General features: G+C 48.4%; 53 protein-coding genes (1 of these 53 running past the window's edge). 22 read left to right on the top strand and 31 right to left on the bottom strand.

The features are described from left to right. Positions 1–288: hypothetical protein (locus ACTHMC_RS00895; protein WP_440410022.1), on the bottom strand; the 288-nt coding region annotated here is incomplete at its 3' end. Between the two features lie 103 nt (positions 289–391). Continuing rightward, the gene (locus ACTHMC_RS00900; protein ID WP_440410024.1) at positions 392–901 is read right to left on the bottom strand and encodes a PEGA domain-containing protein; all 510 of its coding nucleotides are present in this window, start codon (positions 899–901) and stop codon (positions 392–394) included. A 154-nt stretch (positions 902–1055) separates the two neighbouring features. Between ACTHMC_RS00900 and ACTHMC_RS00905 the strand changes: the two genes are divergently transcribed. The 3 genes from ACTHMC_RS00905 to ACTHMC_RS00915 all read left to right on the top strand — a co-directional run bounded on the left by ACTHMC_RS00905 (position 1056) and on the right by ACTHMC_RS00915 (position 2664). Then, positions 1056–1577, top strand: a complete 522-nt coding sequence (locus tag ACTHMC_RS00905; RefSeq protein ID WP_440410026.1) for a thermonuclease family protein — start codon at positions 1056–1058, stop codon at positions 1575–1577. Positions 1578–1979: 402 nt separating this feature from the next. Beyond that, entirely contained in the window at positions 1980–2309 is a 330-nt protein-coding gene (locus ACTHMC_RS00910) for a helix-turn-helix domain-containing protein (RefSeq protein ID WP_440410028.1), read from the top strand. Between the two features lie 91 nt (positions 2310–2400). Further along, positions 2401–2664, top strand: coding sequence for a helix-turn-helix domain-containing protein (locus tag ACTHMC_RS00915; RefSeq protein WP_440410029.1), 264 nt, complete (start codon positions 2401–2403; stop codon positions 2662–2664). A 145-nt stretch (positions 2665–2809) separates the two neighbouring features. On the opposite strand, the gene ACTHMC_RS00920 is transcribed toward ACTHMC_RS00915, so the two are convergent. Both ACTHMC_RS00920 and ACTHMC_RS00925 read right to left on the bottom strand, forming a co-directional pair. Next, positions 2810–3289: a hypothetical protein gene (locus tag ACTHMC_RS00920; RefSeq protein ID WP_440410031.1), complete on the bottom strand. Its 480-nt coding sequence runs from the start codon at positions 3287–3289 to the stop codon at positions 2810–2812. Between the two features lie 30 nt (positions 3290–3319). After that, on the bottom strand, positions 3320–4693 hold the full coding sequence (locus tag ACTHMC_RS00925; protein ID WP_440410033.1) for an exonuclease domain-containing protein: 1374 nt from the start codon (positions 4691–4693) through the stop codon (positions 3320–3322). Between the two features lie 461 nt (positions 4694–5154). Between ACTHMC_RS00925 and ACTHMC_RS00930 the strand changes: the two genes are divergently transcribed. After that, entirely contained in the window at positions 5155–7785 is a 2631-nt protein-coding gene (locus ACTHMC_RS00930) for a valine--tRNA ligase (RefSeq protein ID WP_440410035.1), read from the top strand. Between the two features lie 117 nt (positions 7786–7902). Here the strand turns inward: ACTHMC_RS00930 and ACTHMC_RS00935 are convergent, their stop codons facing one another. The 3 genes from ACTHMC_RS00935 to ACTHMC_RS00945 form a co-directional block, all read right to left on the bottom strand. Further along, positions 7903–9807, bottom strand: a complete 1905-nt coding sequence (locus ACTHMC_RS00935) for an IPT/TIG domain-containing protein (protein WP_440410037.1) — start codon at positions 9805–9807, stop codon at positions 7903–7905. Between the two features lie 186 nt (positions 9808–9993). Further along, positions 9994–11904: an IPT/TIG domain-containing protein gene (locus ACTHMC_RS00940; RefSeq protein ID WP_440410039.1), complete on the bottom strand. Its 1911-nt coding sequence runs from the start codon at positions 11902–11904 to the stop codon at positions 9994–9996. Between the two features lie 119 nt (positions 11905–12023). Continuing rightward, complete coding sequence (locus tag ACTHMC_RS00945) at positions 12024–14852, bottom strand: TolB family protein (RefSeq protein WP_440410041.1); 2829 nt, start codon at positions 14850–14852, stop codon at positions 12024–12026. A gap of 60 nt (positions 14853–14912) precedes the next feature. Between ACTHMC_RS00945 and ACTHMC_RS00950 the strand changes: the two genes are divergently transcribed. Continuing rightward, complete coding sequence (locus ACTHMC_RS00950) at positions 14913–15632, top strand: PrsW family intramembrane metalloprotease (protein ID WP_440410042.1); 720 nt, start codon at positions 14913–14915, stop codon at positions 15630–15632. Positions 15633–15642: 10 nt separating this feature from the next. Beyond that, on the top strand, positions 15643–16167 hold the full coding sequence (locus ACTHMC_RS00955; RefSeq protein WP_440410044.1) for an N-acetyltransferase family protein: 525 nt from the start codon (positions 15643–15645) through the stop codon (positions 16165–16167). On the opposite strand, the gene ACTHMC_RS00960 is transcribed toward ACTHMC_RS00955, so the two are convergent. Further along, positions 16164–16940: a queuosine precursor transporter gene (locus ACTHMC_RS00960; protein ID WP_440410046.1), complete on the bottom strand. Its 777-nt coding sequence runs from the start codon at positions 16938–16940 to the stop codon at positions 16164–16166. The genes ACTHMC_RS00955 and ACTHMC_RS00960 overlap by 4 nt on opposite strands. A gap of 7 nt (positions 16941–16947) precedes the next feature. Continuing rightward, positions 16948–17232 (bottom strand): hypothetical protein, encoded by a 285-nt coding sequence (locus ACTHMC_RS00965; RefSeq protein ID WP_440410048.1) that lies wholly within the window; start codon positions 17230–17232, stop codon positions 16948–16950. A gap of 60 nt (positions 17233–17292) precedes the next feature. Between ACTHMC_RS00965 and ACTHMC_RS00970 the strand changes: the two genes are divergently transcribed. The 4 genes from ACTHMC_RS00970 (at position 17293) to ACTHMC_RS00985 (ending at position 22909) form a co-directional block, all read left to right on the top strand. Continuing rightward, positions 17293–18405 (top strand): glycosyltransferase, encoded by a 1113-nt coding sequence (locus ACTHMC_RS00970; RefSeq protein ID WP_440410050.1) that lies wholly within the window; start codon positions 17293–17295, stop codon positions 18403–18405. Positions 18406–18473: 68 nt separating this feature from the next. Then, on the top strand, positions 18474–21029 hold the full coding sequence (locus ACTHMC_RS00975; RefSeq protein WP_440410051.1) for a YfhO family protein: 2556 nt from the start codon (positions 18474–18476) through the stop codon (positions 21027–21029). Between the two features lie 12 nt (positions 21030–21041). Beyond that, the gene (locus ACTHMC_RS00980; protein ID WP_440410053.1) at positions 21042–21731 is read left to right on the top strand and encodes an NAD-dependent epimerase/dehydratase family protein; all 690 of its coding nucleotides are present in this window, start codon (positions 21042–21044) and stop codon (positions 21729–21731) included. Continuing rightward, positions 21728–22909, top strand: a complete 1182-nt coding sequence (locus ACTHMC_RS00985) for a glycosyltransferase family 4 protein (RefSeq protein WP_440410055.1) — start codon at positions 21728–21730, stop codon at positions 22907–22909. The genes ACTHMC_RS00980 and ACTHMC_RS00985 overlap by 4 nt, the downstream gene beginning before the upstream one ends. Here the strand turns inward: ACTHMC_RS00985 and ACTHMC_RS00990 are convergent. Genes ACTHMC_RS00990 through rfbF form a run of 8 tightly spaced genes read right to left on the bottom strand, consistent with a single transcriptional unit; the run spans position 22903 to position 30174 of the window. Then, positions 22903–23904: a glycosyltransferase family 2 protein gene (locus ACTHMC_RS00990; protein ID WP_440410057.1), complete on the bottom strand. Its 1002-nt coding sequence runs from the start codon at positions 23902–23904 to the stop codon at positions 22903–22905. The genes ACTHMC_RS00985 and ACTHMC_RS00990 overlap by 7 nt on opposite strands. Continuing rightward, positions 23904–24947 (bottom strand): glycosyltransferase family 2 protein, encoded by a 1044-nt coding sequence (locus tag ACTHMC_RS00995; RefSeq protein ID WP_440410058.1) that lies wholly within the window; start codon positions 24945–24947, stop codon positions 23904–23906. Before ACTHMC_RS00995 ends, ACTHMC_RS00990 begins: the two co-directional genes overlap by 1 nt. Positions 24948–24962: 15 nt before the next feature. Next, the gene (locus ACTHMC_RS01000) at positions 24963–25700 is read right to left on the bottom strand and encodes a cephalosporin hydroxylase family protein (RefSeq protein WP_440410060.1); all 738 of its coding nucleotides are present in this window, start codon (positions 25698–25700) and stop codon (positions 24963–24965) included. Then, a complete protein-coding gene (locus ACTHMC_RS01005; RefSeq protein ID WP_440410062.1) occupies positions 25693–26550 on the bottom strand; it encodes an NAD-dependent epimerase/dehydratase family protein in 858 nt (285 codons plus the stop codon). The genes ACTHMC_RS01000 and ACTHMC_RS01005 overlap by 8 nt, the downstream gene beginning before the upstream one ends. A 5-nt stretch (positions 26551–26555) precedes the next feature. After that, on the bottom strand, positions 26556–27782 hold the full coding sequence (locus ACTHMC_RS01010) for a methyltransferase domain-containing protein (protein WP_440410064.1): 1227 nt from the start codon (positions 27780–27782) through the stop codon (positions 26556–26558). Between the two features lie 3 nt (positions 27783–27785). Then, on the bottom strand, positions 27786–28331 hold the full coding sequence (gene rfbC, locus ACTHMC_RS01015) for a dTDP-4-dehydrorhamnose 3,5-epimerase (protein ID WP_440410066.1): 546 nt from the start codon (positions 28329–28331) through the stop codon (positions 27786–27788). Continuing rightward, entirely contained in the window at positions 28328–29434 is a 1107-nt protein-coding gene (gene rfbG, locus ACTHMC_RS01020) for a CDP-glucose 4,6-dehydratase (protein ID WP_440410068.1), read from the bottom strand. Before rfbG ends, rfbC begins: the two co-directional genes overlap by 4 nt. After that, the gene (rfbF, locus tag ACTHMC_RS01025) at positions 29398–30174 is read right to left on the bottom strand and encodes a glucose-1-phosphate cytidylyltransferase (protein WP_440410070.1); all 777 of its coding nucleotides are present in this window, start codon (positions 30172–30174) and stop codon (positions 29398–29400) included. Before rfbF ends, rfbG begins: the two co-directional genes overlap by 37 nt. A 105-nt stretch (positions 30175–30279) precedes the next feature. Between rfbF and ACTHMC_RS01030 the strand changes: the two genes are divergently transcribed. The 4 genes from ACTHMC_RS01030 (at position 30280) to ACTHMC_RS01045 (ending at position 34457) form a co-directional block, all read left to right on the top strand. Then, positions 30280–31767, top strand: a complete 1488-nt coding sequence (locus tag ACTHMC_RS01030) for a lipopolysaccharide biosynthesis protein (RefSeq protein WP_440410072.1) — start codon at positions 30280–30282, stop codon at positions 31765–31767. A gap of 185 nt (positions 31768–31952) precedes the next feature. Then, on the top strand, positions 31953–32996 hold the full coding sequence (locus tag ACTHMC_RS01035; RefSeq protein ID WP_440410073.1) for a hypothetical protein: 1044 nt from the start codon (positions 31953–31955) through the stop codon (positions 32994–32996). Between the two features lie 7 nt (positions 32997–33003). Continuing rightward, on the top strand, positions 33004–33375 hold the full coding sequence (locus ACTHMC_RS01040) for a sugar 3,4-ketoisomerase (RefSeq protein WP_440410075.1): 372 nt from the start codon (positions 33004–33006) through the stop codon (positions 33373–33375). Then, positions 33372–34457, top strand: coding sequence for a DegT/DnrJ/EryC1/StrS family aminotransferase (locus tag ACTHMC_RS01045; RefSeq protein WP_440410077.1), 1086 nt, complete (start codon positions 33372–33374; stop codon positions 34455–34457). The genes ACTHMC_RS01040 and ACTHMC_RS01045 overlap by 4 nt, the downstream gene beginning before the upstream one ends. A gap of 201 nt (positions 34458–34658) precedes the next feature. On the opposite strand, the gene ACTHMC_RS01050 is transcribed toward ACTHMC_RS01045, so the two are convergent. Beyond that, positions 34659–35423 (bottom strand): menaquinone biosynthetic enzyme MqnA/MqnD family protein, encoded by a 765-nt coding sequence (locus ACTHMC_RS01050; RefSeq protein WP_440410079.1) that lies wholly within the window; start codon positions 35421–35423, stop codon positions 34659–34661. Positions 35424–35488: 65 nt separating this feature from the next. Here ACTHMC_RS01050 and purB point away from each other — a divergent pair, with 65 nt between their 5' ends. Beyond that, positions 35489–36835: an adenylosuccinate lyase gene (purB, locus tag ACTHMC_RS01055; protein ID WP_440410081.1), complete on the top strand. Its 1347-nt coding sequence runs from the start codon at positions 35489–35491 to the stop codon at positions 36833–36835. On the opposite strand, the gene ACTHMC_RS01060 is transcribed toward purB, so the two are convergent. Together ACTHMC_RS01060 and ACTHMC_RS01065 are read right to left on the bottom strand one after the other, a co-directional pair. Further along, entirely contained in the window at positions 36808–37341 is a 534-nt protein-coding gene (locus ACTHMC_RS01060; protein WP_440410083.1) for a GNAT family N-acetyltransferase, read from the bottom strand. The two genes, purB and ACTHMC_RS01060, sit on opposite strands and share 28 nt — an antisense overlap. A 29-nt stretch (positions 37342–37370) precedes the next feature. Further along, the gene (locus ACTHMC_RS01065; RefSeq protein WP_440410085.1) at positions 37371–38969 is read right to left on the bottom strand and encodes a peptide chain release factor 3; all 1599 of its coding nucleotides are present in this window, start codon (positions 38967–38969) and stop codon (positions 37371–37373) included. Between the two features lie 72 nt (positions 38970–39041). Here ACTHMC_RS01065 and ACTHMC_RS01070 point away from each other — a divergent pair, with 72 nt between their 5' ends. Further along, positions 39042–40019, top strand: a complete 978-nt coding sequence (locus tag ACTHMC_RS01070; RefSeq protein WP_440410087.1) for a YitT family protein — start codon at positions 39042–39044, stop codon at positions 40017–40019. Here ACTHMC_RS01070 and ACTHMC_RS01075 read toward each other — a convergent pair. The 3 genes from ACTHMC_RS01075 to ACTHMC_RS01085 are packed head-to-tail and all read right to left on the bottom strand — an operon-like array spanning position 40016 to position 41497. Then, positions 40016–40321, bottom strand: coding sequence for a type II toxin-antitoxin system RelE/ParE family toxin (locus ACTHMC_RS01075; protein WP_440410089.1), 306 nt, complete (start codon positions 40319–40321; stop codon positions 40016–40018). The genes ACTHMC_RS01070 and ACTHMC_RS01075 overlap by 4 nt on opposite strands. After that, positions 40318–40587 (bottom strand): hypothetical protein, encoded by a 270-nt coding sequence (locus ACTHMC_RS01080; RefSeq protein WP_440410091.1) that lies wholly within the window; start codon positions 40585–40587, stop codon positions 40318–40320. Before ACTHMC_RS01080 ends, ACTHMC_RS01075 begins: the two co-directional genes overlap by 4 nt. A gap of 40 nt (positions 40588–40627) precedes the next feature. Continuing rightward, complete coding sequence (locus tag ACTHMC_RS01085; RefSeq protein WP_440410093.1) at positions 40628–41497, bottom strand: aldose 1-epimerase family protein; 870 nt, start codon at positions 41495–41497, stop codon at positions 40628–40630. A 100-nt stretch (positions 41498–41597) separates the two neighbouring features. Here ACTHMC_RS01085 and ACTHMC_RS01090 point away from each other — a divergent pair, with 100 nt between their 5' ends. The 3 genes from ACTHMC_RS01090 to ACTHMC_RS01100 are packed head-to-tail and all read left to right on the top strand — an operon-like array spanning position 41598 to position 44648. Next, on the top strand, positions 41598–42854 hold the full coding sequence (locus tag ACTHMC_RS01090; protein WP_440410095.1) for an ABC transporter permease: 1257 nt from the start codon (positions 41598–41600) through the stop codon (positions 42852–42854). A gap of 33 nt (positions 42855–42887) precedes the next feature. Beyond that, complete coding sequence (gene tsaD, locus ACTHMC_RS01095) at positions 42888–43892, top strand: tRNA (adenosine(37)-N6)-threonylcarbamoyltransferase complex transferase subunit TsaD (protein ID WP_440410097.1); 1005 nt, start codon at positions 42888–42890, stop codon at positions 43890–43892. 42 nt (positions 43893–43934) lie between these two features. Next, complete coding sequence (locus ACTHMC_RS01100) at positions 43935–44648, top strand: tRNA1(Val) (adenine(37)-N6)-methyltransferase (RefSeq protein WP_440410099.1); 714 nt, start codon at positions 43935–43937, stop codon at positions 44646–44648. 11 nt (positions 44649–44659) lie between these two features. Here ACTHMC_RS01100 and ACTHMC_RS01105 read toward each other — a convergent pair whose 3' ends face one another. From ACTHMC_RS01105 to ACTHMC_RS01130, 6 genes are all read right to left on the bottom strand, one after another. Further along, positions 44660–45679, bottom strand: a complete 1020-nt coding sequence (locus ACTHMC_RS01105; protein ID WP_440410101.1) for a glycosyltransferase — start codon at positions 45677–45679, stop codon at positions 44660–44662. Between the two features lies 1 nt (position 45680). Then, positions 45681–46691: a glycosyltransferase family 2 protein gene (locus tag ACTHMC_RS01110; protein WP_440410102.1), complete on the bottom strand. Its 1011-nt coding sequence runs from the start codon at positions 46689–46691 to the stop codon at positions 45681–45683. Positions 46692–46705: 14 nt separating this feature from the next. Continuing rightward, a complete protein-coding gene (locus tag ACTHMC_RS01115; RefSeq protein WP_440410104.1) occupies positions 46706–47974 on the bottom strand; it encodes an ABC transporter ATP-binding protein in 1269 nt (422 codons plus the stop codon). 5 nt (positions 47975–47979) lie between these two features. Next, a complete protein-coding gene (locus ACTHMC_RS01120; RefSeq protein WP_440410106.1) occupies positions 47980–48843 on the bottom strand; it encodes an ABC transporter permease in 864 nt (287 codons plus the stop codon). A 107-nt stretch (positions 48844–48950) separates the two neighbouring features. After that, positions 48951–50156: an NAD(P)-dependent oxidoreductase gene (locus tag ACTHMC_RS01125; RefSeq protein WP_440410108.1), complete on the bottom strand. Its 1206-nt coding sequence runs from the start codon at positions 50154–50156 to the stop codon at positions 48951–48953. A 124-nt stretch (positions 50157–50280) separates the two neighbouring features. After that, a complete protein-coding gene (locus ACTHMC_RS01130; RefSeq protein ID WP_440410109.1) occupies positions 50281–52179 on the bottom strand; it encodes an AAA domain-containing protein in 1899 nt (632 codons plus the stop codon). A 135-nt stretch (positions 52180–52314) separates the two neighbouring features. Between ACTHMC_RS01130 and aqpZ the strand changes: the two genes are divergently transcribed. The 3 genes from aqpZ (at position 52315) to ACTHMC_RS01145 (ending at position 55988) form a co-directional block, all read left to right on the top strand. Beyond that, positions 52315–52995 (top strand): aquaporin Z, encoded by a 681-nt coding sequence (gene aqpZ, locus ACTHMC_RS01135; protein WP_440410111.1) that lies wholly within the window; start codon positions 52315–52317, stop codon positions 52993–52995. Between the two features lie 189 nt (positions 52996–53184). Next, on the top strand, positions 53185–55179 hold the full coding sequence (locus ACTHMC_RS01140; RefSeq protein ID WP_440410113.1) for an IPT/TIG domain-containing protein: 1995 nt from the start codon (positions 53185–53187) through the stop codon (positions 55177–55179). Between the two features lie 371 nt (positions 55180–55550). Then, positions 55551–55988, top strand: coding sequence for a LytR/AlgR family response regulator transcription factor (locus ACTHMC_RS01145; RefSeq protein ID WP_440410115.1), 438 nt, complete (start codon positions 55551–55553; stop codon positions 55986–55988). Positions 55989–56073: 85 nt separating this feature from the next. Here the strand turns inward: ACTHMC_RS01145 and ACTHMC_RS01150 are convergent, their stop codons facing one another. Both ACTHMC_RS01150 and ACTHMC_RS01155 read right to left on the bottom strand, forming a co-directional pair. After that, a complete protein-coding gene (locus ACTHMC_RS01150) occupies positions 56074–57498 on the bottom strand; it encodes a SusD/RagB family nutrient-binding outer membrane lipoprotein (protein ID WP_440410117.1) in 1425 nt (474 codons plus the stop codon). Positions 57499–57509: 11 nt separating this feature from the next. Continuing rightward, positions 57510–57671 carry the 3' portion of a SusC/RagA family TonB-linked outer membrane protein gene (locus tag ACTHMC_RS01155; RefSeq protein WP_440410119.1) on the bottom strand. The gene runs 3081 nt beyond the window's last position, so 162 of the gene's 3243 nt are visible here — the last part of the coding sequence; the start codon falls outside the window, past its right edge; the stop codon is at positions 57510–57512.

A 57671-nucleotide genomic window follows, 5' to 3' on the forward strand; every position in this document is an offset into this window, starting at 1 on the left:
TTTTGCTCCCTGCTTTTTTATATTCTCTTCAGTAAGGTTCTCTTTAATTTCCATGATATTGGAACCAGGTACTTCTATCACCTGTAAAAAAGTATGCTCATCGCGCTGAAAACGGACGGTATTCCTCAGGTATTTATAATTGGGGGGAGCTGATACAAATAATTTGGTGCCGGTGATCCTTTTCAGGCCTGCCGTACTTTTCACATCTATCACAGCAGGAAATTCGGATCCGGGGCTTTTGCACGCAAACAAAAACAGGAGAAAGGATACAAGGGATAAAATTCTCATTTATTCAATTTTATGGACGGCGGCCAAATTCCATTATTCAAGGCTCATTTCCAAAAGTATATATTGTCAGAAATGCAGAGGCAATACCTAATCAATATACCCTCTATTTACTGAGCTTTGTCATTTGCCCGATCTTTTCCCAGGAGGGATCCGGCTGCATGGTCACACCAATATAGATTCCATTTTTTGAAGCTGAGGTAGTGGCTGTATTATCCAGAAAATCTCCATCGATCCGTTTCGGGGTCAGTCTGTACATGGCTCCGCTGGCAATATCTATTACAATGCCTACCACACCTCCGAAAAGCAGGTTACCGAAAATCCAGCCATCCAGCTTTCTCTCCAGTGTTGTTTCATACGGCTTGTAACCCTCCAGTTCAAGTTTTATGGCAAATGATTTTTTCCCGTCAGCATCTCTTTCATGATTTCCTCTTCTGCTCAGTGTGAGACTCTGGGGAGTGGTCCCCATATCTTTACCATCAATGTACAAACGCGCGCCAGTGGGCCTGCTGGCAAACTCCACATGTTGTTTGGAGCCATGAATGATAGCTGCGCAGCTGCTGAGGAGGCTAACAGCAACCATGAGGACCATTGAAAAGATAAAATTCTTTTTCATTACAGGTGTTAAGGGGTAAATAAATAAAACGTTCCTCCGGAAATGCAGGTAACGTCTGAGCTGGGCTGGCTTGAAAACTCTATACCGGGCAGTAAGATAAAAATCATTCGGTTAATAAAACCATAAGGTTTGTATTTATTTATATATTGTCCTCATGTCTGTGAAAACTAATATTTCAGCGCTTGTTTGCTTCTGCATGCTGCATCTGACAGCCTGTGACTTCAGCGGCAATCTTGAGCTGGCCTCGAAATCAGATCACACAGGCAGGGTGATCCGCATCGTTGACGGAGATACATTTGAGTTACTGACCTCCTCCAACCAGACCATCCGGGTAAGGATGGCCGGGATCGACGCTCCTGAAAGAGGTCAGCCATATTACCAGAAGTCTAAAGATTTTCTGGCAACTTTATGTTTTCAAAAAGAAGTCAGTCTGAAAAAGGTGAGCAGGGACCGATACAGCAGGATCATTGCCTGGACTTATATCAATGAAAATATTTCACTCAGTCATGAAATGGTGAAGAATGGTTTTGCCTGGCATTTCATCAAATACGACAATTCCCCCAAACTTGATACATTGGAAAGTAAAGCCCGCCATGAAAAGGCAGGGCTTTGGGCCGATGAAAATCCTGTTGCACCCTGGCTGCACAGGCGGAGCAGAAACCGCGTGCAACGGTAAGTAGCTCCAACAATTCAGTGAACACAAAAAACAGGCCCGCCTACGAGGGCGGGCCATCCTTTCATTCTATTGGAAAACCAGGATACCAACAGGAATGCCAGTACCCGTACTAATCGGTTGCGTTAACCATTAACCTTATCCTATTGTAACATTTAACATTAGTTGGGGGAGCGACCTGAAAAAGAAATGGGGCCACTCCTATCATGCCGGGACGGCGTCGCAAAAAGCCGGCGGCAGTGATTGACAGGAGCGAACCATGCTGCCGCTACAATAACCTTGAGAAATAAAAATAAGAAATATTCTTAATAAAGTACATTTTATGAGACTTAATTTTTGAAACTCCATATAAAAAGCTCTATATCAGGGATTTTACAAACGGAATTAATTGATCATATTCGCATAGTGTCCCAGCAGAAGGAAAATATCAAACTCCCAAGATCACTCGCTTCAGACAGAGAGCTGAAGCGTAAGCTTATGGGGGCATTCATCAGGGAAATGCGGGAAAGCCGCGATATCACCTATGAAAATTTCGCTGCTGAAACAGGCATCTCACGGAGCAACCTGATCCGGGTTGAAAACGGTCAGAATCCAAGCTCGGATACCCTCGACATCATCCTCTGCGGGCTCAGTATCACCGACGTAGAATTCTATACCATCATCCACGAACGGATGAAAGCCGAAAAAAAGGCAGCCGAGAAAAAGACACCAACAAAAAAAGCAAAATCACAATAGTGTCATATCTGACATCTTATAAAAGAATCCTCAAAACAAAAGCGTCAAACACCGGATTTTACAGATGGTGCTAATTGGGCAAATTCGTGGTATGGCAAAGCGTGACAAACAACCGACTGTAAAACAATTGTCGGAAGCTGATATCGACCAGATATTTAACCGAATCGGAAAAGCGTTACAGGAACGCAGGGAGCAGGTTGGCATTACACTTGACAATCTCGCTTATGAAAGCGGTGTATCCCGGAGCACCCTCACCCGTATGCTGGATGGGGAAGAAGTGAACGTCCGCAATCTACTGAAAGTAGTGTATAGCCTTAATGTCAGTATAGACCAGGTGATCAGTTTCAAAAAATAACCAGCAAGGTTCTAAGGGCAAATTTAACCGCAAAATTATTCTCCGCCACAGAAATCTCCTGATTTGTTGACTGGAATCAAGAAAAACACTTGCGCATAAAAAAAGCAGCCTCACAGCTGCTCCAAAAAAACAGTATCATAACAGCTTATTGCTGATAAGTGCTCACTCCATAATGCTTCAATGCCGTAACCTTCAGTTTCTCCCCCACCACATACACTTTCTTGTACTCCCGGAACTGCTTTTCCTTATCCATAAAACCAATGATAGCACTGTATTGCTCCGGCCCCTTTCTGATCACCGGCTCAGGCAGCATACCAAAATTCGGCAACCGCAGCGTGTCCTTCCCCGTTATCTCCTCAAATTCCAGCTTCATCACATAGTGAAATGTCTTTGACGTTTCAAACAATTCCACCGAAAAATACCAGTCGTTCAGCGGATTGTCTGTCTTTACACGGTAACTGGCCACGGCTTCTTTCTTTACATCCTTCCTTTCTGAAGGAATATTACCGGCCGGTTCCACCACTGTTCTGGCGGCTGCCGTATCCGGCGATTTGGTTTCTTTGACGGGCCCGGAGGAACAGGAAAAGACAAGGACAGAGATAAGGACAAAAAAAACGATTTTCATATTGAATTCAACTTTTTAAACGCAAATAATTCATCCGGGAAATTGAAATTTCTGCGCAGGATAGCGGTCTACATGCTGATACACCAGGCCACGGATATAATCATTCTCTGAATACCTGGTAAGCCATTGCTTCATGGAATCCAGGTCCGTTACCGCTGCATCTTCCGGCAGGTAGCCCATACCGTAGAATCTTCCTTTTTCCATCAGGATGCAGCTCCGCTCTCCCCTGCTCTTTCCTTCCCCCACGATGGCAAAACTAGGCAATAATTGTTCCAGGTACACTATAGCTTCCTCCACCCGGTTATTGTAAATATCCACCGGCTCTTTCTGTTCGCAGGCACCAAGACAGGGGTGCCCTTCCACACCAATACAGGCGCTGTGATCCGTCTGTACAAAACAGAGCTTCGGGCAAAGATGAAAAGCTTCCATCATCTTCCGCATCAGGCGATGCCCTTCTATCAGCAGGTTGAATGTATACAGCGGCTGAAGATGTTTCTTCTGTTTATCGATGGCCAGCCGCATATACCCGTTCCTGTCTTCATAACGGTACAAGCCAAACGAAGGTGTGAACCTTTTCTGGCTCCGGTTGTACTCCGGCCAGAGTTTTTTAATTTCTATGCTCTCCAGGATAAAGGCCATCAGTTCCGTACCCGTTTCCTCAAAACTGATATCGTGGATATTCCGTAGAAAATCCTGACGCTGCTTACCTGCACCATTATGCGTAAAGTGGCTGCGCACGCGGTATTTGAGATTCTTGGCCTTTCCCACATACACTACTTTTCCTTTCTGATCGTGGAAATAATACACCCCGGGAGTATAAGGCAGCCTGTCGATACACTCTTTCGGCAGGTGGGGCGGCAGGGACTGTTCGGCTGATTTCTTTTTTACGGACTGCCCGATGTGGGCAGCCGCATCGTTCAGGAGCAGGTGTTCAAACAAACGGACCGTGGCATCGGCATCGCCGCCGGCCCTGTGCCGCTGTTCATTGCTGATACCGAATTCCCGGCAGAGATTGCCCAGGCTGTAACTGGGCAGTCCGGGGAAAATTTTCCGGCTCAGACGCACGGTACAGAGTTTCTGGGTTTCCAGTTCAAAACCGGCCGCCGAAAGATGGTGTTTGACGAAGGAATAATCGAAATTCACATTATGTGCAATAAAAACACAATCTTTCAGTAATCCATGCACTGTGCCCGCCAGCTCCTCGAACCGGGGCGCACCGGCCACCATCTCATTGGAGATGCCGGTGAGCGACTGTATATAATAGGGAATATTCCTGTCCGGTTTTACCAGACTTTCAAACCGTTGCACGATTTTCTCGCCATCGTGCAACACAATGGCAATTTCCGTAATATCATTGCCAGCAGCATGTCCTCCGGTAGTCTCTATATCAACAATGGCATACATAGGGTTATAAAGGTAGCAAGAAGATGTAAAAATGGGGCTTGCACTATTAAAAACCTTGTTTTATCTTTGTATCCAACCCTTCCTCGAAAGACCCCGTATATCTTACTGTAGAACCCCCGTTCAAGAAAATAGTTACTGATTCACTCTCCTGACAGCGTCGTATCCCATGAACACCGTTTAAACTAAAAAATTTATCGGTTATGTCTAAAAACGTGTTAGAAATGAAAAAGCAGAATCAACTAGGGGAAAACATGAAAATTGCGCTTATTGCCGCGGGTTTTCTTGCTCTGATCATGTTCCTTACTTACTGGTATTGGTACGGCTTCTAAGCCGCTGCGATACGCTACCTTGATTGTCCACACAACGCATTAACCGGTTTTCATCATCCGATGGGGACCGGTTTTTTCTTTTACCAGCCTATAATGCGTACCTTTGCACTCCTTTAAAGTGCATTCACCTATATGGAATTAAGCAAGAATTATATCCCGGCTTCAGCAGAAGACAAGTGGTCTCAGCATTGGAAAGCGAAAAAATACTTTAACAGCAAACCCGACGGGCGCCCCTCCTACACGGTGGTGATCCCGCCGCCTAACGTCACAGGCGTACTGCACATGGGGCATACCCTCAATGAGACCGTGCAGGATATCCTCGTCCGCAAGGCCCGCATGAGCGGCTTCAACGCCTGCTGGGTACCCGGAAGCGACCATGCCTCCATTGCCACTGAAGCCAAGGTGGTGCAGATGCTCGAAAAAGAAAAAGGCATCAAAAAAGCTGACCTCTCTCGCGAAGAATTCCTGAAACATGCATTCGAGTGGAAAGAGAAATATGGAAATATCATTTATCACCAGATAGAAAAACTGGGCTGCAGTGTTGACTGGGACCGCGTTTCCTTCACTATGGACCCTGACTACTACCGTTCGGTGATCAAAGTTTTTGTTGATCTCTACAAAAAAGGCATGATCTATCGTGGAGCACGCATGATCAACTGGGACCCTGCCGCCAAAACCGCCCTCAGCGATGAAGAAGTGGAATACCGCGATGTACAGGGCAAGCTTTACTATGTTAAATATTTCGTGGCCGATGAGAACGGAAAGCCCACCACCAACTTCATCACCATCGCCACACAACGTCCTGAGACCATCATGGGCGATACTGCCGTATGCGTTAATCCCACGGATGAACGCTATACTCAACTCCATGGCAAAAAAGTACTGGTGCCACTGGTGAACCGCGCTATTCCCATCATCCAGGATGAATATGTAGACAAAGAATTCGGAACAGGCGCCCTCAAAGTAACGCCTGCACACGATATAAACGACTATAACCTGGGCCTTAAACATAATCTCCCCACCATCGATACCCTGAATGCAGACGGCACGCTGAGTGCAGCAGCAGAGATCTGCGTGGGACAGGACCGCTTTGAAGCCCGCATCAGCATCGTGAAGATGCTGGCCGATGCCGGACAACTGATCAAAGAAGAGGAATACCAGACCAGGACCGGTTTCTCCCAACGCAGCAATGCCGTGGTGGAGCCCCGCATTTCAACACAATGGTTTGTGGCCATGCGCAACCTGGCCGACAAAGCCCTTGGCGCCGTTACCAGCGGAGAAGTCCGCATTCACCCCGGCGATAAATTCCTGGCCACTTACAAATACTGGCTGGAGAATGTGAAAGACTGGTGCATCAGCCGCCAGCTCTGGTGGGGCCAGCAGATCCCTGCCTGGTACGACGACAAAGGCAATTTTGTAGTGGCAGAAACCGAGGCAGACGCTAAAGCAGCATTCAAACAACAATTCGGGACTGAACCTGCACTTACGCAAGATGCCGACGTGCTGGATACCTGGTTCAGCAGCTGGCTCTGGCCTATCGAAGTGTTCAAAGGCATCACCAGCCCCGGCAACCCTGATATCAATTACTATTACCCTACTTCTGTACTGGTAACCGGACAGGATATCATCTTCTTCTGGGTGGCGCGTATGATCATGGCCGGTATGGAGTACATGAATGAGAAACCATTCAGTGATGTATATTTCACCGGAATGGTGCGCGATAAACTGGGCAGGAAGATGAGCAAACAGCTCAATAATTCTCCTGACCTGCTGAAACTGATCGAAACATCTGGCGCGGACGCCGTTCGCTTCGGTATCATGATCTCCGCCCCTGCGGGCAACGACCTGTTATTTGATGAAACCTCTCCAGAGCAGGGCAGCAAATTCAACAACAAAGTCTGGAACGCGCTCAAGCTGGTAAAAATGTGGGAAGCCAACCAGGCTCCCGGCACCGGCAGTGCAGATCATTTTGCCATCAACTGGTTCGACAGCCGCCTGCAGGAAGCAAAAACGATTGTTGAAAAGCAATACAAGGATTTCAAACTCAGCGAAGCGCTGAAAACCGTATACACCCTTATCTGGGATGATTTCTGTAACTGGTACCTGGAATGGGTGAAGCCTCCCTATGGAGAAAAAATGCCTTCCGCCATTTACAATAAAACGGTGGACTTCTTCTCCGAACTGATGCAGATGCTGCATCCTTTCATGCCTTTCGTTACAGAGGAAGTATATCACCTGCTGGCAGAAAGAACAGATGATCTCTGCGTGAAGCAATTCACTGCTCCCGGTAATGTAGATGCCGGTATCATCCGCCAGGGCAATATCCTGAAAGAAGCCATCACCGGTATCCGCGATCTGCGTCAGAAGAACCAGATGAAGCCGAAAGATCCCATCACTGTTTACATCCAGACCAATGAGCAGCCTGCTTATGAAGCGGTTCGCAGCATCCTGATGAAACAGGCCAATGCCACGGAGATCATCTTTGTGAAAGAGACCGTTGCCAATACCATCACCATCGTTATTGGCAAAGACAGGTTCTGCATCGCTACGGAAAAGCCGATGGAAACAGGCAATCAGAAAGAAGAGCTGCTGAAAGACCTGGAATACCTGAAAGGCTTCCTCGTTTCAGTGGAAAAGAAACTGGGTAACGAGAAATTCGTTGCCAATGCCAGGCCGGAAGTACTGGCCAATGAGCAGAAGAAAAAAGCAGATGCACTGGAAAAAATGAAGATCATTGAAGAAAGCCTGAGCCATCTTCAATAAAGGATCGATAAAAGATAAAGAGCCCCGGGAGTGCAGACTTACCGGGGCTTTTTCATGTAATAAACGAACGGGGAGCAGTTGCTCCCCGATGTTTAGTTGAAGGGAAAAGGAAATGAATTATTTGTTTGGTATGTATTCGTATACAGTTCCTGCATTTGACATTGCATATACCTTATTATTGATTACCTGAGCAAAATTAAAAGTGATTGGCAATTGAAATTTACCACGCGTCCATTCATTTTTTCCAGGATCATATTGATATGAGAGTTCATTCATCAGTACATATCCTTTACCATTTAAAGCATAAGCTGGCGCAAACTGAGTTCCATCAAGCATATTGGCAATTTTTGTAACAGCCGTTGCATTAGTGGCAGGATCATATTTGTAAAAATCCAGTGTAGTAGCATTATCTGCATTTACGCCACCGCCGAAATATCCTATGCCATTGATTACAAAACCTGAACCGTATTGCTGATGAGTGATAGAAGTGGTTACACGATTCGTCCATTCGCCTGCGCCATCTTTTGCCGCGGGGTTAAACTCATTCACATCACTGCTACCAAGTCCCAGGAAGTTGAATAAGCGGTTATTGATATTGAGGGCAACTCCTCCATAAGCATCGGAATTAGGCGCCGAAGTTACTGGCCTCCATTGATTTGTTCCTGAAAGAGCAGGATCGAATTCATACCATTGGGGGTTAACAGGGAATAGAAAATTCCCCATGTAAGCTTTATTATTCATTACAAAAACAGATCCGCTCCAAACACCGCGAAGATCCGAAGGCAGAGAAACCGGAGCATCCCAGGTTTTAGTTGTTACATCAAAAGAACTGATAACAGTTCCATCATTCCACCCTCCGATAATATAGAATTTATTACCGATGGCAAATGGTGTACCACGCAGTAAATTTCTGCCCCCGCCAGAACCAATCCACTTCCAGACGTTGGTCATTTCAAAAACCGTCTTGTGGGTTGTAAAATCACTGCTGTTCCAAACAGCAAATCGTTCACCTATCAGGGTAGGATCATTTGCTACGGTAATAGTAAGTTGACCGGGGTCTCTTTGGGTAACCGGACAGGTTTTGGTTCCCAGTCTGACCACCGCTGTGGCACTGAAATTCTTACCGGTTACTACTACAGTGGAGCCAGGCTCTCCGTGTTTGGGAGAGAAGTCTACAATAGTTGGCAGTAATGTAAACGCATCAGAAGTTTCAAGCGATACATTGTTCACCGTAACGGAGATCTTTCCGCCAGCAGCACCAGCAGGAACTTTCACCCTGAGCTTAGTACTGGTTGCTTCCACTACTTCAGCTGTGACTGTACCAAATTTCACGATATTATTTTCCTTTGTCAGATCAAAATTGCTTCCATTGATGTACATCAATGAATCCTCTTCTGCCTTTTTAGGTTCAATGGTAGTTACGGCCAGCGGCCCATAAAAAGATCCGGCGCTCACTCCTTCCAGTCCATTACATTCAATACGGATCTTTCCTGTGACCAGGTCGGCAGGAGCTTTCACTTCAATACGGGTTTTACTGACCACAATTACGTCAGTGCCTTCAAGTTCTCCGAAAAAAACTTTTGCAGGCGCTGCAAAACTCTTACCGGTGATAACTACAATTGTACCTGCGGCGCCATGATCAGGCGTAAATCCTGTAATGGCAGGCGCCAGTGGGTTCACTACAAAATCTTTGGAGGAAACCACTTCCTGATCACCTGTTTTTACAGTGATCTTACCGGTAGTGGCGTTTTCAGGAATGGTCACTGTCAGGGAAGTTCCATCAGCGGCAGCTTCAGTAACAGCAGCAATTACACCATTGAACTTAACGGTATTGCTTTCTTTGGAAGAAGAGAAATTTTTTCCGGTTAAAACTACAATACCGCCTTCACTGCCAACTTCTGGCGTAAAGGATGTAAGTACCATTTTAGTGTCTTTGGGAGAATCACGTTTACAGGAGTTAAAAGTCATGAATGATAGCAGCGCAAGCATATAGCCAGCAATGCGCAGACTTATGAATTTCATACGATTTGGGTTTTATTTGACCGGCAAGATGATATAAAACAGACAACCCCAGAATACAATTCGGCTGAGCGGCCTGGTGAATGCCCCCAATCAACAGATCTTTCCGGTAAGCCTGTATTTCATAAAAAGAAAACGGAGAGTATAAAGCTCCCCGTTTCTTTTTTCATAAAGGGAAAAGGTATGGTTCTAGCGATTTGGAATGAATTGGTAAACACGTCCCTCATTGGTGACGGCATATGCTTTATTATTCAGCACCTGTACAGACAATGGTGCATACTGGATACTATATTTGTTTCTCGTCCAGTTATTATCTGCTGGTGTATACTCATAAGCAAAAGTGCCTGCAATAACATACCCTTTACCATTCATCGCATAACCTGGTGCATGCGCAACGGTAACAGGAAGGTCTTTTATCGGTGTTACAGAATTGGTACTGGTTGCCGGATCAAATTTGTAAAATTCTCCCCTTGTATTGATACTACCATCAAATCCAGCTCCATAATACCCTACACCATTGATCGAAAAATATGAGGGATACAAACGGTTTCCTGAAGATGGCGCAAAGTTATGTCCCCATTCTCCATTTCCATTATTTGCGGCTGGATCCAGTTTGGCAATAAAGGCAGTATTGTTAGTACCCATGCCGGCATACAGTTGGTTATTCAGGTTGAAGGCTACGCATCCATAAGCGCCGGACTTCGGAAAATCAGCAATTTTCCTCCAGGCGCCTGAACCGGTAAAAGCTGGATTGAATTCGTACCACTCACCCAAACCTGTTACGCCAAAGAAGTTACCCATATACGCTTTGTTATTGGCCACAATCACAGAACCATATTGTCCTCCTGCAATTCCATCCGGCATTGTATTCACTTTTGTCCAGTCACCGGTAGCAGGGTCCCACTCATGTACATCACTGTTCTTGTCACCTCCGGCCAGGTATATTTTATTGCCAATTGAGAAAGAAAGGCCCAGCAAGTGACTCAGGCCTGCAGAGTGGTGAACAGGTTGCCAGATATTGGTTACTTCAAATTCATCTTTTGTGTTTACGTAGTATCCGCGAGAGAGAACAGAGAATTTATTTCCAAACACATATGCATGATCAGGCAGCCTTACCGTGATGGAATTGGCATCCCTGGCTACAATATTACATCCCTCAGATCCAAGCCTCACACTGGTAAGTGCAGCATCAAAATTCTTTCCGCTGATCACTACATCTGTTCCTGGCTGACCGAATTTAGGATTGAAGCCAGTTATTGTTGTCAGTACCGTAAACGAATTGATGGTTTCTGCACTCATTCCCTTTACAGAAACAGACAACCTTCCATCAACGGCACCTGCCGGCACTTTTACAGTTAGTTTGGTGGAAGATGCCTCAGTTACTTCAGCTGTTATTGTACCGAACTTAACCATGTTCTCTGCAGGTATAGTATGAAAATTCTTACCCGTGATATCCACCACGTCTCCTTCAGAGCCGTGGGCTGGCGCGATTTCAGCAGGTACCGGAGGAATATAAAAATCGGTGGCGCTAAAACCATCCAGCTCATTGCAACGCACTTTGATCTTTCCACTAAGCATATCAGCGTCTATCTTACAAGTGATGGTTGTTTTGTTCACCACTACAATATCAATAACGGGGTATTCGCCGATCACAACAGTGGCAGGAGCTTTAAAATTGTTACCTGTGATAGTTACAACAGTGCCTTCACCACCATGATCAGGAGTAAAGCCGGTAACAACCGGAGCCAGCGGGTTCACCACAAAATCTTTGGTGGAAACTACTTCCTGATCGCCCGTTTTGATAGTGATCTTACCGGTAGTGGCATTTTCCGGGATAATTACTGTAAGCGAAGTACCATCGCCGGAAGCTTCTGAAACAATTGCAGCCACTCCGTTGAACTTTACAGTGTTGTTCTCTTTGGTGGATGAGAAATTCTTTCCAGTCAACGTAACTGCTCCTCCTTCGCTGCCCAACTCGGGAGTGAAGGATGTAAGTTCCAGTTTCGTGTCTTTGGGAGAATCCCTTTTACAGGAATATATTCCGATGGAAGTTAGCAACGCGAGCATACAGACAGCTACGCGAAGATGCGTGAATTTCATACGATCTTGGGTTTTATTTGACCGGCAAGATGGTATAAAGGAAACAGCATCCCGATACAATTCGGGTGGATAGCATCCGGATGCTCCCGAATCAACACAAAATTCCCACCAGTTGATTTCTAACGAGCACCCAGCAGGTTCACCGGCATGATGAACTCCCACTGGTTGGCAGCAAGTCCCTGCAACGCACCATCCTGCAGACGGCTGTACCGGATGCCGAATGTAACATTGTGCTGGTTCCACCATTTGGTATCGAAGTAGATTTCGGTGCCGTATGATCGAAGATCGAAGTTCCGCATCATTCCAGTGTTCAGCTTCACTTCTATCCCCGTATGATCATAGAAGAGATTGGCCCGTACGCGCTGGAAATATACGATATTGGCAAAGCCCCAGTCGGGGTACAATAACGGCAAATGATAGTTGGCGCCCACCTTCCACATCTGCGGATCATTCCGTCCATTGTAACCACGCGAAAACGGGAAGCTGGTGGAAAATGAATAATTGCCAACGTTTCCTCTTTTCTGGTAAGAAGTATTGAAAACGAGATTATGCGTTTGTGCAAGCCCGGGGAAATACCAGTAACCGGTTGCGAGGAACTGGTCGTTCTCACGACGTGAAACTGGACGGTTGTATGAAAGCTGGATCACCTGCCCCCACCTTGGCAGGATATGCATCCGGGCCGTCTGCACCTGGTTGGAGAAATTGACGAAGGGTCTGATAAAAGAAAAGCCTTCTGTATTGAAAGTATCCTTGTATTGCCCCTGGATGAACTGCTTCTTGTAAGCGATATCAGAACCAAAGCTCAGGTTGGTATAATACCTGCCCTTGCTGAAGTTCATAGGAATAATAAACCCGGCTGCAGCATTCCATTCATTGAAATAGAACGACCGCAGATTATCGTTGAAAGGACGATCGATGATATAGTTGGTGCTAAGCCTGATCCAGGGAAACAGTTGCGCATAAGTGAAGCTGGCGCCCACTTGCTTGTTACGCTCGTTATTATTATAATTGAAATAGAGTTCGGATTGCAGTGTGTTCAGCACATTTTCGCCCAGTAAAGAAATGGTATAGTCCGGGTCGTCCACAAACGGCCTCCAGCTATGGAAATTGAAAAGACGGAATCCTTTTCCATAATGGCTTACCGGCATGGCAGAGTCGGAAGCTGCTGCCGTGATGGGATGATATTTCCCCTGTCCTATTTCTGAAACGCCCTGCGCGGAAGGCGAGGCATTGAAAACCGATACATCGGTCGGCAGCAGATTTTTTCCGGTTATACGTCCCTGTTGCAGGAGATCGCCCACGGCCGTGAATGCCGTATAAGCATACTGCCCGTAAGCCACCTGGCCCTGGTAATGGCCGGTAAAGCGGGAGCCCTGTTCAGGTTGTATATTGAAAAGCTTACCGTTTGTATACAGGAAAAGCCGGTCGAGCGCGCCCTGCGATGCAGTGAACACAATAGTGTCTTTATGCACAGCAGGATTACCGATCACATTCCAGGAGAAGGGTGTCAAGTATTCCATTTTGCCGGTGGAAAGATCCACCGAGCCCAGCGCCATCTGCCCGGCATTATTACGCACAGAGGTTACGATGGAATTATTGCCATAGAATTTCGGGAAAGTGTAAAACAGGGTGTCAGGGTTGGGAAGGCTTTTGACCAGTGCCCCGTCGGAGGCATTGAACAGTTGCAACTGTGCATTGGTGCCCGGTTCCATATTCACGGCAACGATGCTGTTGCCGTCTTCACTGATATCGGGAGCAAACAATTGCGTTTTGCGGGTAAGGGTCCTCTGTTCATTGCTGGCCACATCCAGCCATTTGATCACAGAATAATTATGCCAGCTCCAGCGGAGATCCGGTTCATACGCGGCATACACGATCTTTCCATTGCGCAAAGAGAAATATCCATCGAGGGAAATATCTTTTATACGGAGTTTCTCTTCCCGGCCGGACTGCACATTGCGCAAAACAAAGGCCGGGATCTTTTTGTAGCTGCTCTTCACATACACCAGGGTACTGGCATCCAGCCATTGCGGGTATTCCGCATCACCTGCAAAATGTTTGCGGGTGGCGGCATATTCGTCAACAGCAGTCCGGCTGCTGTCTTTGAACCGTTGATTGAAAAACTCGAAAGCATGCTGGCGGAACTGCGCATAGTCCTCTCCGGTATGTTTCTTTATTGCATGCTGTAACGGATAGAAGAGTCCGCGGAACCTGGCGGCATCGTCGGTAACCCTGCTCCAGAGTTCCGGTGAATATTTTTCGCGGCCATAGGCCACCATCATATATCCCAGGCGGTAATGATCCGGCACAAAATCACGGAGTGATCCGTTACGGAGCTTCATCCAGCTATAATCCTTGCGTGCTGCCCATAATGAACGGTAATCATTGAAAAAGGCAGGCACTCTTCCCCTGCCCTGCTGGCTTAGGATGGTTTCCTGGTAAACGGCATCACCTTCAAAGAACCAGTTGGGAACTGCTGCACTGTTCACCAGGTCCTGCGCCTGTTCACCGAAGAGGATATAGGCAAGTTTTGAAATGCCTTTCCTGAAATTGGCATACTGCTCCACATGCCTGTATTCATGCAGGGCCAGGCTCTGCTGCCATTGAAGGCTGCCTAACTGAAAACTGTTCTGCGGAGGGGTAAGATAGAATTCACTGCGCCATGGCCCGAGGCCAACATAACCATTGGAAATGGTGGTATGCGGTTGCAGCACGATGCTGATCTTGCGAAGGCGGTTGCCCAGCAATCCCTGCGGCTGCTGCCCGATACGGTGGATGATGCCGGCCACTTCCTTTCCTGAATTTTCAAGACCAGCCGGGAAGATCACACGAACGGAGTCCGTATTCACCTGACGCCAGCGGGTGGAAGGAGGATGGCCTCCGAACTGCTGGGCAAAACCTGCCGAACAGCTGGTAATGAATAAGGCCAGGAACAATGATTTGCGCATGAAAGGAAAATTAAGACATTTATCATTTACACCATCCCGCCTTTTGTTTATTTTTGGATTATGGTCCTTTCTCTTCTGGCATTAGCGCTGGCACCCGGACTGGCAATTGCGTTTTTCATTTATTCCAGGGACAAATACGACAGGGAACCGCTGCGGAACCTGCTACTTTCATTCATGCTTGGCGTGGCCAGCACTTTTCCTGCAATATTGGTACAGACCAGCCTTCAACCGGTACTGGATGCCAATTTCTCACCCTGGTCCATCACTTATTATATACTCTTTGCATTTGTACTGGTGGCTTTCAGTGAAGAAGGCAGCAAGTTCCTGATGCTACGCTTCTATGCTTACCGGCAGCCTGCCTTCAATGAACCTTTTGATGGTATCATCTACAGCGTAATGGTGTCTATGGGCTTTGCCAGTTTTGAGAATATCTGGTATGTGCTGGAGAATGGCTTTGCCACCGGTGTCCTGCGTATGTTCCTTTCCGTTCCTGCACATGCGGCCTTTGGAGTGTTGATGGGTTTTCATGCCGGGCTGGCCAAATTCGATCATCACCGGCCGGTGCTGCGCCTCCTGACAGGCCTGCTGCTGGCAGTGGTATTCCATGGGGCATTCGATTTCTTTCTTTTCCTGCAGAAGAACCCGAACGTTACCAGATATGTGAGCACAGGCATCCTGGCCTTCGGCGCCATCATCTGTTACTGGATAGCAATGAGACTGGCCTGGAGGGCCATCCGCATCCACCAGAATTTATCGAGAGAAGTATTTGAAAATCCATAATATTGTTCCCATGAATACAAGTGCAGAACTGGTGATCCGCTTTGCGGATCTGGACGATATCCCTACGATCGGTTACCTGGCCCAGCAGATCTGGCCCGGCACCTATGGAGCCATCCTCAGCCCGGAGCAACTGAACTATATGCTCGACATGAGCTATAGCCCGGACTCTCTGACCGATCAGATCATTAAACAACACCATCACTTCCTCATAGCGGAACTCGACGAAGACGCCGTAGGCTTTGCCTCCTTCAGTGTTACCGAAGACGAGGGCGTACACAAGCTCCATAAAATTTACGTACTGCCGCAAACTCAGGGAACCGGCGTGGGCCGCGCCCTGCTCAGTTTTGTTACTGAACAGATCCTGGAAGAAGGCGCCACTACCCTGCGCCTCAACGTGAACCGCCACAACAAAGCGCGCGAATTCTACGAAAAGCAGGGCTTCCACGTTACCAGAGAAGTGGATATAGAGATCGGTAATGGTTACCAGATGAACGACTATATCATGGAGAAACCCTTAATGAAAGCGGAAGACTAACCCTCCCGCATAGCCGCATTCTTCATATCAGAAGCCAGGTCCTTACCCAGATACCTTTCAATCAGTCCATGCACCAGGTAGATCACCGGTGTCATCAGAATGGCGATCAGGAATTTATAGGTATAGTTCACGATACCGATGGCCGTTACTTTTGCAAAGGAGAATCCCAGTGAGAGATAGAGATAAATATACAACACAACGATGGTATCTATCAGCTGGGATACCAGCGTGCTGAGGGTTGCGCGCATCCAGATATTCTTTTCCCCTGTTAATTTTTTGATCTTTTTGAAGATGGTGGCATCCGTTACCTGCCCTACCATAAAAGCCGTTAGGGAGGCTACGATGATCATCATGCCCTGACCCAGGATCTGGGAATAGGCAGCCTGCATATCAGGTACGCCTTTGTCTGCCTGTGAGCCCACCCACCAGCCTGCAGGAGCAGTATGTATCGCCAGGTAAAAAACCAAGAAAGAGAAAGCGATGAGCCCGGCTGCAATATAACTCAGGAAGCGGATGCCCTTCACGCCGTAATATTCATTGATGATATCCGTCATGATAAACACGATGGGCCAGGTAAGCGTGCCTACGGTGAGATCGAAAGAAAGCCCGCTCTCTCCCAGCAACGAGAAATTCACTTTGTCAATACCAAGTGTATCCTCCAGGGAGAAAAGTTTCACGCCAATCACTTCGGCAATGATGGCATTGGCAATGAAAAAAGCACCGAGAAAAAGAAAAAGACGGGTTGATTTGTCACGGATAATATTATGGATCATGTAATGATTAATTGAATAATAAGGTAAAAAGCTGAAGGATCAGAAACAGGAAATTACAGATTATCAGCCAGCGCGGATAAAACTGCCAGTTGCTTTTTTTTACAAAAAGGGAAATGATAACGATAATATTCACCACCATGTTCAGGATCACCGCAACACCGGTGCCCAGTACAATAATGGTTGACGCAATATGCCCGTGTGGTGATACGGGCAGGTATTGAATGAGCCAGGCCAGTAAGAAACAGATATTGCACAGGAAGGCCACCCTGCTTAAAAATAATAGTTTACGCATAAACCAACTTGGTGTAAAATTGCATTATTTTATTCAACCCGTCAATTCAGCGTCAATCTCATGATCAAAGTACTGAGCCTGGTATCTTATAAGTTCTTACCTCCAAAGATGGGCGGACAGAAAGGGATTGCCCTGTTTTATCAGTACTTTTCAAAGCATGTGCAACTCAGCTGTATCACCACCAGGAGCAATGATCCGGCATATTCAACGGGGTATGAACTGATCAACCGGCTTTCCAACAGCGCCCTGCGCTACGTGAATATATTTTATTTTTTTACGCTCCGTAAACTCATCCGTCAGAAAAAGATCACCCACCTGCTGCTGGAACATCCATATTTCGGATGGCTGGGCATCCTGCTTAAGCAATTCGCAGGGGTGAAACTGGTGGTGCATTCACATAATATCGAAGGGCTCCGGTGGAAGTCCCTCGGAAAATGGTGGTGGCGCATCCTCTGGCAGTATGAAAAGATGGTGCACCGCCGGGCCGACCATAGTTTTTTTATCCAGGAGGCAGACCGTCAATATGCCATCCGGGAATTCGGACTGCAACCCGGGCGGACTTCGGTAGCCATCTACGGCATCGGCATCAGCCAACCACCATCCCCAACCGAAAAACAAGAGGCCCGGCAGTACCTGCTCCAAACACATGCTATTGCACCAGACCAGCTTTTGCTCCTGTTCAATGGCGCTTTCAATTACTCTCCCAACCTGGAGGCCCTGAACCATATTATAAAAGATATCAACCCGCTGCTTCAGCAGGAGGCTTTGAATTATACCATCCTGATCTGCGGGAAGGATATTCCTGAAAGTATAGTTGCCAGCCGCCCTCCCCATATGATCTTTGCCGGATTTGTAGACGATATCGACCCCTATTTTCAGGGCTCTGATATTTTCCTCAACCCCGTGAACAGCGGCGGTGGTATCAAAACCAAGCTGGTGGAGGCACTTGGCAATAATATGAATGCCGTGTCTTCCATAAACGGCGGCGAAGGCATCGATCCCGCCATCTGTGGCGGCAAACTGGTGCTGACGGGCAATACGGACTGGCCGGCCTACGTAAAAGCCGTGCTTCAGTTGCAGAACCACAACAGTGCCATGCCGGTTTCTTTCTACCAGCAATTCTACTGGGGCACCATCACGGCGGATGCAGCGGCGGCCATGCAGGCGCTTTAATGGCTCTGGCTGATCAACTTACCAAATAATTGCCTTATTTTGTCGCATCTTTTAACCATCCTTTACTAATGAACAAATCAATCTGGCAGCAGTTTAAGCCACATGTTATTGCGATCGGGATCTTTCTGATCATTTCCATTTTCTTCTGTTTACCGGCTTTCAAGGGCATGGTGCTGAATCAGAGTGATACCCTGGGCTGGAAAGGGATGATCGAACAGTCCAATGTATACAAGGAGAAATATGGTCACTGGCCGCTGTGGAGCAATTACTCCTATAGTGGTATCCCTGCTTACCAGATTGGTATCGAAGCCAAATACAATATCACCCTCGCCTGGCTGCACAATGTATTTACGCTGTGGCTGCCGGCACCTGCCAGCTTCTTCTTCCTGGCATGTGTGGGTTTCTATATCCTGGCGTTGGCCATGCGCCTGCGCAGCATGCCATCCATCTTCGGATCGCTGGCTTATGCCTTCGCTTCCTACAATGCCATCATTGCCGCTGTAGGGCATAATACCAAACTGATGTCCATGGGTTATGCACCAGCCCTGCTTGCGGGGCTGCTGTTGCTGAGCCAGCGGAAATATATACTGGGCTTCATCGTCACTCTTATATTCAGTACCCTGCTTACCTGGCAGAACCACCTGCAGATCTTATATTATACATTCATCATTGCCGCCTGTTTTGGTGTGGGCATGCTGATAAAGGCTTTCAAAGAGAAAGATTTCAAACCGGTGCTGTACACTGCAGGACTGGCCATCGTTTCACTGCTGCTGGGCATTTTCAGTTATGCCGTGATCCTGCTTCCCACCAACTCCTATGCAAAGGAGTCCATGCGTGGTGGCAGATCTGAGCTCACCGTTAGCCCGGATGGTAAAAAGATAACAGAGAACAAAACCAAAGGCGGTCTGGATAAAAGCTATGCCTTCCACTGGAGCTACGGCGTCAGCGAAACCATGACCCTCACCATGCCCGCTTTCAACGGTGGCAGCGATGGTCCGAGAGAACTACCTGAAGACGGCAAGGCCCTCCAGGCATTGCAGGAATCACAGCTGCCTCAGGAATTTGCCAACTATATCTATCCAGCGCTCAGTTCCTACTGGGGCGCACAACCCGGCACTTCCGGGACCGTTTACCTGGGCGCTATCGTATGCCTGCTCTTTGTTACGGGTATCTTCGTGGTAAAATCATGGCACAAAGGATGGATCATTGCAGCTTCCATTATAGGCATCGTACTGGCATGGGGCAGCAATTTCTCCGCCGTGAACTATTTCCTCTTCGATCATCTTCCCTACTATAATAAATTCAGAGCCCCCACAACAGCCCTGGTGATCCCGCAACTCACTTTTGCCCTGCTGGCAGCCATGACATTGCAGTCCCTCTTCTTTACAGAATGGGACAAGGCCGTACTGATGAAAAGGCTGAAACTGGCCGGTATCGGAGTAGCAGTGGTGCTGGCCATCCTGGTTGGTACTTACTTCACCGGCAGCTTCAAAGCTTCCGGCGATACACAGCTCCGCGAAGGTATTTCCGGCGCTATCACCCAGATGGCCTCCCAGGGCGGACAACCCAATGAGCAGGTACTGCAACAGGCCAGGACCATCTCATCGTCCATCATGAACGGGCTGAGTGCCGACCGTAAAACATTGTATGAGAGCGATCTGCTCCGCACGCTCCTTTTTTATGTGCTGGCAGCAGCGCTGATCTGGGTAGGCATTACCAAAAAACTCAAGGGAGAATATGTACTGGCAGCCTTCATTCTGCTTAACCTGGTGGACCTCTTACCGGTTGACCGCCGTTACCTGAAAGATGATAACTACGTTGATCAGGCAGACTTCCTGGCGCCGCTGGCGGCCAATGCCGCCGATCTTCAGATCAAGCAGGACACAGGTTATTACAGGGTCTATGACCAGACTGCCGGTAATCCTTTTGCCGATTCAAGAGCCTCTTACCACCACAATTCCATCGGTGGTTACCTGCCGGCAAGGCTCAGTACTTACGATGATCTCATCACCCACCAGTTGCACAAGCAAAACATGGCAGTGTTCAATATGCTCAACACCAAATATTTCATTGGTGTGAACAGGCAGACCAACCAACCTATCGCACAGATGAATCCCGGAGCGCTTGGCGCCGTGTGGTTTGTGAAAGGCCTGCAATATGAGCCCAATGCAGATGCGGAAATGAAAGCGCTGGATAATTTCAGTCCGGCAGATACTGCTATCCTGGATCAGCGCGAGAAATCCAAAGTGGCATTCGAACCGCAATACGATTCGCTGGCCACCATCCGGATGACACGCAATATCAATGATGAAGTGAGCTATGAAAGCAATGCTGCATCCAACCAGTTTGCCGTATTCAGCGAAGTATACTACCCCAATGGCTGGAAAGCTTTCATCGACGGCAAGGAAACACCGATCGCCAAAGTGAACTACACCCTGCGTGGCCTGCCCATTCCGGCAGGCAAGCATAATATCGAGTTCAAATTTGAACCGGAGTCTTACCACACCGGTAACCTGATCACCCTGATCACAGGTATCATTTCCATCCTGCTGGTGCTGGGTGGAGCCGTGATGCTCTGGCGCAACAGGAATAACCAGGATCCTTCAACCGCTGTAAGAGCGTAAACTGCGGAACCCATGGTTATCGGAAAAGGCTTAGTGGCGGGGAGCTTCAGCAGTTATGCGGACCAACAGGCATTCCTGGTCTTCGCATCGGGTGTATCCAACTCCAAATCCAGCACTGATGCGGATTTCAGGAGAGAGGAAGACCTGCTGCGTCAATCAATAGAACAGAACCCGGAGAAACACCTGGTGTATTTCAGTACTACCAGCGTGGAGGACCCTGATCTGCTGCAGGCACCCTATTCGCAGCACAAGTTGCAGATGGAGGAATTGATCCGGACTAACGTACATACCTATACTATTTTCCGGCTCAGTAACCTGGCCGGAAAATCGGACAACCCGAATACGATCCTCAACTATTTCTACCAGCATATTTCGCAGGGGATCCCTTTCCGGCTCTGGAAGCGGTCTGAGCGCAATATCATCGATACGGAAGACGTTTTCCGGATAGCCGATCATATGCTGCAGCATAAGCTGGCTGTGAACCGCACCATCAATATTGCCAATACGGAAAGTTATCCCGTGCAATATATTGTGAACAGTATCGAAGCATTCTGTGGTACCAAAGGCAAATACACCCTGGAAGACAGAGGCGGCCAGGTAACCATCGATACCCGTGATATAGCAGCGGTTTGCAAGACCCTGGACATCCATTTTGATCCAGACTACCTGCAGAAAATTCTAACCAAATATTACGGATCATGAGCCACCGGAGAGGAGTACTGAAGCGCAGACTGGAATACATCGGGATGTTTCCCTTTGTACTTGCCGGGAAGATCTACGGCAGGTTGTTTCCCCTGAAACAGCCCACCAGTACCTTCCTTTTCTACCCTTCTGCCGATATCGGTGGCGCCATCAAAGTGAATGCGGATATCGCCGGATGCGTGAGGGATAAAAATCCGCTCATCATCTTTTCAAAGAAGCCTAAGAACAACGGGCACAAGGAACTCTTCAAAGACTTTCGTGTGCTGGATCTGCATGGGAAGATCGACAACAAGCTTTTTCATTTTGTCAATTTCTTTTACCGGGGCGTTCTGGCTTCCTGGATCAACCGTGCTCCCAACGCCGTGATCTTCGGAGGAGAAGGCCTTTTCTTTTACAAGATGCTGGCGCATGTAAACCGCGATGTGCGTCGCATAGAGCTCTGCCACCTGGATACCTGGTTCCACTACTCCATCGGGTTTGCTGACCTGATCACACTTCGGGTATTCAGTACCGTTAAACTGATGCAGGACATGAAAGACCTGTATCAGAAAGAAGGGCTGGATGCCAGTTATGCAAAAAGACTTCGCTTTGCTGAGAACATGATCGATATCCCTCCTTATGAGGCTGTACATAATTCCCTTCTGGAAGTGGTTTTCATAGGCAGGGGCGCTCCGCAGAAACGGGTGCCGCTCACGGCAGCCATCGCGGAAAAGCTGCACCAGCTGGGTGCTCCCGTCCATTTCACTTTTGTGGGGGATGTGGAGAATGTGATCGATCCTTCAAAATATCCCTACTGCACTTTCTATGGAAATGTGCGGGACGAGGCACTGATGCAGAAGATCTATAAGAACTCGGATGTACTGATCCTGACTTCCGCTTATGAAGGTCTTCCCCTGGTGATCATGCAGATGATGGCGCATGGGCGCATTGTAATGAGCACGGCGGTGAATGCCATCCCCGATTATGTAAAACATATGGAGAACGGTTTGCTGATCCGTGCCACCGATGAAGCAGCTATTGTAAATGAAGGCGTGGAACTACTGCAATGGCTGGTTGCCAACCCGGATGCAAAAGAGATCATGGGTAAGCGTAGCCGGGAAATTGCCATTGAAAAATTCGGGGGAGAGAAATTCTGCAGACTCTACAACGAGTTCCTTTACACAGATACAAACTATTGACGCGGATTACCCGTCTGCCTCCTGTACCATTGAAATACATTGCGGCTGATGGCATTGGAATCCAGCAGCAGCGCCAGTCTGATCCTGAAAATGCTTACAGGCTCAAATGGTTGACCAGGTATCAAGGTGGCTGCATGAGCTTTGAACAGGGCGATCAATCCTTTCACTTTCAGCGTTCTTAATTTTACAGGCGTTTTCAGCAAGCGGTGACTTAAACTCTCACACCAGAACAAGAGAAAATCTTTTCCATACCTGCGGATGCTGGCATCCACTTCCGGCAGTTGTTGCTGCAATGCATGCATATCTTTCACATATTCGCCGAAGGCATTCAGAAAAGCCATCCCGTTGGTGGTGCGGGAAACACTATCATGCAGGCGGTAAGAGAAACAATTGTTGAAGGCTGTAGCCTTATACCCTTTCGCCATCAGGCGGATCCACAGGGAGAAATCAGCAAAAATAAGATTGGGATAATGAGCTGGCATGCCGCCCAAAGCATCATAATCGGAAGACCGCATCATATAACCCGTTCCGGTACTGTCAATGGTGCGCTGCATCTGGCTGGCCAGGAATTCATGCACCCGCTGCTGTTCATCCATCGGCAGGCAGGCCCTTACAAACTGCCCCCCGGCATCGATAAAATTGAAATGTGCCTGGTACAAAGTGGCATCGGGGAAACGTTCAATAAGATGGTTCATCACGGCCAGGTAATCCGGCCCCAGCAGGTCATCATGACCGATCATGGTCATGAATTCATTACGCGACACATCTTTGATCCTTGCCCAGTTCTGTTCAATGGTCAGCGACTTCGTTGCCTTATGAATGATGATCTTTTCGTTCTTCAGGGATTCAAGCCATTCCACGGTCCCGTCTGTACTGCAATTGTCCAGCACCACGATATTGAAATCCGTGAAGGTCTGCGCCAGGATGCTGTTGATGCATTCTTTCGCATATTCTCCCCCGTTACGAACAGGCAATATGATGCTGAATTTTGCCATCAGGCTTTGTACAACTTGTTTTTGATACCGATCAGGAATTCAAACAGACCAGGAAAATGAATGGCCAGGAGATACTTGATCTTCCATTTCCGCAGGTAAGGGATCCTGAATATTTTATTGACAACTTTATCGAAATCAGGTTTCTTCAGTTTCAGGTCCCTCGCGATCTTCTTGATGGATACTGCGTACTCCACCACCCAGCGGGCTGTGAAGTTGGTCAAGGGCTGCTGTAAAGAAGACCAGTCGTGGTTCTTCGGAAGATGATCCATCACCCACTTCATGAAATTATCCGGCGTAACGTAGAATTTATCATAATCGGATTCAGTGAAGCCGTAATTAGCGCCATGCACCACCTGGCAACCCAGGGAAGTATTCAGCAGCAAAGCTCCCTGCCGGGCGCCGCTGAGCACTATGTATCCGAAATCCGTATTGTAAGGAGCCCCGAAATCAGGCATTCCTTCAATGGCCATAGCTATTTCTCTTTTTACCACACCACATGACCAGAGCAGGTGACAGCCGATCTCATTCCTGAAATATGCGTAAGGGAAATCCTTTCCTTCATACTTGCGGATGGTGCCGATCGGCAGGTTGGCCAGGCAGGAGTTGGTACCCACTTTCAGCCTGCTGCTGCGCGCCACTTCAGGGTTGTAACACATGATATCGCAGCCGCCCATGTACATACCATAACCCGGATGTTGCAGGCTGAGATCATACAGGGTTTGCAGCATATCCGGATATACGGGATCATCATCCGTGATCATCACCACGTATTCCGTTTCGGCTTTGGCCAGGCTCCTGTTGAAGCTCTTCACCATGCCGAGGTTCACTTCGTTCACATAATAAGAAACGCGCGGATCATTGAATGCATCCACAGTGGCCCTGGCGCTACCCGCAGGATCATTGTCAGAGATCACCACCCTGAAATGCGGGAAGCTCTGTTTGGCAAGGGCCGTCAGCTGCTGATGCAGGAAGTCCGGCCTCTTGAAAGTGGTCATGCAAAAAGTGACCCAGGGATTGCTGAAAGAAGGTTCGCCTGCATTCATCTGTTGGAATGGTTTCTATTTGATTCTCTTCAGGTAACCTGAAGGGGCCACACTGATCAGTAATTTATTATCGATGGCTGTATCGATCACAAAGCGGGGATCCTGCTTCACGTATTCGTACACGGCAGTGAGTGGGTTATTGCCAACACCCCACGGGCGTGATTCCTTGAAATAGTTCTCAGGAAGTTTCTCTACTATAGTATCGAACACCACGCAGTATGAACCTGGCGTAACCAGCGGCGCATAGAGCTCCAGTTCGCGCAGCACATGTTCATGTGTATGATTGGAATCCAGCAGCACCATCACGGTCTGCTTGCCTTCAGCCGCCTGGCGCACCTGTGCAGCGATCTCGTCGCTCACGGCTGAGCCTTCAAGCATCCTGATTCGCTTCATCATCGGGTGTGCTTCTATCTCTTTCCTGTTATGTGCGCGTATATCGATATCGATGCCCAGTACTTCTCCTTTGCCGATCAGTTCCATCAGTGAAGCGTAGAAGATCAGTGATCCACCATGAGCGATGCCGGTCTCGATGATAAGGTCGGGCTTCAGCTCCCAGATCAGTTCCTGCATGGCGATCATATCCTGCGGGTACTGGATGATGGGCCTGCCCATCCAGCTGAAATTATAAGAGTACTGGCTCTTGTTGCTTGCGTCGTTGAAAGCTTTGGCGGCTGCCTGCAGCTCTTCATTATTGCCATTGGCATCAATCCTTTGCTTTCTTTCTTCAATAAAAGCCTTTACAGGATCACTCATGGTTCAGTATGGTTTTAAGTTTGGTATCGTCTCCCCAGAACCTCATTGGTTCGTAATCGGGGTATGGATAATAGCCCCGGTTGAGGACTATCGTCCTTTTGTTTTGATGTAAATAATCTTCCACCAGCTGGTTCACTGTTTGCGGTTGACCGCTGCAACAGTTGATCACACCGGTGACCTGCTGCTGAAGCGCAATGCGCACAATGTATTCCGCCACTTTCTCCACCGGCAGGAAATCCCTTACCTGTTCTCCCCCACTCATATTGAACTCAGCATCGCCGTTGGCCAGGGCCTTTTCCAGTTGCGAAAGTAAGGATTTCGGATTTTGTCCTTTTCCATACATGTAGAAGAGCCTGGCCCATTTGAAACTGACACCTTTTTCAGCAGCCAGTTGCTCCAGGAAGATCCTCAGTTCATTCTTGGCGATGGCATATGGATTGGCAGGAAATACTTCCATTTCTTCTTTCAGCAGTCCTTCCTGCATGCCGTATTCAAAGCAGGTTCCGGTCACGGTCAGATCGTTAAGCCCCTTGTCTGTAAGGTTTGCCAGCAGCGCCTTGTGGCGGGGCAGGTTGATCTCCGTGTGGAAACCGGATTTATAATTGGGCAATCCTTCCCAGGCAAGATGTATCATATGGGAGGGCCTGCCGAAATAATCATAATAATTCACAACCGGATCGAAGCTGTTGAAATCGAAAGGCAGATAATTCACCTGGTTGTACCAGGGCATGGCAGCAGCTTTCTCAGCACTGGCTGAGCTGGCTATCACCTGGTGACCCGATTGCAGTAACCGGGCAACCACATAATTGCCGATAAAACCAGTTGCTCCTGTTACCAGTACTGCCGCCATTGGAGTTACAGTATTTGTAAAGAAGGGATGGGTACTACAAATTGCCCTTTCCAGTTGCGGATGAACGCCAGCTGCTGCACAATCTCTTCCTTGATATTCCAGGGAAGGATGATCACAAAATCAGGCTGGTGCTGCTTCAGGTGCTCCAGATCCACTACGGGAATATGACTGGCCGGCATGAACTTACCCTGTTTGTGAGGGTTGGCGTCAACGGCGTATTCGATCAGGTCAGACTTGATGCCGCAATAGTTCAACAGGGTATTACCTTTTGCTGCTGCGCCATAGGCCGCCACTTTTTTACCGGCACGTTTCTGTTCCACCAGGAAGTCCATAAGGTCCAGTTTCACTTTAAGCGCACGCTGTGTGAAATTATCATAGTAGTCGAGCCCCTGCATGCCCTTGCTCTTTTCTTTATCCAGCAGCATCTGCACATTGGGGGTTATTATATGGGTGCTGTCTTCTTTGTGATGTGCGTAGATGCGCAGTGATCCTCCATGAGTGGGGATCTCTTCCACATCAAACATTTCCAGTCCAGCTTCCGCAAAGATCTGCTGCACGGTATAGAAAGACAGGTAAGAGAAATGCTCATGATAGATGGTATCGAACTGATTATTGTCTACCAGTTGCATCAGGTGCGGGAACTCCATGGTGATCACCCCATCAGTGGCCAGCAGTATCTTCATCCCACCTACAAAATCCACGATATCCGGCACATGCGCCAGTACATTGTTTCCCAGGAGGAGATTGGCTTTGATACCTTTCGCTGCAAGGGTTTCAGCCAGGCGAACGCCAAAGAAATCAACCACAGATTCAACGCCTTTCTCTTCCGCTGCTTTTGCAGTATTGGCGGTAGGCTCGATACCGAGCACCGGTACTTTCTTTTCCACGAAGTACTGCAGCAGGTAGCCATCGTTGGAAGCGATTTCTATTACCTTGGATCGTTCGTTATAACCAAAACGTTCGATCATCTTTTCCGTATAAGCTTTGGCATGTTTGAGCCAGCTGGTGGAATAGGATGAGAAGTAAACATAATCGCTGTTGAAGATGGCGTCGGACTTTTTATATTCATCAACCTGCACCAGGAAACATTTGGGGCAGGTGAAGGTTTTGAGGGGATAGAATGTTTCCGGTTCATTCAGCTGCTCCTGCCTTAGAAATGAATTGGAAGCAGGGGAATTGAACAGGTCGATAAAAACATGCGTAAGTTCCGTTTTACAAAATCTGCATTGCATAGTTTACAATCCTTTAAAGTTTGTGGTGAGCAGCGGATGGCTGGCATCCCTGTCAGACAGGTTCCCTGCGGCCAGCGGCCATTTGATATCGAGTGCAGGATCATCATGTCGGAGGCCGCCTTCCGATCCCGGCTTATAATATTCGCTGTGAAGGTAAATGAGCTCACAGTTATCAGTAAGCGCCTGGAACCCATGCGCAAAACCTTCGGGTATATACATCATATTGCGGTTGGCAGCGGAAAGCTCTGCTCCGAACCATTGCAGGAATGTGGGTGAGCCTTCGCGGCAATCCACGATCACATCATAAACTGCGCCGGCAATACACCTTACCATCTTGATCTCGCGGAACGGAGGCAATTGAAAGTGCATCCCTCTTACGGTGCCTGCATGAGTAGTGAAGGAATGATTCATCTGTACCCACTCACTGGTATGCCCGATCTCTTTGAAAGCATCTTTGCAATAGAACCTGGCAAACCATCCACGGTCATCGGTGAATGGCTTCAGCCCTATTATATAGCTGCCGGCGAGCGGAGTGTGTGTAAAGATCATAATGCCTGGTACTGGTTGATTTGTTGAAGAGTGAATGCAAGTTGCTCCTTCACAGGCTGTGTGTACCATTCGATGGTCCACCGGATGGCTTCCTTAGCGCTGAGCTTCGGTTTCCAGTGCAGCTGCTGCATGGCTTTGGCAATGTCGAGCTTGAGCAGGTTGGCTTCGTGTGGCTGACCGGGAACGGCCAGGTTGCTCCAGTTACCGCTTCCCCAGCTGCCGATGGCCGTTTCCACCAGTTGTTGTACGGTAAGATGGTCTTCCGGCAGGGGACCGAAATTATACGCACTGGAATAAGTAGCGGGCAGGTTGTAGAGTAAAGCGCCGAGCACGAGGTAACCGTGCAGGGGCTCCAGCACATGCTGCCAGGGCCTTATTGAATTCGGGTTACGCACGGGTATGCTCTGTTCCGCACTCAGTGCGCGGACAATATCCGGCACGATGCGGTCCTTGCTCCAGTCGCCCCCTCCTATCACATTGCCTGCGCGGGCGCTGGCAATGGCCGGACGATTTTTCAGGGCCTGGGAAGGATTGAAAAATGAGTTCCTGAACGAACTCACCACGATCTCCGTACAGGCCTTGCTGGCGCTGTATGGATCATAACCTCCCAGTACATCATCTTCTTTATAGAGAATATCCTGTTCTTTGTTTTCGTACACCTTATCGGTGGTGATCACCACAATAGCGCAGTGCTTATCCAGCCTGATAGCCGCTTCCAGCAGGTTGGCAGTACCGATGGCATTCACTTCAAAGGTTTCGGCCGGGATCTCGTAAGAAAGTCTTACCAGTGGCTGTGCTGCCAGGTGGAAAATAAAATCCGGACGAAAATCCAGCACGGTCTGTTTCAGCAGTTCCTTATTGCGGATATCTGCCAGGATGGAAGCGCCGGGAACGAATGGCTCCATCAGTTGGTAGATACCACCTTCATAGGAAGGCGGTAGCGCATAGCCCTTTACGTCAGCTCCCAGTTGGGTAAGCCAGTTCATCAGCCAGGCGCCTTTGAAGCCGGTATGGCCGGTGAGCAGCACTTTCTTTCCCTGGTATAAGGAAAGTAATTCTGTATTGCTTACCAGATTTTCCATTTCGCCTGATTGTTTTGCCATAAAGCTTCCAGTTCCAGTTTATCGCGCATGGCATCCATGCATTTCCAGAACCCATGGTGCTGAAAAGCCATCAGCTGCTCGTTTTTGGCCAGGTTCTCCAGGGGAGCATCCTCCCACATGGTATCATCCATATTGCCGTCGAGGTAACTGAACACTTCGGGCTTCAGCACAAAAAAACCTCCGTTGATCCATTTGCCATCGCCTTTGGGTTTTTCTTTGAAGTTGAGCACTTCTCCATTGGGTCCCATTTCCATACCACCGAAGCGGGCTTCGGGCTGGATGGCGGTTACGGTAGCTACTTTGTTATGGGCCTTATGAAAGGCCAGGAGCTTCGCCAGGTCAACATCGGCAACACCATCACCATACGTGAGCATGAAATCCTCATTGCCCACATATTGCTGCACGCGTTTAAGCCTGCCTGCAGTTTTGGTGTTCAGACCGGTATCCACCAGGGTTACCTTGAAAGACTCTGTATTGGTGTAGTGAACATCCAGCTTATTGCTGCCCAGTTCGATGGTGAGATCTGAATTATGCAGGAAATATTGCATGAAGTATTCCTTGATCAGGAAGCCTTTATATCCAAGACAAATAATGAATTCATTGAAACCGTAATGGCTGTATATCTTCATGATATGCCAGAGGATCGGCTTACCACCGATCTCCACCATGGGTTTGGGACGAGTATCTGTTTCCTCGGCTATACGCGTGCCGAGGCCGCCGGCAAAAATGACTACTTTCATATTTTGAAAAAAGTTGTGCAAAGCTAACTTATTAATATCTCATTACATAGGGGAAGCAGCAGCAAAGTTTACTTACTTTTGCTCCCACTTTACCAACAAATCCCAATGGGGCAGATCCGCAAACAAACCATACAATCATCCTTTCTGTCGTATGCAGGATTCCTGATCGGCGCCATCAACACTTACTTTTTCACCAAACAGGGACTTTTCACCCCCGAACAATACGGCCTCACCCAAACCATTATCAGCATTGCACAGATCATTGCCCCCATCGGCACGTTGGGCATGACCATTTACATGGGCAAGTTCTTCCCGTATTATTTCGACAGACTCAGCCATAAACGGAATGATATGCTTGCTATTGCCGTGATGATCAGCGCCATTGGCGCCATCCTGGTGTTTACGGCCTGCCTCATCTTTGAGCCGCTGGTTGTGCGGAAGTTTTCGGAAAGGTCGCTCCTGCTGGTGAAATACTATTACTGGGGACTGGTATTTGCCTTCTTCTTTCTCTGCTTCATGATCCTTGAAAGCTATCTCTACACGCTGAAAAAGACTGTACTGCCCAATTTCATGAAGGAAACGATGTATCGCCTGACCGTATCGGTACTGATCTTTCTCTACGCTTTCAAACTAATCAGTTTCGATACCTTTGTGATCCTTTTTTGTTGCGTGTACATGCTGCTGGTGGTGATTGTAGTGATCTACCTGGTAGCCTCCGGAAATTTCCATCTCAATTTCCGGATCAGTACGGTCACCAAAAGACTGCGCAAACAGATCTTCACCTATGTGGCTTTCGTGTACAGCGGTATTGTAATCAACGGGATAGCCCGCCAGATAGACACCCTGGCCATTGCCGGTGTTGGCGGCCTTACCAAGGCGGGCATTTACACGCTCAACCAGTTTTCAGCTGCCATCATCCAGGTGCCCTACCGCGCGCTGATGGCCATTGCGGCCCCGCTGATCGCAGAACACTGGAAGAACAAGAACCAGGAAGAGATCGGCCGCATCTTCAAAAGGGCCAGCATCAACCTGCAATTGATCAGCACCTTCCTCTTCCTGATCATATGGATCAACTACGATGATGGACTCAAAGTAATGGGCCTCGATCCCAGGTTCGCCTCAGGCAAAATAGTGTTCCTCATCCTGGGCATCTACAATGTGATGGACCTGACCGTGGGTATCAGCAGCGCCGTGATCATGACCTCCCCCGCCTGGCGTTTCGATTTTTATTCCGGACTGGTGCTGCTGGCCACTTCCATTCCACTGAACATATATATGGCGCGTGCCTGGGAAATGGAGGGCGTTGCTATGGCCACCCTCATTACGTATACCACCTACAATACCATCCGGATCATTTTCCTGAAAACCCGTTTCGGTTACTGGCCTTTCACCCCCCAAAGCCTCTATGCCCTGCTGATGGCGGTGGCAATATATGGCATCATGCAACTGGTAAATATCCATGGCCTGGCGGGGATTATCATAAAGAGCGCCGTATTCTCCGGTCTTTATATCGGTGGAGTGCTTCTTTTCCGCCTTACCCCTGACCTGCCGGAAGTGCTTAAAATCGTTAAAAAGAAACTGACCAGGAAATAATACGGGATGGCATCCTCCGTTAAAAGCCCATTAAAAACAACCGATTCATGTATGAATCAACGGATAAGGCCTCTTTTTTGAACATTTCATGCACCGGACATTACATTTGCATGCAACGACCGTCAGTCATTACCTGTCAACACCGTAACGCTAACACATTATAAATCTGACTTTTGAAATAACCGATGCTCAATTTCTGCACCTTATTCAATACCAATTACCTCGCCCGCGGTCTGGCCCTGTACGAGAGCCTGGAAAAGAACTGCTCCTCATTCCATCTGTATGTATATGCGTTTGACGATGCCAGTTATGACTGTCTCAAAAAACTCAACTACCCCCATCTCACGCCCGTTGCCATGAAGGAATGGGAAGATGAAGCCATCCTGGCCGTGAAACCCACCAGGAGCATGGCGGAATATTGCTGGACCAGCACCGCTACCATCTTACGATACAGTATCACTCATTATAATCTCGAAAGCTGCACCTACCTGGATGCCGACCTGTATTTTTACAGCGATCCGCAGGTGCTCTTTGATGAGATCGCTGATAATTCAGTTGCCATCAGCAGTCACCGTTATACGCCCATCTATGACCAGTCCGTTACCAGCGGCATCTATTGCGTTCAGTTCATGTTCTTCCGGAACGATGAACGTGGTATGCGCGTGCTGAACTGGTGGCGCGATCGTTGCATTGAATGGTGTTTTGCACGTTATGAGGATGGCAAGTTCGGGGATCAGAAATACCTCGATAACTGGCCTTCACAATTTGAAGGAGTACATGTGTTCAAACATCGCGGTGAAGGGCTTGCACCATGGAATATCCAGCAGTCGGAGCCCGGACTGGAAAACGGGCAGCTTACCATTACGGAAATTTCCACCGGCAAAAAATGGAACGCCATCTATTTCCATTTTCATGGCGTGAAATTCTTTACTGACCAGCAGGTGGCTTTGTGCGGAACCTTGTATGAATTCAGCAAGGATCAGGTGGCATTATTCTATTTTCCATACCTGAACAGGCTCCTGGAAATTGAAGCGGCCCTGAAAGCAAAGGGTTTTACCCTCAATTCAAATGGCGCAACACAGCCTGCTCCCGGTAAAGCTTCCATCCTGGTACAATTTCTGAAAGAAAGACTACTGAACATCAAAATGGGCAAAGCATCGCCTTTCCATTTTAAAATGTATAATTTTAGCCGCCACAACCATTATTATTCACTGAACCAGATCAGATAAGCAGCACATGGCACAATTAATAGACCTGAAGACTTTTACAGACAAGCGTGGAAATCTTACGGTGATCGAGAAAGTGGTCCCCTTCGATATCAAAAGGATCTTTTATATCTACGGAGTGGATGAATCCAAAAGAGGTGGGCACCGCCATAAGCAAACCATTCAGGCAGCCATCTGTATCCAGGGCTCCTGCCGCATCTACAATAACAATGGCAGTTCGGAAGCATATTTTGAGCTGAACCGTCCGGATAAATGTCTGCTCATTCAGCCGGAAGACTGGCATACCATGGACCAGTTTACCCCTGATGCCATCCTGATGGTACTCGCCTCCGAGTACTTTGATGCCAACGATTATATTTTTGAACCCTACTCAGCTGTATGATAGAATACGAAAACCTCGGCAAAGCCAATGCAGCATTCTTTGATGATTATCGCAAGGCCTTTGATAACGTGCTGCAAAGCGGCTGGTACGTACTGGGCCAGCAGGTAAAACAATTTGAAACGGAATTTGCACAATACTGTGGCGCATCTCATGCAGCTGGTCTGGCAAACGGACTGGATGCTTTGATCCTCAGTCTGCGTGCGCTTGGCTGTAAACCCGGAGATGAAGTGTTAGTGCCTTCCAATACCTATATCGCTACCATCCTGGCTGTAATGCATAATGGGTGTACGCCGGTGCTGGTGGAACCTGATATCGCCACCTACAATATCGATCCTTCTTTAATCGAAGAAAAGATAACGCCCAGAACAAAGGCCATCCTGGTAGTGCATCTTTACGGAAAGATCTGCGCGATGGACCGCATCATGGCTATCGCTCAAAAACACCATCTCTTTGTAGTGGAGGACTGTGCGCAGGCGCATGGCGCTTCACTGAAAGGCAGGCAGGCAGGCAGTTTCGGGGATTATGGAGCCTGGAGCTTCTACCCTACCAAGAACCTGGGCGCAATCGGTGATGCAGGCGCCATTACCTGTAATAACGAAGAATTAATAACGAAGATCACTACCCTGAGAAACTACGGAAGCAAAGTAAAATATTATAATGAAGTAGTTGGCTTCAATTCAAGGCTGGATGAATTACAGGCAGCGTTGTTGCGTGTGAAACTGGCGAAGATGCAGGCCATTACAGAACACAAGCGCATGCTTGGAGCCCTGTATCACGAAGGTTTGAAAAATGATTTCATCAAGCCGCAGGTGCACCCGGATTATTTTGATGTGTACCATATCTACAATGTCCGCCATCCGAAACGTGATGCATTGAAAGAATACTTATTGAAGCATGAAATAAAAACAGATATTCATTACCCGGTAGCTCCCAACAAACAGGAAGCGATGCGCGGTGTGCTTGACCAGGTACCCACCCCCATTGCGGAAGAGATCCACCAGACAACGCTAAGCCTGCCCATCTCTTACCTGCATACCAAACAGGATGTTGAACGGGTCATCGAAGTAATGAATAAGTTTTAATTAATCAATGTGTGCCCTGTCGCTCCCCTCTGGCGAGTGACTTTTATTTGTTCGCCTCCGGCGAACACCGTGATGCCGGGAGGCGACGGAATAGATGTAACTCGCGGGGATGCGAGTTGCAGGGCACCCCTTAACTATCACGCGCACTCTCATTATCAGGCATACACAGCTCAGCAGATACATCAAACACCTGCTTTCCCTCTACCTGCCCACTGCATTAGCCGGTGCCAGCGTTCCGATCAATTGCAGGAACTTTGCCAGTCCGGCCCGCTTGGCTTCATCCAGCCTGTAGCTGATATTCTTCGTATAGTATTCGTGCAGATCATAATGCTCATAAGGGTTCTGAGCCACTACAGTATCAATATGCTTCAAGCCTTCTTCATTGGCGGCATCAAAAGCCTTCACAAATTCCTCCGGCAAAGGCTTATTGCTGACCCAGGCTGCAAATACAAAGGGTAATCCGGTAAACGCCATCCAGGCCTCGCCCAGGTCATAGATATATTTTGAATGTTTCCGCTGTTCCAGCGCCCTGTCGCCGATCACCACGCCGGCTGTTGTACCCTGAATACGGCTGCGGTAATCATCTTTTGTATCCGTGACCACGGGATCGATCTTCCAGTAATCCCGCATGAGGATACGCGCCAGGGTCACGGAAGTGCGGCTCTGGTAATCCAGCAGCACTTCTGTGATCTCATGAACCGGCACATCGCTGAACAGGCAAACCGAGGCTACAGGCTGCGTACAGCCGATACAGTAATTGGTATTGATATGATACTCCTTCATCCGGGGGATCACAGCCACAGGCACCAGTCCCATGTCAATGGTATCATCCAGGAGCATTCTGGCAATATTCGCCGGGTATTCGGGTACGGCCTCTATCTCATTTATCACAGGTGAATGCTCAATTCCATACAATAATGGTTTGGTATTGAGATAATTCACGATTCCAACCTTAATCTTCTTCAATTGAATTAATTTTACGCCGCAAAGGTAAAGGAATATCACTTTTAACATCAACATTGAACTTGAACATGGAACTGAACAGTCTTACAGCCATTTCCCCTATTGACGGACGTTACCGTAACCAGGTGCAGCACCTCGACGAATACTTCTCTGAATTCGCCCTTATCAAATACAGGGTGCTGGTTGAAGTGGAATACTTCCTGTTCCTGGGCGACAAGAAATTCTTTTCTGTGCCCGCAGCTGTAAAAAAAGGCCTGCTGTCCGCTGCGGAAAATTTCAGCCTGGAAGATGCGCAAACCATCAAAGAGACTGAAAAGACCACCAATCATGATGTGAAAGCAGTGGAATATTTCCTGAAAGCGAAACTGAAAGACCTGAAAGCCGAACATCTCCAGGAATGGGTTCACTTCGGACTTACTTCACAGGACATCAATAATACTGCCGTTCCCCTCTCCTGGAAACAGGCGGTGGACAACGAATACCTGCCCGCCATCCTCAACCTGAACAAGCAGCTGGAGCTGCTTTCAGACGAATGGAGGGATATACCTATGCTTGCCCGTACGCATGGTCAGCCCGCTTCTCCCACCCGCCTTGGCAAGGAGATCAGGGTTTTTGTTGAAAGGCTGGAAAACCAGGTGCAGCAATGCATCGAGATCCCTTTCAGCGCAAAATTCGGTGGCGCCACCGGTAATTTCAACGCCCATGCCGTGGCCTTCCCTAAAAAGAACTGGGTGAACCTCGGCAATGATTTCGTGGAAGGCGTACTGGGACTGCAACGCCAGCAATTCACCACTCAGATAGAACACTACGATAACCTCGCTGCGCATTTCGACAGCATGAAACGGATCAATACCATCCTGCTGGATTTCTGCCGTGATATGTGGACTTATATCTCCATGGACTATTTCAAGCAGCGTACCAAAAAGGGCGAGATCGGTTCTTCCGCTATGCCGCACAAGGTGAACCCTATCGATTTCGAGAATGCCGAAGGCAACCTCGGCATCGCCAACGCCCTGCTGGAGCACCTGTCAGCCAAACTTCCGATCAGCCGCCTGCAGCGCGATCTCACCGATTCCACCGTGCTGAGAAATATCGGTGTGCCGTTTGCACATATCATCCTGGCCACCCGCTCCATCGAAAAAGGGCTGGGCAAACTGGTGCTGAATGATGAGAAGATCTATGACGACCTGGATAAGAACTGGGCAGTGGTGGCCGAAGCCATCCAGACCATTCTCCGCCGCGAGAATTACCCTCAGCCTTACGAAGCCCTTAAAGAGCTTACCCGTGGCAAACAGGGCATCAACAAACAGACCCTCCATCAATTCATCGATAAATTAAAAATTCCGGTAACCGTGCGTAAAGAGTTGAAAAAGATCTCTCCGCACAACTACACAGGCGTGAACCCCGACTTCTGAGAAAAGCGGGTCCGCCACCAGAGCATATCCTCTTTCTGATCATATTGTTCAAAGCCGTTCTTCTGCAAAACGCGGATTGATGCGGCATTGGTTCTTGCTGTTTCGGCAAGCACCGCGGAGAGCTCTTGTCTTTGTGATGCCCATTGGATCAGGCCACCCACCGCTTCCGTCATGAAGCCCCGGTTGCGGGCATGCTTCATCGTGCCATAGCCGATCTCCACTTCACCGGCCGCACCGGGTGGGCCTTTGAAGCCGAGCTCGGCCACCACCAGCCTGCTGGCTTTTTCAATCACCAGCCAGAATGTAAAGTACAGGTAATGATCGAAGGGAGCCCTTCGCATACAGGGCAGCGTAACCGATTCCACATATCGCTTTACTTCAGGGTTCATCACCCTGTTGATCAGCGCAAGCTCTTCCATCCGTTCAAAAAGATCATTGCCCTGCAGGTATAGTTCCAATGCAGGTACTGTGAGCGGAAGGATATAAAGACGATCGGTGTGGACCATCCGGGTTGTTTGCAATTAAATTGCAAACCTTATACCGTTTCCTTGTGAATCTCTGATGTAAAGTGGAATTGAATATCCGGGTTGTTGGTACGCTCCGTGTTCAGGAACCATTCGCTCTGCGCCAGGTACACCAGGTGGCCATCCTTATCGGTAGCGATATTGGTGCTCTTGAAACGGGTGAATTCATCCAGCTTCTTCGGGTCATTGCTGGTGATCCAGCAGGCTTTGTAGAAAGGCTGGGCACGGAACTCAACACTGGCGCCGTATTCCTGCAACAGTCGGTACTGGATAACCTCAAACTGAAGTTCACCCACGCAACCGATGATTTTTTTGTTACCACCAAACTGGGTGAAGAGCTGGGCAACCCCTTCATCGGTCAGCTGCAGCAGGCCTTTTTCCAGTTGCTTGGTTTTCATCGGGTCTTTGTTCACTACCTCTTTAAAGATCTCAGGTGAGAAAGAGGGGATGCCGGTGAAATAGAAGTCGGCACCTTCGGTGAGGGTATCACCGATCTTGAAGTTGCCGGTATCGAAGAGACCAACCACATCGCCGGGGAATGCTTCATCGATCACATCCTTGTCGCGCGCGAGGAAAGTGTATGGGTTGCTGAAACGCACGTCCCTGTCGAGGCGCACGTGGTGGAAGTATTTATTACGCTCGAACCTGCCGGAGCAAACACGCAGGAACGCGATACGGTCGCGATGCTTGGGATCAAGGTTAGCGTGGATCTTGAAGATGAAGCCGGAGAATTTGTCTTCATCCGGACAAACCTCCCTTACAGATGTAGGCCTGCAACGCGGGATAGGTGCTACACGAATGAAGGTATCCAGCATTTCCCTTACCCCGAAGTTATTGATGGCAGAGCCAAAGAAAACGGGTGATACTTTACCGGCCAGGTAATTGGCCACATTCAGTTCTCCATTCACGCCGTCCACCAGTTCCACATCTTCACGTAAAATGCCGGCATCCTTTTCACCGAGTTTGGAATCAAGCACTTCACTGCCAAGGTCAGTGATCTCGAGGCTGTCCTCATCGTCGGAAGCTTTTGTGTTGGCAGTAAAAAGTACCAGGTTCTTATCGTAGAGATTGTACACCCCTTTGAAGTCCTTGCCACTGTTGATGGGCCAGGTCATGGGGTGTAAAGATATTTTCAGTTCATTTTCGATCTCTTCCAGGAGGTCGAAGCGGTTCTTACCGTCGCGGTCCATTTTGTTGATGAACACGATCACAGGCGTATCGCGCATGCGGCATACTTCCATGAGGCGGCGGGTCTGGGCTTCCACCCCGTTCACGGAGTCAACCACCAGGATAACGCTGTCTACCGCGGTGAGGGTACGGTAGGTATCTTCAGCGAAGTCTTTGTGACCGGGGGTATCCAGCAGGTTTACCAGGATTCCCTTGTATTCGAAGCTCATCACGGAAGTGGCTACGGATATACCACGCTGACGTTCGATCTCCATGAAGTCGGACGTAGCGTGCTTTTTGATCTTGTTGCTCTTTACGGCTCCGGCAGTCTGGATGGCTCCACCGAACAGGAGGAACTTCTCCGTAAGCGTGGTTTTACCGGCATCCGGGTGAGAAATGATCGCAAAAGTCCTTCGTCTTTGAATTTCTGTATTGTACTTCATGAAGTGATCGCTTTTAGGAAAAACGCCCGCAAAGGTACATTAATCCTGCCTCAATTTGTACTTTTATGCCACATGCGTTCCAGACTTCTCCAATTCATTGTCAACAACTTCCTGCGGCCGGGAAGAAGCAATACTTTATCCTATGCCCCAAGCGCTTACAGAATGGCGAAAGGCCTGTACCAGATGCGTAAGGCCATTCTTCAGAACTCCAAAGATGCAGTGCTGATCATAATCGGGATACTCAGTGCGGGTTTCGGCCTCAAAAGCTTTCTCTTACCCGTGAAATTCATCGATGGCGGGGCAACGGGCCTCTCCCTGCTCACCAGCGCCCTCACGGGCTGGCCCCTGGCGCTGATCATCGGGCTGATCAATATTCCATTTATCCTGATCGGGTACCGGCAGATCGGGAAAGTATTCACCATCAAAACGGTCCTGGCAATTGTGGGGCTGTCACTCTGCCTGGCGCTGGTGGACTACCCCATCGTTACTTCAGATAAACTGCTGGTGGCTGTGTTCGGAGGTTTCTTTTTAGGTGCGGGGATAGGCTTCGCCGTGAGAGGTGGCGGGGTGCTGGATGGAACGGAGATCCTGGCTATCTATTTAAGCCGGAAAACAGGCACTACCATCGGTGATGTGATCATGATGATCAACGTACTGATCTTTGCATCGGCTGCTTATTTTTTAGGGATCGATAAAGCGCTTTACTCCATGCTGACTTATTTGTCGGCGTCCAAGACGGTGGATTTCCTGATTGAAGGTATTGAAGAATATACCGGCGTAACTATCATTTCACCGAAGAATGAGGAGATCGGCAGGGTGATCACAGAAAAATTAGGACGTGGGATTACGGTGTACAAAGGGGCCGGTGGATTCGGAAAGAGAGGGTATGTGCAGGAGGATCAGTTGATCCTGTTTACCGTGATCACCAGGCTGGAGATCTCAAGGCTGAAGCATGAGATCGAGATCATCGATCCGAATGCGTTTGTGGTGATGAATAGTATCAAGGATACGAGGGGCGGGATGATCAAGAAGCGGCCGTTGAAGCATTAGTATTTTTTGCTTCGTTTAGCAATATGCTTCTTTTGATGAATGATGGATACGATCAGTACTTCGCTGTCCTTTTTCACTATTTTATAAGTGATGATGTAAGGGAAAAAATCAACTACCGCATCCCGGTAACCTTTCTTGGTTTTCTGACTGAAAACCTCAGGGGCCAAAGATATCTGATTGATCTTTTTCTCTACCATTGTTTCAAAGCGCAATCCCAGACCTTCTTTTTGTTCCTCATACCATTTAACCGCTTCCAGATATTCCTGAAATACAGAAGACAGGAATTTGACCTGGTAGGTCATTCCTTATTTTTTGTTTTAGTCCTTGCCTTCCTGTATTCTGCAGCAGATTCCTGTAACTCAGCTAAAGTGTAGGCTTTGGCATTTCCGCTTTCATATTCAGCAACTCTCCTGTCCAACTCTTCAATAAATGCCTTATCCTCCCAATGATCTCCCTCCTGCTCTTCTGCAAAAGTTTTTACAACAGTCAACACTGCGCGCTTTTGCTTTTCATTCAGCAACGGTAGATATTCAGATATCTCTTTATCTAATTTATTGGCAGCCGTCATAACAAATCGGTTTAGATCAAATTTACTACATATTCCTTACTTAAAACACCGTCACCGTCCAGGTTCTCACAAACCGCTCCCCTGCTTCCACCTTATTGATCCCTTCTTTCTCCTCCCATAACTGCAACGCATCCACGCTATCCGCAATACCGCACCAGGGCTCGATACACAGAAAGTCCGCACCAGGCGCCGCCCACAACCCTAAAAACGGGAACCCGGGAAAATCCATTTTCAATCCATGTTCCGTTTTCTCCGACAACAAAGACACTGAAGAAGACACCAGTCCTTTCAATACCAACGCATCCGCGGCAAACAATGATTTCTGCAATGGCAGCATATTCGTATTTTCCAGTAAAGGGGTGGGCGTGGTTTTGATCAAACCACCTTCCGCGATCGGCCAGCGGCCGGCCGTTTCTTTCTGATCGAATTCGAGATAGTAATCTTCATACGATGTGCCATCCACCAGAGGCAATGCAAAGGCCGGATGACCACCCACCGAGAAGTACATCGTTTCCTTCCCTGTATTCACCACCTCATACGTAACGGCAATGCTACTATCCACTACAGTATATCCTATCCTGAACTCGAAATCGAATGGAAAAACTTTCAGCGTTTCTTCATTCTGCTTCAGTAAAAAGATCACTTTATCGAATGCCTGGGTTTCCACAGCAAACTGATGATCACGGGCAAATCCATGCCGGCCTAACCGGTATGCCTGTTCTTTGAAGAAGTAAGTGTTATCCTTTAGTGTGCCCACGATCGGGAATAATACCGGCGAAAATTTCCCCCAGACAGCGGGATCGCCTTTCCACATGTATTCAATTCCGGATTCTTTTTGCAAGAGGCTTTGCAGCTCCGCGCCCTTTGGATGGATATTCGCTTTCAGCAGGTGACTTTCAATCGTAAACATATGGCAAGTTAATAAAAAGGCTTATCCTGCCCTTTTACCATTGAAATAAATCAGGAGCTGCTGCGACAAATCTTCAGGAACTATCACTTAAATTTGGAATATGCGTAGAATAATAGAGATCCTGGGCAGCAGCCTTAACCTCACCTGGCAGGAATTCAAGTCACACAAAACGAGAACCCTGCTCTCCCTCTCGGGTGTAGGATTCGGTATTCTCTGCATCATTGGCGTGCTCGCCACGGTGAACAGCCTGGAATACGCCGTACAACAGGATATCAAAGCGCTTGGCTCCAATACCATCTACATTGATAAATGGGATTACTCCGCAGGAGATCACGATTATCCCTGGTGGAAATATGTAAACCGTCCCACTCCCAAATACGACGAAGTGGAACTGCTCCGCCAGAGAGTGCCCGCCATCGGTCATATCGCTTTCAATAATAATATCAACGCACCACTGGAATATAATGGCAGCGTGCTCACCGGCCTCAATTATTACGGGGTCTCCGAAGAATTCGACCAGCTGCAGCCCGTGGAAGTGGGTGATGGCCGCTGGTTCACCCAGTCGGAATTTGAACAGGGCACCGGAGTGATCGTACTCGGTTACCTGGTGGCAGAAAACCTCTTCGGCTCCGATGTTAAGAAAGGGATCGGACAGGAACTGAAACTGAAAGACGGCAAGCGCGCCGTGGTGGTAGGTATCCTCAAGAAAAAAGGGAAAAGCATCATCGGCGGATGGGATTATGATAACAATACTCTCATCACCCGCAATTTCATGAAAACAATGGCGCGGGAAGACTGGACCAATCCCAGCATCCTGGTATCAGGAAAAGAAGGTATTCCCCTGGAACAACTGAAAGACGAGCTACTTGGCGCCATGCGCTCCATCCGTAAGCTAAAACCCACACAGGAAGATAATTTCTCCCTCAACGATATCAACGCCCTCAGCGGCTTTGCAACCGGCATCTTCGACGGTGTAAACAAAGGCGGCTGGGCCATCGCCACCCTCTCCCTCATCGTAGGCATGTTCGGCGTGGCCAATATCATGTTCGTAACGGTACGGGAACGCACTTCGCAGATAGGCCTGAAGAAAGCCATTGGAGCGAAGAAGATCACTATCATGACCGAATTCCTGCTGGAATCTTCCTTTCTCTGCATCATGGGAGGGTTGCTCGGCCTGCTGGTAGTGGTCATCCTGACCTTCATACTTTCGGCCATCTTCGGGTTTTCGGTGTTCATTGCCCCGGGCATTATCATGCTGGCCATTACCATCTGCGTGGTGGTAGGGATCATCGCCGGCATCATCCCCGCATCCATCGCCGCCAGAATGGACCCGGTTGTAGCGATCCGCTCCAAATAGGAAACGGGCAATTGCTTACCTTTGCCGCCCATTATGAGCATTACCATTCTAGCAATTGAATCTTCCTGCGACGAAACTTCCGCCGCAGTATGTGTAGACGGAAAGATCCTCTCCAACTTCATTGCCACACAGGCGGTACATGAACAGTATGGAGGCGTGGTTCCTGAACTGGCTTCGCGTGCGCATATGCAGCATATCGTTCCCGTAGTTGACAGGGCCCTGAAGGAAGCCGGGCGCCGGCTCTCTGACCTGGATGCCATCGCTTTCACGCAAGCTCCCGGCCTCATTGGCAGCCTGCTGGTAGGCGCTCAGTTCGCCAAATCATTGTCGCTCGCACTCAATAAACCACTCATCGCCGTACACCATATGCAGGCGCATGTACTGGCCAACCTCATCGAAGACCCCAAACCTGGCTTCCCCTTCCTCTGCCTCACTGTCAGTGGCGGTCATACCCAGATCGTACGCTGCGAAAGCCCCCATCAGATGAGCATCATCGGGGAAACCATCGACGATGCAGCAGGTGAAGCATTCGACAAATCAGCCAAATTACTCGGACTGCCCTACCCCGGCGGCCCCCTCATTGATAAATACGCCAAAACAGGCGACCCCAACCGGTTCAAATTCCCGGAACCGCAGATCCCAGCACTGAACTTCAGTTTCAGCGGTCTCAAAACCGCCATCCTCTATTTCTTACAGGAGAATACCAAAACCAATCCTTCCTTCGTGGAAGAGAACCTCGCCGATATCTGCGCATCCATCCAGCACCGCATCATCAGCATCCTGATGAACAAAGTGAAGAAGGCTGCCGCCGAAACAGGCATCAAAGATGTTTGTATTGCAGGTGGCGTTAGCGCCAACAGCGGCCTGAGGGCCGCCCTGAAAGAAACAGGAGATAAACTGAAATGGAATACCTTCATTCCTGCCTTCCAGTATTGCACGGACAATGCAGGCATGATTGCCATCACCGCTTATTATAAGTTCCTGGCGGGAGAATCAGTTGCCCTTAACACCAGCCCCTCCGCCAAAGCAGAATGGTAAAACCGTAGGCAATAAACAGATTGTAAAACTTAAAACTTACAAATGGCCAACGGCTATTTTCAATTCAAACAGTTTACTGTTCAACAGGATCAGTGTGCCATGAAAGTTTGCACAGACGCATGTATCCTCGGGGCCTGGTTTGCGGCAAAGACCGCCAATTACACCACCGTGCTGGATATCGGTGCAGGCACGGGACTGCTCAGCCTCATGCTTGCTCAGAAATCAGACTCCGAGATCCATGGAATAGAGCTTGATCTTGGCGCATACAAGCAGCTGAAAGAAAATGTACAATCAAGCATCTGGAAAGAACGCATCAAAGTATTTCCGGGAGATGCACGCACTTATTCCTTCCCTATCAAATACGATTTCATTATCACCAACCCTCCGTTTTTCGAAAACGATCTTGCTTCGGCTACTGAAGGAGAACAGCTCGCCAAACACAGCAAGGAACTTACATTGGAAGAGCTGATAACTGTGATAGCCAGAAGCCTGGAGCCGCATGGATCTTTCGGGATATTACTGCCTTATCAGAGGTGGGAATATTTCAATACACTGGCAACGGGAAAGGATTTTTCCCTGCTGGAGAATTTACTGGTACGGCAGACGCCGGCGCATCCGTTCTTTAGAAGCATACTGCATTATAGCAGGAATAATGATAATTTTTCGCCGAGCTTTGAGTTGACCATCAAAGGAGAAGATGGAAATTATACGGAGGATTTTGTGGAGTTGATGAAGGATTATTATCTGTATCTGTAACGATGGACCATTTAATTCCTTTTGCGTAAAAATTCATTTTGTAAGGAAACTGCTTTGCTGAAATTATCTTCAAACCGGGAAATGTTACGATAAGATCTTAAACGCTGTATAAGAAGTGTATACTGAAGCTTACGCAATACGCGTTTATCCGCCGGTCTACTCACAACAGGCTTTGTAATGAGCAAGGCTCCCATTTTTTTGATATGATACCAGAAACTCTTGAACAGTTCCCAGCGAAACCTGACCATGGAACTTTTTTTCGTTTTCAGCAGGATCTTGTAGGGCTCCAGGACTGAAAAACAATGAGCGCTTTCTTCAATATAGGACAGGTAATACGGCAGGGTTAGCCGGTTGGCAGTGATAAAATGATCAAACTGCAGCTTGTCCTCATACCAGATTGTATAACCCGCCAGTGCAAGCACATAACAGAGTTCATGATCGCCACCTGAACTTAAGCTCAGGCCCTGACGATCCGTCAATGCAGGAACAAAACCGTCAGCACATATCTTTTCATAAGCAGATTTTCTCAATACTGCACCTGCACCGTACACGAATTCGTCGTTCACTTTTCCACTTTCACTGGCCTGTTCCCCACCTGCATAGAGATTGCAGGACAATAACCAGGCAGGCGCAGGTTCTTCAAAAACAAAATTCCCTTTACCTCCCAAAATGCCTATGTCCGGAAGGCTTTCCATTACAGCAAAGGCGGTCTTTACATAATCAGGGGCCAGCCAGTTGTCATCATCACACAAAATGATATAATCATACTTCGCGGAACTAAAGCCTGCGTCCCTGGCATAGGTCAGTCCAGGCTTTGTTTCTGTAATTACATGAAGACTGATTTGGGTTGTGTATTTCCGCCATTCCTGCTCAATAACCTCCAGGCTATTGTCTGAAGAAGCATTATTGACCACCAGCAACTCGCAATCCATGCCCTCAGGGATCTTTTGTGCAGCAATACAACGAATGGTGGCCGGCAGGCGTTCTGCCCCATTATACGTGCAAACAAGGATGGTCACACCTGCCTTCATACTATTTATTGTTTTTTCGTCGGGGAATAAATGAAGTAATGTTCATCGCCATCTTTGTATAAAGTTTTGTGATCTTCCAGTACATCCGCCAATCGCGGTGCATGCGCAATGCTTCTTCCACCTGGATCTTCACGCCCTCCCGGTTTCTCACACCATACCAGAGATCATTAGCAATCTTGATGCCGTAATGTGCATAAAATTTCATGGATTGCTGCAGGATCCGCGCTCTTTCGGTTTCAGGAAGATATTGCTGAATGCTTTGCATTACCCACTGAAGGTCTTTGAGATTTTTAGCTGTAGCATAGGACCTGCCGGAAATGGAAGAAACATGAAGGCGATAAGATGCCAGGGGCTCCGGCGTATACGCAACCGGGTAATCCCGGGCGATACGCACCCACATTTCCCAGTCCTCCCCATAGTCAACACCGAAAAAAGCGCCCAGTTTTTCATAGACCTCTCTTTTTACAGTAATGGTGCAGAACTGCAGCCGTTGCCGTCCGGCCAGCAACAACAGGGCATCCGGCAGCATCCCTGCTTCTTTCATTTCTGCATCACGGTAATACAAACGCTTGCCGCTTTCACCGATATATTCGTAACGGCAAAAGGCAGCGCCAGCTTCCGGATATCTGTCAAACAGCTCATCCATCGCCTGGTAATAACCCGGCTTGACAAGATCATCTCCATGCAATAAATGTATGAGATAGCCTCTGCTCCTGTTGAGACAGGTTTCAAAATTGCGAAGGCTTCCTTTATTTTCCGGTTGTCTGAAATAAGCGATCCTCCCTTTACTGACTGAATGTACCAGGGCTTCCACATCTGCATCTGTACTGTGATCATCCACTACTTCTATCTGCATCTCCTCCGGTGGCAATGCCTGGGCCAGCACCGCTTCCATTGTTTCTTTCAGGAAACCGGAGCAATTGAATGCAGGTATCATCACAGACCAGCGGGGCCTGTGCACACCGTCCGGAACCGGTGTTATAACTGGAGGGGATAACGGAATTCTGTCCAAAACAAATCAGCTGTTTATAATTCTGCCTGTTTTATTACGGGTTCAAACCTGAATGGAAATTGTGGGCGCACGGCTCCTTTCCATTTACCAAACCAGGTGGTATTCTCGCGGAAATCGGCTACTTCAAAATGAAGTCCTGCTTCATGATAGTATAATGGAATGGACGTATCCTGAACAATGATCAGCGAAATATAATACGCACCATCATTGAGAAGATTGCCCGGAATCCTGCATTCACCCTGAATAGTACCGCCACTGCACTGTACAGGAGACGAAGCTACGTCGAAAATACATTCACCTGCATAATTGAATAAATGCAGTCCTGCATTCAGTAATACATTTTCCTGCTGGTTCAGGATCGTGAATTTTACCGTCAGTGGTGTGCGGATATCGATCACACTGTTTCCTGGCCTTAGTTCCGGAACCAGTTCCAGCGATAGTATCCGCACATAGTCATTACCGGGAGCTTCTGTAATATCATCCCATCTTGTATGGAATTTGTTCTGCTGCAAGCTGCCGACATACTGCTCTACAATTTCACTGGTATCACCCATCGCCCTGATGGCTCCCTGCTGGAGCCAGATCGCCTTGCGGCACAGATGGTTCACCGCCTGCATATGGTGGCTGACAAATAATATCGTTCGCTGGCTGTCATTCGCCACCTGCTGCATTTTATCGAGACATTTTTTCTGGAACTCGATATCACCCACTGCCAGCACTTCATCCATGATCAGGATATCTGCATTCAGGTGGGCTGCCACCGCGAAAGCCAGCCGCACATACATTCCCGACGAATAACGTTTTACCGGCGTATCTATGAATTTCTCCAGGCCGGAGAAAGCAACGATCTCATCAAACTGCCGCTGCACCTGCGCTTTCTTCATACCCAGCAAATAACCGCTGATATAGATATTCTCCCTGCCGGACAGCTCCGGATGAAACCCGGTCCCCACTTCCAGCAGGCTTCCAACAGTGCCTCTGCCTCTTACATAACCGGTGGTAGGCTGAATGATGCGGGAGATGATCTTGAGCAGTGTTGATTTGCCTGCCCCGTTGGGACCAACAATACCCCAGGTTTCACCCTGACGCACCTGGAAGCTGACATCCTTCAGCGCCAGGAACTGATCAGCACCGGCTTTATCTTCATAAAAGAATGCATTGTTCCCCTGGCCCATGGCGTTGTTCATCCAGCGCATGATATCCTGCCGGAAAGAACCTGTACCCATGGCGCCAAGCCTGTAAGTCTTGGAAATACCTGCCGCTTCTATTACAACCCTGCTCATATCTGTTATGCAATATCTATCAGCCTGATGGCCTGTTTATTAAACCAGATCAATGCTATAAAGAAAGTTATAATGATGAATAATGCACTGTAAAGTAATTGCCACATCGTAAATACGCCCTGCCCCAGCAAGGCATACCTGAATACTTCAAACAACGCGGATAATGGATTCACCTGCGCAAACCAGCGGATGCCGGAAGGCACAAGAGATAAAGGATAGATCACAGGAGTTACAAACATACCCAACCTGATGCCCAGGTGAACAATATTGCTGAGGTCGCGGTACCTGGCCGTCAGTACACAGAAGATAAGACCAAGCGCCATGGCAAAGACTGCAGTCAGCAAAACGGACAGCGGTAATACCAGCAACCAGAAACTCCATGGAAAACTGAAATCCCTGAAAACTGCATAGAATATAAAAACAGCCACCAGCAGCAGGAACTGAATCAGGAATCGCAGCAGCTGGGTGCCAGCAACGGAAATCGGAATGACAAGTCTTGGAAAATATACTTTGGTGTAGAGCGAGCTGTAATGCGTGAAGATAAAAGCAGTACCAGTGAAGAGATCACTGAATAAGCCCCATAACAAAATACCACAGAGATAGAACAATACAGGAGGTGCAGAGCCGGTATCCACACCTATCCACCTGCTGAATACCAGCACATACACAACGAGTGTTAAGATGGGCTGCAACACAACCCAAAGCGGACCCAGCAGGGTCTGCTGATAGTTGACCAGAAAATCACGCCTGATGAACCTGAAAAGCAGGTTACGGTATGCCCACAATTCTTTCACCGACCAGTTACTCCAACTGCTACGGCTGCTGTTCTCCCACTCCCAGTGTTCATTGCTATCTGCTGTGAGCGACATATGAATCCATTAAGAATTAAAGATACTGAACGATTCATTAGCAATGCCTGCCGGAATTCCCAGGCGAACAAATAATCGCCGCAGGTGAGCGTTTTCCGCCACCCGGATCATTTTCCCGCGGCGTAATCAGCCAGGTAATCATAACGTTCCGTCAGCCGTCCCTTCTCCACCATGGTAGCGCGTTTGAGAACGGCAGTCTCGTTGTTCTTTACCAGGTCTTCCAGCACATATTTGATCAGTTGCTCACCGAAGTAGCGGCTGGCATCACGTGGCAGCTCATTGGGCAGATTGCCGACAGCCATGATGTCCACGCTGTTTTCCTGGAAGGGTGCTGTTTTCCCGAATGTTGATCTGCTTACGCCGTAGATGGGATCTTCAATGGTCTGGTCACCGAGGTTGACAGGAACAGATCCGAATGCATCATCGGTAATATCCGCAATGGTATGCATGCGCCAGGCAGGGTGCCGGAGATCCTCCTTTTCAAAGAGCCGGGGCATGGCGGTATCCCAGTAGATGCCGTTCATTAGTATGTCTGATTGAAGGGCATATGGAAGGAATTTACAGTTGTACTCTTCAGGATGGTCGTGGAAATGCACGCGGTTGTAGGCTGCTCCTGATTTTGGCGCGTAGAGATCCGCACCCTTCAACTGCGTATATACGGGATAGGTATATTGTTTCTGCAGGTAATCTTCCGGCTCCACTTCCACGATGCCCATGAGGTTCATAATCTCGAGGATGCCATGCGCTACCCGGCCGCTGCCCGTAACCACTACTTTCACTGGTGGGATGCGCAGGCCGAAATAGGTGTGGATGAGTTCGCGGAAACTGCGCTGTTTGTATACACGCACCAGGTCGTAGGCGCCGGTGCGGTGGCCGAAACTCATCATGCCATTATGAGCACCAACAACGCCGGCAAAAAAGCCGAAGCCCAGGATACGCTGACCGTCTTCATGTTCAAGGCATTCGTAATCCAGGAGGGTGATCCTGTTGGCGATGATGCTTTGGAAGAGATGCTGGTTGTATGATTGCTTTTTTCTGGTGTGGGAAAAGAAAAGATAGGTCTTACCGGGGATCAACTGGCTTACCGGCACTTCCTTGATGCCAAGGAGTATGTCGCAGTCGCTCATATCTTCCTGCACATCCACACCTGCCATCTGGTACTCCCTGTCTGAGAAACAACGGTTGGGAGAAGATTGTGCGATCACACGCACATCACTGGCATTCCTGTGGATCCATTTACATTGTGCAGGGGTCAGCGCAACCCTGTTGTCTGCCGGAACTTTGCCTTCCCTGATGAGCCCAAGTTTGATCATTTTCGTAAATTTGCGGTGTAAATGTACAATTTCGATGGACAAAGCCCATTTTATGAGCAGGTTCTGGCGGATCATCCGTAAGATCTTCATCCGCAAGAAAAGCTGCTGTCAGTAGACAAAGCGCTTATACGCCCATGTATTCCCAGGCGCTCTTGTAGGCATCGTGCTGCTCAGCATACCCGATGAAACCCGCGTAATAATCGTGTTGGCTCAGGGTACCACTGTCTCCTATCACCACCAGTTTCTTCCTGGCTCTCGTCATGGCCACATTCATGCGCCGGATCTCTGAAAGGAAACCGATGCGGTTATCATTGTTGCTGCGCGTCATGCTGATGAGTATCATATCGCGTTCCTGGCCCTGAAAACTGTCGATGGTATTAACGGTGATCCGGCCCAGATATGGCTGCAGTTCGGCGGTATGCTGTAACATATCCTTCAGCTCATCAATCTGCCTTCTGTAGGGCGAAATGATGCCTACCGTTGGAAAAGCTTTCTCCCACTGCCTTTCAGCAGCCAGTTGTTTCAGATAACTGATGGTGAATGATGCTTCTTCCGGATTGGAGATGGCATTGCCGCTTGTCTTTTCTTCAAAACCACAGCCTGCTGTATCGATGAACTGCAGTGGATGTACATCATTACTGAGCGTATGTGATTCAACGGAAGCATGCGCCTTCAATTGATTGTCGTAGAAGGTAGCGGCCGAATATCCCATGATGAGCCTGTTCATACGGTACTGCTCATTCAGCATCACCACGGTTTGGGGATAACGGGCAACCAGTTTCTCCAGCAATGTATTGCTCAGTCCTTTTTTAGCAGCTTCGCTTGATTTTACGGTGGGCGGCAATTGCAGGTGATCACCTGCCAGGATGAGTTTCTTCGCCTTGATCACAGGCACCCAGGTGGCAGGTTCGAGTGCCTGTCCTGCCTCATCTATCACAACTGTATGGAATTTCCGCTCGCGCACCAGGTAATGATTGGCGCCGATGAGGGTGGCGGTGATCACATCGGCCTTTGCCAGGAGATCGTCCACAATATACTGTTCGGTCTTTTCCACCTGCTTCATGATATTGCGCGCTTCATCGAAAAGCGCCTTGCGCTGGTCTCGCTCCGCTTTTCCGAAATTGCGTTTGTATTTATGCGCCATGTCTTTGAACTCGCCGGCCTGCTTCTTGAGTTTTTTGATCTCCTTGTTGGCAGTATGTTCAGCCATCTTATGGTCCATGGTGAGGCTCTGCAACCTGTCAGATACACGGGCAGGATTGCCGATGCGCAGCACGTTGAGACCTGCATCGGAGAGTTTTTCACTGAGCAGGTCTACTGCAGTATTGCTGGGCGCCACCACCAGTACCTGCTGTTTATCCTTTGCCACCAGGGCTTTGATAGCCTGAACAAGGGTGGTAGTTTTTCCGGTGCCGGGAGGACCGTGAACAATAGCCAGGTCTTCCGCAGACAGGATCCTGTTCACCGCTTCCTGCTGGGAAGCATTCAGGGAGGGGAATGACGCGGATGAAGTATAGGTCTCAAAAACGGGGTCCTGCGATCCGGTGAGGATACGTACCAGTTTCCCTTCTTCTCTTTTTTCATTCAATGCAATAGCCTGACGGATGGCATTCTGCATTTCGTCGTAACTGTTGTCGTCGAAGAGAATATCCACGCCCAGCTTGCCATTGCGGCTCCATTCGGGCAGTTCGTCCGTTCTGAGCGTTATCTTGATCTTGTTGTTGCCTACGTAGTTGACTACACCTTCCACCCTGTCGTGCTCCCGGTTGTGATTGGAGAAAAGGGCGGCGCTTGCGCCTGTCCGGAACTGATGCTGGATATCCTGATTGGTGGTTCGCTCAAGCTCTACCGTTATATAATCTCCTTTGGCCGGTTCCGTATCCCGGATGGCCACTGGGTACCAGGTAAGGCCGGCGTCCCGGCGATCGTTCACACTGAGAGATGCATTGAGTTTACGGTAAATAGCTTCATCTTCCTGCCGCTCGGTCCTGAGCAGATCGAGCAACTGCTTGAAATAATCCATCCGGCAAAGGTAAGCCGGCGCACCGGTATTTTATTGCGAAGGTGCATTTCAGGTGCACAATTCGGGGCAGATAATCCCCGTTTTGCGGAATGAGAAGGTTATTTTTAGATATTCAAAACCTAAAAACTGATATCTATGGTTCAAAAACTTACGGCTGAATTTATAGGAACCTTCTGGTTGGTCCTTGGCGGATGTGGCAGTGCACTGTTGGCTGCGGCTTTCCCGGGGGTAGGTATTGGGTTACTGGGCGTTGCACTGGCATTTGGTTTAACAGTGGTGACCATTGCCTATTCTCTCGGGCGGATCTCGGGTGCACACCTGAACCCGGCGGTTTCTATCGGGCTTTGTGTTGGCGGAAGAATGCCGGCCAAAGACCTGGTTCCTTACATAATAGCACAGGTCTTAGGTGGTATTGTTGCCGCCGGCGTGCTCTATGTGATCGTAACAGGCAACGGCAGCAGCATCGGCAGCTTTGCCGCCAACGGGTATGGAGAGCACTCTCCCGGTGGTTATGATCTCAAATCCGCCTTCCTCTGCGAAGCGGTAATGACCTTCATGTTCCTGATCGTGATCATGGGAACCACAGACAGCAGGAACTCCAACGGAGGATTTGCAGGGCTGGCCATCGGCCTCACCCTCACACTGATCCACCTGGTGAGCATTCCCGTGACCAACACATCCGTAAATCCTGCCAGGAGCATCAGCCAGGCGCTCTTTGTGGGCGATTGGGCCATGTCTCAGTTATGGCTCTTCATCCTTGCCCCCATCGTTGGTGCAGCGCTCGCCGGCGTGGTGTACAAAGCCCTTTGGAAATAGAGAAACACATATAACGAAACGAACAAGGCCCCTGTTCAACAGGGGCTTTTGTTTTTGCAACAGGAATGGCGGTTAACCATTTCAGTTAACACATTGAATAAATATTGTCTGTAGCTTTAAAAACACGATCCACCCGATTCATATTGCGCAATCAGATACCGGAGATTTTCTTTGACAAAATTCAATTCAATGAAAAAAAGAAAACCCGGCTCCTTGCCCGGGCAGATTTTCCGGTATGCTGTAATGCTGGTATGTCTGTCACTTACTTATGTTGCCTGCAAAAAAGATGACAAAAAGAACGGGGAATCTCCTGACACCACCCTGAAGATCGCCTCCTTCAATCCCGCTTCCGGCGCAGCAGGAAGCCCTGTCACTATCACCGGACAGGCATTCGCTGCCACTAAATCAGCCAATATTGTAAAGTTCAATGGCGTTCAGGCTGATGTTGTTTCTGTGAGTGAAGCCAGAACAGAGCTGACCGTTACCATTCCGCAGGGAGCAAAAAGCGGAAAGATAACCGTTGAGGTAGATGGAAAAACAGTAAGCTCGGAAACCAGTTTCACCTATGTTGAAACCGCTCCCGTGATTGAAGAAGTCACTCCCATGAAAGGCGATGTGAACAACATCATCACCATCAAAGGCAAAAGATTCGGAACGGATGCGGAAGTACATTTCGGAGGTATCAAGGCCACGGTGCTGGACAGAAAAAGTGAAACGCTGCTGGAAACCGCAGTGCCTGCAGGCGCATTGAATGGAAAGATCAAAGTTACATCAAACAACATTGAAACTTTTACGGCAGCTGTGTTCTGGGTAAGGCCATCCATTACGATGGTATCCCCGCTGAAACAGGTGGAAGGCGGAGAAATTACCATCGATGGTACCAATTTCAGTACTACTGCTGGTGAAAACTTTGTTTATTTCGGCGATGTACGGGCTACAGAGATCACAGAGGCAACAGCTACGAGGCTTAAAGTAAAAGTACCTGAAGGCGCCAAAGACCTGAACATAAAAGTAGCAGTGATGGAGCAGGAAGCCATGAGCGCACAGAGATTTGTATTGCTGCCTACAATCACCTCCTTTTCACCGGCAACGGCAAAACGGGGCGATATTGTAACCATCACCGGCAAGAACATTTCTGCCGCAGCAAAGATCTTTATCGACAACCTCGAAATAACAGTTACCGAACCAGGCAGGACCACCAGCAATGTACAGTTCAAAATTCCAGAAACGGCAGTGGCCGGAAAACTGCTGGTAAAATATGCGGATATAACTACTGAAGCCGGCGATCTGCAGATCACCAATTACTGGAAAAAGATCACCACAACCACTTCTACCAATCTGTACAACAACATAGCATTTGTATACAACAATAAAATCTATGCAGGGCTCGGCTCTAAAGATCAATCTAATGCATATACCCGGGATTTCAAGTCCTTTAATTTCACCACCAAGCAATGGGAACATGCATTCACGGCGCCTTCAAAAGTAGGCACCAGGCTCAATGCATACCTGGCTATTCATGGAGCAAAAGTATTCATTGGCGGGGGCTTGAACATCCAGAATACTGACCCTTATGTCCGCGACATGTGGGAGTTCGATCCTTCAAAAGCAAGCACCCCTGATGATCCTGCTGCCTGGATCAAGACCGGCCCTACTGTTAACCCTTATGCAGCCGGAGCCTTTTCTTATAACGGCAACCTGTATACAGAAGTGAACGGCATTGTTTCAAGATACAATCCTGCCGGCGCAGGAAGTCTTGAAACCGTTGCCACCAGTTCACTATTGAACGACCAGGTTAACGGAAGGGCTTACGTGATCAATAATGAAGTTTATTTCTTTGGAGGTGGTACAAGATCTCAGAATGCCATCCTGCTTGATCTTATCAAATTCAATCCTGCAAACAATCAATTCACTTCCTTGAAAAAATTGCCAGGAAGCATCCTCCCCTATGGCGCTATCACCTTTGTATTGAACAATAAACTTTATGCAGTAACATTGACGAATCCCGGAGCCGGCACACACAACACAATGGAGTATGACCCCGCTACCAATGAATGGACTGACAGAAAGATCACGCTGATTGAATCCCAGCTTACTTCCGGCAGTAAATACAACAGTGCAGTGATAGATGGGAAAGCATATATCTGGACCGTAAACGGAACAATGTATGAACTGGTTCCTTAACCACAAATAAAAAAGCACATTACAAAAAGCCCTTGTAGAAACAGGGGCTTTTGTAATGTAACAAGTCTACATAAGAGAGACACAATATTAAAACCTGTTTTGCTTTGTGGATCCAGAGGATGAGTGAAGGCATTAAAACATCTGCTGAAGGAAACAAAAAGCAATCTGGAGTAACAATCATGTAGGTGGTTTCCGGATATTATTACCTCCCCGTACTCCGGCTTATCTCGGAAAGGCCAACAGCCAACCAGATAATTCCGGGGATTCAGCCTGCTATTTCGGTCATTCATTAAAATTCAGTTGCATCATACCCGCGAAGGTGGTAGATTTATTATAGCCCTCAATTATTGTGCAATGAAAAATTGAAGTGCATGAGAAACACCACCAACGCGGCAAATGAGAAATATACTGCAACAAAGGCCCCTGGCCCGCTTTCGGGATCCGGCCTTTTTATAACACAACCCAGGAAAAGGATCTGGGTACGAAAGAAACATGAGAACATTCCACTTCTGCTGGATGAAGTAGTTTACATGCAGGCAGAGAACAAGATCATACAGGCGGTTGACCGGAGCGGTTACAGGTATATGTTAGACAAACCGCTGTCAGCCATGGAGGAAGAACTCAGTCCACTCTCCTTCTTCCGCGCCAATCGCCAGTATATCATCAATATCAATTACATCAAAAGGTTCCGCACTATCGAGAAAGTGAAAATACTGGTAACGCTGGATCTGCTAATTGGTGAGCATACCGTGGTGATCAGCCAGGAATCAGCGGCGGCCTTCCGCAAATGGATCCAATACGCGCATTAATCTTCTTCTCATTTTTTAGATACCTGAAAAAAACAAAGCCTGCTCTTTTGAAGCAGGCTTTTGCAATATACATGAAAACCCCATTTTAGTTTTTATCCCACCACAGTTTGGTACTTACTTCATCACCACCAATAGCGGCTGAAGCCTGCTCCCAGTTCTTCGTATTCACGTTCTGTTCATTAACCGGGTAGGGGTAACGTACAGGGATATCCGATTGCGCATCAGGTCCGGGAACGAGTACAGGAAAATCGAACTTCCTCCATTCTATCCAGCTATCCCAGCCACGGTTATACAGTGCGATCCATTTCTGCAGACCGATCTTCTCCCGCCAGGTACCACCCGCTGTTTCATAATCCACCTCAGCTTTTGCCAGGTAGGTATTGGCTTCAGCTACCGTTCCCTTCCAGAAAAGAATGGAGGCCGTGATGGCCTTGTTATAATGTTCTTCCGCAGTCCCTCCTACATTAAACCCTCTTTCCACGGCTTCCGCCAGCAGGAATTCCACCTCGGAATAATCCAGCAGATCACCGGGAAAGTCAGCGGCAGTAATAGTGGTTTGTACGTGCGACTTAGATCCGAAAGAAGTACCGATGCCGGGATCTCCACCTGAATACCCGCCATTGGGATCGAGCGTGAAGAAGTCGTTCCTTCGGGGATCATCCAGATCGTTCATAGCTGCAACCAGGGTCTGACATGGCACAAAATCATCACGCTGGCTCTGCACCAGGTCAACCCAGATAGGATTGGTATTGGGGGGAGATGTGATATAAGGGAACATGGCATTGTCATTATTGGAAGTGAAAACGCCGGAAGCAACAGCCTGCTCTGCAGCCAGCTGAGCTTTGTCTTCATCATCATCTGCAATAGTGAGGGCCATTTTCAGTTTGATGGAGTTGGCGAACTTCTTCCATCGGGCAATATTGCCATCGTAGATCACATCGGCAGTGGTGAATGATCCTGCAGCAGGGTTAAGTGCTGCTATGCTGGCATCCAGTCGGGTGAGCAGGTGATTGTAAATGGTCTTCCCATCATCGAACCTGGGAAATGTGATCTCGATATTCAGCGCATCAGTATATGGTACATTACCATAAGTGCTCACGATGTAATAATAAGTGTACACCTGCAGGATATCTATGAAAGCAAGTTTATTCTTCTTCACATCTGCGTTCTTTTCATCTCTCTCCACGAGCCTGATACTGGCCTGAAGATCCGCCAGCACATTCCGGTACATGGCATCCCAGCTGTTATCACTGATGGATCGCGTTCCGAGATCGAAATTACTTTCATCAACATACTGGGTCTGCTGATAATGCTGGATGATCAGCCTGAATATATTCTGGTTGGTGCTGGCCGATACCAGGTTATTGCTCAGTCTTCTTTCCGCATTGGTGAACAGTGCTTCCGCACTGGCATCCGGAGGGTTTTTAGGATCTATATTGAGATCAGTAAGGTTTTTGGTACAGCTTGCAAGTGCTGCCATAACCGCTATTGAAAGAATGATCTTTTTCATACACGATATCTTTAGAATCTCAGTTTTAAATTGAAGGTGACGGTTTTTACAGCAGGATAGGAACCGGACTGGTAGCCCTGCAGGTTGCCTGCACCCATGGTATCTTCCGGATCTGCATGTGGCAGGTTCTTGTCGATGATCCAGAGGTTGCGTCCGGCAATGCCCAACTCCAC

The sequence above is a fragment of the Pseudobacter sp. genome, from assembly GCF_051955275.1.
Classification (GTDB): Bacteria; Bacteroidota; Bacteroidia; order Chitinophagales; family Chitinophagaceae; genus Pseudobacter.

Coding starts and splice junctions, on each gene's coding strand:
- ACTHMC_RS00900 (WP_440410024.1), bottom strand. CDS start 901: ATGAAAAAGAATTTTATCTTTTCAATGGTCCTCATGGTTGCTGTTAGC.
- ACTHMC_RS00905 (WP_440410026.1), top strand. CDS start 1,056: ATGTCTGTGAAAACTAATATTTCAGCGCTTGTTTGCTTCTGCATGCTG.
- ACTHMC_RS00915 (WP_440410029.1), top strand. CDS start 2,401: ATGGCAAAGCGTGACAAACAACCGACTGTAAAACAATTGTCGGAAGCT.
- ACTHMC_RS00920 (WP_440410031.1), bottom strand. CDS start 3,289: ATGAAAATCGTTTTTTTTGTCCTTATCTCTGTCCTTGTCTTTTCCTGT.
- ACTHMC_RS00925 (WP_440410033.1), bottom strand. CDS start 4,693: ATGTATGCCATTGTTGATATAGAGACTACCGGAGGACATGCTGCTGGC.
- ACTHMC_RS00930 (WP_440410035.1), top strand. CDS start 5,155: ATGGAATTAAGCAAGAATTATATCCCGGCTTCAGCAGAAGACAAGTGG.
- ACTHMC_RS00935 (WP_440410037.1), bottom strand. CDS start 9,807: ATGAAATTCATAAGTCTGCGCATTGCTGGCTATATGCTTGCGCTGCTA.
- ACTHMC_RS00940 (WP_440410039.1), bottom strand. CDS start 11,904: ATGAAATTCACGCATCTTCGCGTAGCTGTCTGTATGCTCGCGTTGCTA.
- ACTHMC_RS00945 (WP_440410041.1), bottom strand. CDS start 14,852: ATGCGCAAATCATTGTTCCTGGCCTTATTCATTACCAGCTGTTCGGCA.
- ACTHMC_RS00950 (WP_440410042.1), top strand. CDS start 14,913: ATGGTCCTTTCTCTTCTGGCATTAGCGCTGGCACCCGGACTGGCAATT.
- ACTHMC_RS00955 (WP_440410044.1), top strand. CDS start 15,643: ATGAATACAAGTGCAGAACTGGTGATCCGCTTTGCGGATCTGGACGAT.
- ACTHMC_RS00960 (WP_440410046.1), bottom strand. CDS start 16,940: ATGATCCATAATATTATCCGTGACAAATCAACCCGTCTTTTTCTTTTT.
- ACTHMC_RS00965 (WP_440410048.1), bottom strand. CDS start 17,232: ATGCGTAAACTATTATTTTTAAGCAGGGTGGCCTTCCTGTGCAATATC.
- ACTHMC_RS00970 (WP_440410050.1), top strand. CDS start 17,293: ATGATCAAAGTACTGAGCCTGGTATCTTATAAGTTCTTACCTCCAAAG.
- ACTHMC_RS00975 (WP_440410051.1), top strand. CDS start 18,474: ATGAACAAATCAATCTGGCAGCAGTTTAAGCCACATGTTATTGCGATC.
- ACTHMC_RS00980 (WP_440410053.1), top strand. CDS start 21,042: ATGGTTATCGGAAAAGGCTTAGTGGCGGGGAGCTTCAGCAGTTATGCG.
- ACTHMC_RS00985 (WP_440410055.1), top strand. CDS start 21,728: ATGAGCCACCGGAGAGGAGTACTGAAGCGCAGACTGGAATACATCGGG.
- ACTHMC_RS00990 (WP_440410057.1), bottom strand. CDS start 23,904: ATGGCAAAATTCAGCATCATATTGCCTGTTCGTAACGGGGGAGAATAT.
- ACTHMC_RS00995 (WP_440410058.1), bottom strand. CDS start 24,947: ATGAATGCAGGCGAACCTTCTTTCAGCAATCCCTGGGTCACTTTTTGC.
- ACTHMC_RS01000 (WP_440410060.1), bottom strand. CDS start 25,700: ATGAGTGATCCTGTAAAGGCTTTTATTGAAGAAAGAAAGCAAAGGATT.
- ACTHMC_RS01005 (WP_440410062.1), bottom strand. CDS start 26,550: ATGGCGGCAGTACTGGTAACAGGAGCAACTGGTTTTATCGGCAATTAT.
- ACTHMC_RS01010 (WP_440410064.1), bottom strand. CDS start 27,782: ATGCAATGCAGATTTTGTAAAACGGAACTTACGCATGTTTTTATCGAC.
- rfbC (WP_440410066.1), bottom strand. CDS start 28,331: ATGATCTTTACACACACTCCGCTCGCCGGCAGCTATATAATAGGGCTG.
- rfbG (WP_440410068.1), bottom strand. CDS start 29,434: ATGGCAAAACAATCAGGCGAAATGGAAAATCTGGTAAGCAATACAGAA.
- rfbF (WP_440410070.1), bottom strand. CDS start 30,174: ATGAAAGTAGTCATTTTTGCCGGCGGCCTCGGCACGCGTATAGCCGAG.
- ACTHMC_RS01030 (WP_440410072.1), top strand. CDS start 30,280: ATGGGGCAGATCCGCAAACAAACCATACAATCATCCTTTCTGTCGTAT.
- ACTHMC_RS01035 (WP_440410073.1), top strand. CDS start 31,953: ATGCTCAATTTCTGCACCTTATTCAATACCAATTACCTCGCCCGCGGT.
- ACTHMC_RS01040 (WP_440410075.1), top strand. CDS start 33,004: ATGGCACAATTAATAGACCTGAAGACTTTTACAGACAAGCGTGGAAAT.
- ACTHMC_RS01045 (WP_440410077.1), top strand. CDS start 33,372: ATGATAGAATACGAAAACCTCGGCAAAGCCAATGCAGCATTCTTTGAT.
- purB (WP_440410081.1), top strand. CDS start 35,489: ATGGAACTGAACAGTCTTACAGCCATTTCCCCTATTGACGGACGTTAC.
- ACTHMC_RS01060 (WP_440410083.1), bottom strand. CDS start 37,341: ATGGTCCACACCGATCGTCTTTATATCCTTCCGCTCACAGTACCTGCA.
- ACTHMC_RS01065 (WP_440410085.1), bottom strand. CDS start 38,969: ATGAAGTACAATACAGAAATTCAAAGACGAAGGACTTTTGCGATCATT.
- ACTHMC_RS01070 (WP_440410087.1), top strand. CDS start 39,042: ATGCGTTCCAGACTTCTCCAATTCATTGTCAACAACTTCCTGCGGCCG.
- ACTHMC_RS01075 (WP_440410089.1), bottom strand. CDS start 40,321: ATGACCTACCAGGTCAAATTCCTGTCTTCTGTATTTCAGGAATATCTG.
- ACTHMC_RS01080 (WP_440410091.1), bottom strand. CDS start 40,587: ATGACGGCTGCCAATAAATTAGATAAAGAGATATCTGAATATCTACCG.
- ACTHMC_RS01085 (WP_440410093.1), bottom strand. CDS start 41,497: ATGTTTACGATTGAAAGTCACCTGCTGAAAGCGAATATCCATCCAAAG.
- ACTHMC_RS01090 (WP_440410095.1), top strand. CDS start 41,598: ATGCGTAGAATAATAGAGATCCTGGGCAGCAGCCTTAACCTCACCTGG.
- tsaD (WP_440410097.1), top strand. CDS start 42,888: ATGAGCATTACCATTCTAGCAATTGAATCTTCCTGCGACGAAACTTCC.
- ACTHMC_RS01100 (WP_440410099.1), top strand. CDS start 43,935: ATGGCCAACGGCTATTTTCAATTCAAACAGTTTACTGTTCAACAGGAT.
- ACTHMC_RS01105 (WP_440410101.1), bottom strand. CDS start 45,679: ATGAAGGCAGGTGTGACCATCCTTGTTTGCACGTATAATGGGGCAGAA.
- ACTHMC_RS01115 (WP_440410104.1), bottom strand. CDS start 47,974: ATGAGCAGGGTTGTAATAGAAGCGGCAGGTATTTCCAAGACTTACAGG.
- ACTHMC_RS01120 (WP_440410106.1), bottom strand. CDS start 48,843: ATGTCGCTCACAGCAGATAGCAATGAACACTGGGAGTGGGAGAACAGC.
- ACTHMC_RS01125 (WP_440410108.1), bottom strand. CDS start 50,156: ATGATCAAACTTGGGCTCATCAGGGAAGGCAAAGTTCCGGCAGACAAC.
- ACTHMC_RS01130 (WP_440410109.1), bottom strand. CDS start 52,179: ATGGATTATTTCAAGCAGTTGCTCGATCTGCTCAGGACCGAGCGGCAG.
- aqpZ (WP_440410111.1), top strand. CDS start 52,315: ATGGTTCAAAAACTTACGGCTGAATTTATAGGAACCTTCTGGTTGGTC.
- ACTHMC_RS01140 (WP_440410113.1), top strand. CDS start 53,185: ATGAAAAAAAGAAAACCCGGCTCCTTGCCCGGGCAGATTTTCCGGTAT.
- ACTHMC_RS01145 (WP_440410115.1), top strand. CDS start 55,551: ATGAGAAACACCACCAACGCGGCAAATGAGAAATATACTGCAACAAAG.
- ACTHMC_RS01150 (WP_440410117.1), bottom strand. CDS start 57,498: ATGAAAAAGATCATTCTTTCAATAGCGGTTATGGCAGCACTTGCAAGC.